Raw genomic sequence first — 57671 nt, 5'->3', positions numbered from 1 at the left:
CGCCAACGGCTCCAACGAGGTGCTCCAGCAGCTCCTCCAGGCCTTCGGCGGCCCGGGGCGCACCGCGATCGGCTTCGAGCCCTCGTACTCGATGCACGCCCTGATCGCCCGCGGCACCGGCACCGGCTGGATCTCCGGGCCGCGCAACGACGACTTCACCATCGACGTGGAGGCGGCGAAGGCGGTCATCGCCGAGCGCCGGCCGCACGTGGTCTTCGTCTGCTCGCCCAACAACCCCACCGGCACGGCCGTCGACGCCGAGACCGTGCTGGCCCTGTACGACGCAGCCCAGGCCGCCCGGCCCGCCATGGTGATCGTCGACGAGGCCTACGGCGAGTTCAGCCACCGGCCCTCGCTGCTGCCGCTGATCGACGGCCGCCCGGGCCTGGTGGTCTCGCGCACCATGTCCAAGGCGTTCGGCGCCGCCGGGCTGCGGCTGGGCTACCTCGCCGCCCACCCGGCCGTCGTCGACGCCGTCCAGCTGGTACGCCTGCCCTACCACCTGTCCGCCGTCACCCAGGCCACCGCGCTCGCCGCGCTGGAACACACCGACACACTCCTCGGTTATGTCCGGCAGCTCAAGGACGAGCGGGACCGGCTGGTGGCCGAGCTGCGGGCGATGGGCTGCGAGGTCACCGACTCCGACGCCAACTTCGTGCAGTTCGGGAACTTCGACGGCCCCGGCGGCGCCCACGCGGTGTGGCAGGCGCTGCTGGAGCGGGGCGTGCTGGTCCGGGACAACGGAGTGCCGGGCCGGCTGCGGGTCACCGCCGGCACCCCGGCCGAGAACGACGCGTTCCTCGACGCGGTACGCGCAGTACTGAAGGAGAACAACCGATGAGCCGTGTGGGTCGCGTCGAGCGCACCACCAAGGAGACCTCCGTCATCGTCGAGATCGACCTCGACGGCACCGGGAAGGTCGACGTGTCGACCGGAGTCGGCTTCTACGACCACATGCTCGACCAGCTCGGCCGCCACGGGCTGTTCGACCTCAGGGTCAAGACCGAGGGCGACCTGCACATCGACAGCCACCACACCATCGAGGACAGCTCGCTGGCGCTCGGCGCCGCCTTCCGGCAGGCGCTGGGCGACAAGCGCGGCATCGTCCGCTTCGGACAAGCCTCGGTGCCGCTGGACGAGTCCCTCGCCCAGGTGACCGTGGACCTGTCGGGACGGCCGTACCTGGTCCACAGCGAGCCGGAGAACATGGCGCCGATGATCGGCAGCTACGACACCACGATGACCCGGCACATCCTGGAGTCCTTCGTCGCCCAGGCACAGATCGCCCTGCACGTCCACGTCCCCTACGGGCGCAACGCGCACCACATCGTGGAGTGCCAGTTCAAGGCGCTGGCCCGCGCGCTGCGCCACGCCGGCGAGATCGACCCGCGCCAGACGGGCATCCCCTCCACCAAGGGCGCCCTGTGAGCCGGTGGCACCTCCCGGCGGTAGCCGGGGGCGCACGCGCGGCTGCCGGGCCGCGGTCGGTCGTGATGCCCGCGTTGTGCCGCGCGGGCGGAGAAGCTCACGGAGGGACGCTGTGAACGGTGTCTCCATTCTGCTGATCTTCGTGGGGCTCTTCCTGCTCGGCGGCGCCATCTCCTTCTGGAAGCAGCGGATGCCCAAAGGGGTCGTCACCCTGCTCGGCATCGGCGCCGCCCTGTCCCTGATCGCCGGAATCCTGCGCCTGGAGGTGTGGTCATGACCGAGAGGAAGAAGGTCGTCGTCTTCGACTACGGCTTCGGCAACGTGCGTTCGGCCGAACGCGCCCTGGCCCGGGCCGGCGCGGAGGTGGAGATCACCGGCGACTACGACACCGCGATGAACGCCGACGGGCTGCTCGTGCCCGGCGTCGGCGCCTTCGCCGCCTGCATGACGGGGCTGCGCAAGGCCCGCGGCGACTGGGTCGTCGAGCGCCGGCTCGCCGGCGGGCGCCCGGTGATGGGCATCTGCGTCGGCATGCAGATCCTGTTCGGCCGGGGCATCGAGCACGGCGTCGAGGCCGAGGGCCTGGACGAGTGGCCCGGCACGGTCGGCCCGCTCAAGGCGGACGTCGTACCGCACATGGGCTGGAACACCGTCGAGGCGCCCGGGGACTCCAGGCTGTTCGCGGGCCTGCCCGCCGAGGCCCGCTACTACTTCGTGCACTCCTACGCCGTGCACGACTGGGAGCTTCGGACCACCAACCCCGCCATGGCCGCCCCCAGGGTCACCTGGGCCACCCACGGCGAGCGGTTCGTCGCGGCCGTGGAGAACGGCCCGCTGTGGGCCACCCAGTTCCACCCCGAGAAGTCCGGCGACGCCGGCGCGCAGCTGCTGACCAACTGGATCAGCACCCTCTAGCCCCACCCGCCACCACCGATCCCCAGGACCTTAGGACCGCCAGCTGATGAGCACCCACCGTCTCGAACTCCTCCCCGCCGTCGACGTCCGCGACGGACAGGCCGTCCGCCTCGTCCACGGCGAGTCCGGCACCGAGACCTCCTACGGCGACCCGCTGGAGGCCGCCCTGGCCTGGCAGCGGGCGGGGGCGCAGTGGCTGCATCTGGTGGATCTGGACGCCGCGTTCGGCACCGGCGACAACCGCGAGCGGATCGCCGAGGTCGTCCGCACCATGGACATCAGGGTCGAGCTCTCCGGCGGCATCCGCGACGACGCCTCCCTGGCCGCCGCGCTGGCCACCGGCTGCACCCGGGTGAACCTGGGCACCGCCGCGCTGGAGAGCCCCGAGTGGGTCGCCAAGGTGATCGCCGAGCACGGCGACAGGATCGCCGTCGGCCTCGACGTGCGCGGCACCACCCTGCGAGGGCGCGGCTGGACCCGCGACGGCGGCGACCTCTACGAGACGCTGGAGCGCCTGAACTCCGAGGGCTGCGCCCGCTACGTCGTCACCGACATCGCCAAGGACGGCACCCTCAAGGGCCCCAACCTCCAGCTGCTGAAGGACGTCTGCGCCGCCACCGACCGCCCGGTCGTCGCCTCCGGCGGCGTCTCCTCCCTTGACGACCTGCGCGCGATCGCCACCCTGGTACCCGAGGGCGTCGAGGGAGCCATCGTGGGCAAGGCCCTCTACGCCAAGGCGTTCACCCTGGAAGAGGCCCTGGAGGCAGTGTCCCGATGACGGAGTCCGCGGCGGTGGGACGGGAAAGCGACGTTGACGGGGAGGCGGCCGGAGACGGCCGGCGGCTCCGGCGCGTGCGCAGCGACAGCCCCTGGGAGGAGACCATCGGCTTCGCCCGGGCCGTCGAGATCGGCGACCGGATCCTCGTCGCGGGCACGATGCCCCTGGTCGACGGGACGATCCAGGGCGAGGGCGACCCGTATGTCCAGGCCCGGACCGCCTTCGAGCGCGCCGTGGCGGCTCTGGAGCCGTTCGGTCTGGACGTCCGGTCCGTCGTCCGCACCCGCATGTACATAACCCACGCGCGCGACGTGGAGGACGTGGGCCGCGCCCACCGTGAGGTCTTCGGCTCCGTCCGCCCCGTCGCGACGCTCGTGGTCGTCTCCGGCTTCGTCGACTCGCGCGTACTGGTCGAGGTGGAGATCGAAGCCTTCCGCACCCCGAAGGAGCACGCCTAAGTGTCCCTGGCCGTACGAGTCATCCCCTGCCTGGACGTGGACGGCGGCCGGGTCGTCAAGGGGGTCAACTTCCAGAACCTGCGCGACGCCGGCGACCCGGTCGAGATGGCCAAGGTGTACGACGCGGAGGGCGCCGACGAGCTGACCTTCCTCGACATCACCGCCTCCTCCGGCGACCGCGAGACCACCTACGACGTGGTGCGCCGCACCGCCGAGCAGGTCTTCATCCCGCTGACGGTGGGCGGCGGCGTGCGCACCACCGAGGACGTGGACAGACTGCTGCGCGCGGGTGCCGACAAGGTGGGCGTCAACACCGCCGCCATCGCCCGCCCGGAGCTGATCCGGGAGATCTCCGAGCGCTTCGGCAGCCAGGTGCTGGTGCTGTCGGTGGACGCCCGCCGCTGCCCGGAGGGGACGGTGACGCCGTCCGGTTTCGAGGTCACCACGCACGGCGGCCGGCGCGGCACCGGCATCGACGCGGTCCAGTGGGCGCACCGGGCCGCCGAGCTGGGGGCCGGGGAGATCCTGCTCAACTCCATGGACGCCGACGGCACCAAGGACGGCTACGACATCGCCATGGTCGGTGCCGTCCGCAAGCACGTCACCATCCCCGTCATCGCCTCCGGCGGAGCGGGGAAGCTCGCCGACTTCGCCCCGGCGGTGGAGGCGGGCGCGGACGCGGTACTGGCCGCGAGCGTCTTCCACTTCGGTGATCTGCGCATCGGACAGGTCAAGAACGCCCTGCGCGAGGCCGGGCACCCGGTGCGCTGACCCGGCGGCCCGGCAGGCCGGCGGCCTGGCGGGCCGCCGGGTCAGACGCCGCCACGGACCGCGGCCCGCGCGGCCCCGCGCAGGGCCGCGCCCGCCTCCCGGGGGATCGGGTCGCCGTGCCCGAAGCAGGCGGTCTCCGTCTCCAGGGCGGCCAGCCGGTGGAACGACTCCAGTGCGCGGGCACGGTCGAGGTTGAACACTCCCAGTATGGTGCGGCCCTCCACGTTCGCGATCGCGTCCCCCGTGAACAGCACCCCATGTGCGGGCAGGTGGAGCGCGATGCTGCCGTCGGTGTGACCGGGCGCGGCCACGACCCGCGCCCCGCCGCCGAAGTCGACCATGTCGCCGTCGGCCAGCTCGCGGTCGACCCGGCACGGCGGGGCCGGGGGCAGCGGGGGCAGGCTCTCGTACAGCTCGCGCTCCCAGCCGGGCGCGTCGGTGAAGTCCGGCGGCGGACCGGGCGCCTCGCCCCGGACGACCGGCGCGTCCAGCCGGTGCGCCATGACGGTCGCGCCGGTCAGTTCGGCGAGTTCGGCGGCGCCTCCGGCGTGGTCCTCGTGGAAGTGGGTCAGGATGATGCGGTCGATGTCCTCCGGCTCGTGGCCCAGTTCCCGGACGGCCTCGGCGCCGGCGGCCCCGGAACCGGCGGTCCCGGTGTCCACCAGGGTCAGTGAACCGGGATCGCGCCACAGATACGCCTGGCCGACGGCGAAGGCGAACATGTGCAGTCCGGGCAGTACCCGGGTGGTCTCCATGACGCGCATCCGAACACGCGGACCGCCGCGCCGTGCCGAGCCGCGCCGTCGGCTCGACCGGAAGAGAGCCTTTCGGGGGACCCGGGGACCCGGGGACTCGGGGGCCCGGGTCCCCGGGCGTCAGAGGCCGAGCTTCGCCTCGCGTACGCGCGCCACGGACTTCTCGTCGCCCTCCAGCTCCACCCGTGCCGAGTCCTGCCGGCCGGAGACGAAGAGGAGCAGCTCACCGGGCTCGCCGGTGACGGTGACCACCGGGGCGCCCTTGCGGGCCACCGCCACCTGGCCGTTGGGGCGGCGCAGCACCAGGCCGACCGGGCACCGGCGGCCGTAGGCGCGGGCGGTGGTCTCCAGCCGCCGCCACAGGGCGTCGGCGAGCACCGGGTCGATCTCGCGCGGCGTCCAGTCCGGCCGGGCCCGCCGGACGTCCTCACCGTGGACGAAGAACTCCACGGTATTGGCCGCCTCGTCGACCTGCTTGAGGGAGAAGGGCGACATCCGCGGCGGCCCGGTGCGGAGGAGCTGGATCAGCTCCTCGTACGGCTTGGCCGCGAACTCCTGCTGCACACGCTCCAGCCGGGGCTGCAGTGCCTTGACCAGTATCCCGCCGGCGGCGTCCGCGCGGCGCTCGCGCACCACGACGTGAGCCGCCAGTTCCCTGGTCCGCCACCCCTCGCACAGGGTGGGCGCCTCGGGTCCGTAGGTCTCCAACAGATCGGCGAGCAGAAGGCGTTCGCGCCGGGCGTGGGTCGACATACGGCCACCCTACGGCCGTGTGCCGACCCACGCCACGCACCGCGCCCGGGGTCAGCCCGGCAGCGGCGCGTCCAGATCCGGGCCGTCCACCTTGTTGCTGAGCGTCAGGGAGCAGGTGACCTGGTCCTCACCGCGCTCGTAGGTCAGGAGCGTCGGATAGATGGCGTAGTAGTAGTAGGTCCTGTCCTGCGGCATTCGGGCCAGCCGCTTCTTCACGTCCGCCCTGCACAGCGACATGACCTCCTTCTGCAGCTCCGCCTGGGTGTCGAAGTCGCCGGTGATCGTCTCGTTGGCTATCACCTCGCCGTCGTGGGGCTCGTCGCAGGGCCGCTCCTCGACGTCGGTGACATCGCTGCTCAGCGACGGGTGGTCGAAGCAGGTGCCCGGGTCGAGCACCACGTACAGCACGAGGTCGCTGGGCATCGCCGTCACGTCGGGCGTGGGCGCGCCGGTGGTCGGAGCCTCCGTCGGCTCCTCGCTCACCTCGGGCGAGGCGGAGGAGGGCTCGGGGGAGGGCGGGTCGCTGGGCGTGACGCCCGGCTTCGCCCGGTGGTCCTCACCGCTTCCGCCGTCGGCGGCCAGCAGCACGCCTCCGACGATCAGCCCCGCGACGACCACCGCGGCGATGATGATCGCGGCGATCTTCCCGCCGTTGCCCCCGCCGCCTCCGCCCGGCGGGGGCGGGTAGGGGCCGGGCGCGCCGGGACCGCCGGGGTAGCCGTACCCGCCGGGCCCGCCCGGGGCCCCGGGCGGGCCGGGAGGACCTCCCGGGGTCGGATAGCCGTAACCGCCCGCGGGCGGACCGGGCTGCTCGGGCGGACCGAAGCCCTGCGGCGGACCGAAACCGCCGCCTGGACCGGGGTTGTGCGCGCCGCCACGCGGCGGTGGATAGCTCATGCCGGAAGGATGCCGTACCGCACGGACATGCCAAGTCCCGGGTGGGTCACAACCCTGCCACAGGGCCGTATGGCCCTGCGGCGCGTACCGCGGACCCCGCCCGTCCCGGTCCTCGGGCGGGGTTCGCGGCGGGTGCCGCGGCGACGGCACAATGACCCCATGCCCCGATCCCCACTCGACCCCGCCGTCGCCGCCCGCCTCAAGCGCAACGCCGACGGCCTGGTGCCCGCCATCGCCCAGCAGTACGACACCGGTGAGGTGCTGATGCTCGGCTGGATGGACGACGAGGCCCTGCACCGCACCCTCACCACCGGCCGCTGCACCTACTGGAGCCGCAGCCGCGGCGAGTACTGGGCCAAGGGCGACACCTCCGGGCACGTCCAGCACGTGAAGTCCGTGGCCCTGGACTGCGACGGGGACACCGTGCTGGTGAAGGTCGACCAGGTGGGAGCCGCCTGCCACACCGGGGACCGCACCTGCTTCGACGCCGGTGAACTGCCGCTGGGCGGCCCCGCGGCGGCGCGGGAGGGGAGCCCGGCATGACCGCCCAGGCCACTTCCCGGACCACCTCCCACGGCACCTGCCCGGACCTGGAGACCTTCCGCACGCTGGCCAGGGACCGCCGCGTCATCCCGGTCACCCGGCGCCTGCTCGCCGACGGCGACACCCCCATCGCGCTGTACCGCAAACTCGCGGCCGAGCGCCCCGGCACCTTCCTGCTGGAGTCCGCGGAGAACGGGCGCACCTGGTCGCGCTACTCCTTCGTCGGCGTGCGCACCTCCGCCACCCTCACCGTCCGCGACGGGCGGGCGCACTGGCTGGGCGCCCCGCCGGTCGGCGTCCCCGCCGACGGGGATCCGCTGGAGGTCCTGCGCGCCACCGTCGAGGCCCTGCACACCCCCCGCGACCTGCACCGCGACGCCGACCTGCCGCCCTTCACCGGCGGCATGGTCGGCTACCTGGGCTACGACGTCGTGCGGCGTCTGGAGCGCATCGGCGACAGCGCCCGCGACGATCTGGGGCTGCCCGAGCTGACCATGATGCTCACCTCCGACCTCGCGGTGCTCGACCACCGCGACGGCACGGTGCTGCTGATCGCCAACGCCATCAACCACAACGACCTCGACACCGGAGTGGACGAGGCCCACGCCGACGCCGTGCGCCGTCTGGACGCCATGGCCGCCGACCTCGCCCGGCCCGCGCCCGCCATGGCCGCCCCGCTGCCGGCGCCCGAGCTGCCCGAGTACGCGGCCCTGTGGGGCGGGGCGGCCTACCGGGAGGCGGTGGAGGAGATCAAGGAACGCATCCGCGCGGGCGAGGCGTTCCAGGTGGTGCCCTCGCAGCGCTTCCAGACGCCCTGCCCGGCGAGCGCGCTGGACGTCTACCGCGTGCTGCGCGCCACCAACCCCAGCCCGTACATGTACCTGCTGCGCCTGGACGGCTTCGACGTCGTCGGATCCAGCCCCGAGGCCCTGGTGAAGGTCGAGGACGGGCACGCGATGATGCACCCCATCGCCGGGACCCGCCCGCGCGGCGCGACCCCGCAGGAGGACGCGGCCCTGGCCGAGGAGCTGCTGGCCGACTCCAAGGAGCGCGCCGAGCACCTGATGCTCGTCGACCTGGGCCGCAACGACCTGGGCCGGGTCTGCGAGCCCGGCAGCGTCGAGGTCGTGGACTTCATGTCCATCGAGCGCTACAGCCATGTGATGCACATCGTCTCCACGGTCACCGGACGGCTGGCGGAGGGCCGTACCGCCTTCGACGCGCTCACCGCCTGCTTCCCGGCCGGCACCCTCTCCGGCGCGCCCAAACCGCGTGCGATGCAGATCATCGAGGAGCTGGAGCCGACCCGGCGCGGCCTGTACGGCGGCTGCGTGGGCTATCTGGACTTCGCCGGCGATGCCGACACCGCCATCGCCATCCGCACCGCGCTGCTGCGCGACGGGACGGCGTACGTCCAGGCGGGCGCCGGGGTCGTGGCCGACTCCGACCCCGCGGCGGAGGACACCGAGTGCCGCAACAAGGCCGCGGCGGTGCTCAGGGCGGTGCACACCGCCGGGCGGCTCGGCGGTAGCGTGGTGGAGTGATTTCCCCGCACACGCCCCCTTCCTCCCCCGAGCCCGCCCCCCGTTCCGGGGACTCCCCGGGAGCGCGTCGCGCGCTCGGCGCCGCGCTGACCGCCGGCGCGCTGGGCGCCGCCGCGGTGCTCGTGGCCGCCGGGCAGGTCTGGGGCGAGGGCACCGCCGTCCTGGCCCGCGGCGAGGTGCCCATCCGGGTCGAGGGCGGCGAGGTGACCGGGCTGCCCAGTGCCCTGGCGCTGGTCGGCCTCGCCGCGCTGGTCGCCGTCTTCGCCGTACGCCGTGCCGGCCGCGCGCTGGTCGCCGCGCTGCTGGCGCTGTGCGGTGCGGGCACCGTCGCCGCCGCCCTCCTGGGCGCGGGCGACCGGAGCGCGCTGGAGGCGAAGGCGGCCGAGGCCAGCGGGCTGACCCGGGGCGCGGTCGAGGCCGTCTCCTTCGGCCCGTGGCCCCATGTCGCCGCCCTGGGCGGCGCCGGGCTGCTGGCCGCCGGGCTGCTGGCCCTGCGCCACGGGAGCCGCTGGCCCGCGATGTCGGGCCGCCACGAGCGCGCGGGCGGCGCCCGGCCGGCCGCGCGCCGCCGGGCGGCCCCCGATCCGGACCGCCCCGAGGAGCTGTGGAAGGCCCTGGACCGCGGAGAGGACCCCACCACCGGGAGCGGCGGAAACCGCTCCTGACACAATGGCTGGTGAGCGAGCCCAGATCGGACCTACGAGGAGCACTCAATGGCGGGCAACAACCACGGACACACCCCTGCCGCCTGGACCGGCGTCACCATCGCGTTCATCGGCTTCTGCGTCGCCTCGGTCTTCACCGTGATGGCCGAGCCGGTGTGGTTCTGGGTCGGTGTGGTCATCACCCTCCTCGGCGGCGTCGTCGGCCTGGTCATGCGCTCGATGGGCATGGGCCAGCCGGAGGAGTCGCACGGCCGCCGCCTGGACCAGTCCAAGGAGCGGGTGGAGGCCTGACGGGCCGCCGGCGGGCCGCCCCGGGCGGCTCGTCCCGGCGCGGTGCCGGCCGGGCGGCACCGCGCTTGTGCGCATCCGGCCGCTCCGGGCGGCGGCACGGCGATACCGCCCGGCATGTGGGACCGGTCCGCCCGGATGCGGGTTCCGCGTCCCGGGCCGGATACCATCGCAGTGCGTGACCGTGTGTCCGGACAAGCCCCGCGCCCGCCGCAGGGGCCCGAGCCAGCCAGGAAGGGGGCCGCTCGCGTGAGCGTGCTCGACGAGATCATCGACGGGGTCCGCGCCGACCTCGCCGAGCGGCAGGCGCGTGTGGGCCTCGACGAGCTCAAGGAGCGCGCGGCCCGTGCGCCGCGCCCGCGCGACGGCGTGGCGGCCCTCAAGGGCGAGGGCGTCAAGGTCATCTGCGAGGTCAAGCGCTCCAGCCCCTCCAAGGGGGCGCTGGCCGCCATCGCGGACCCGGCCGCCCTCGCCGCCGACTACGAGGCGGGGGGCGCCGCGGTCATCTCGGTGCTGACCGAGCAGCGGCGCTTCGGAGGCTCGCTGGCCGACCTGGAGGCGGTACGCGGACGGGTGGACGTCCCCGTGCTGCGCAAGGACTTCATCGTCACCTCCTACCAGCTGTGGGAGGCCCGGGCCCACGGAGCCGACCTCGCCCTGCTGATCGTCGCCGCGCTCGACCAGGACGCGCTGGTGTCGCTGGTGGAGCGCGCCGAGTCCATCGGGCTGACCCCGCTGGTCGAGGTGCACGACGAGGAGGAGGTCGAGCGCGCGGTGGACGCCGGGGCCAAGGTCATCGGCGTGAACGCGCGCAACCTCAGGACCCTGGAGGTCGACCGCGGCACCTTCGCCCGGATCGCCCCCGAGATCCCCGAGGGCGTCGTGAGGGTCGCCGAGTCGGGGGTGCGCGGCCCGCACGACCTGATCGCCTACGCCAACGAGGGCGCCGACGCGGTGCTCGTCGGCGAGTCCCTGGTCACCGGCAAGGACCCGAGGGCGGCCGTGGCCGATCTGGTCGCCGCCGGCGCCCACCCCGCCCTGCGGCACGGGAACTGAGACGGCAGCGACCGCGATGCCCCTGTCCGCCCGCCTCGCCCCCGGCTGCCGCCCCCGCGGCTGCCGCGCGCCCGCTCGCCGGGTGCTGGGGCGGCGTGTGCGCTACCACATCGGCTGCGAGCCGGGCCAGATCAACGGCAGGCGATGGCCTGCCCGGGCCGGGCGCTGAGCGGCGTACCCCGCCCCGGCCGCCCGCCGGGCCGCCGACGGCCCGCGAACCGCACCTGCGGCCGCGCACCCCGCTCCGGCCGCACAGCCGCACCCGCTCCTTCGGGCCCTCCCGGCTCTTCCGGGCCGGTGCGGCACACCGTCTTCCGTGACCACCCCTTCCTGGGGCATGCGCCCCGACAAGGAGCATGTCGGATGTCCACCGACTTCTTCGTTCCCGACCCCGAGGGCCGGGTGCCGACCGCCGAGGGCTACTTCGGCGCCTTCGGCGGCAAGTTCATCCCGGAGGCGCTCGTCGCAGCCGTGGACGAGGTCGCCGCCGAGTACGAGAAGGCCAAGGCCGATCCCGCCTTCGCCGCCGAGCTGGAGGACCTGCTCGTCAACTACACCGGCCGGCCCAGTGCGCTGACCGAGGTGCGGCGGTTCGCCGAGCACGCGGGCGGAGCCCGGGTCTTCCTCAAGCGCGAGGACCTCAACCACACCGGCTCGCACAAGATCAACAACGTGCTGGGGCAGGCGCTGCTGACCCGGCGCATGGGCAAGACCCGCGTCATCGCCGAGACCGGCGCGGGCCAGCACGGCGTCGCCACCGCGACCGCCTGCGCCCTGTTCGGCCTGGAGTGCACCATCTACATGGGCGAGATCGACACCCAGCGCCAGGCGCTCAACGTCGCCCGGATGCGGATGCTGGGCGCCGAGGTCGTCCCCGTCACCTCCGGCAGCCGCACCCTGAAGGACGCCATCAACGAGGCGTTCCGCGACTGGGTCGCCAACGTCGACCGCACCCACTACCTCTTCGGCACCGTCGCCGGCCCCCACCCCTTCCCGGCGCTGGTGCGCGACTTCCACCGCGTCATCGGCGTCGAGGCCCGGCGGCAGATCCTGGAGCGCGCCGGGCGGCTGCCGGACGCCGCGCTGGCCTGCGTCGGCGGCGGCTCCAACGCCATCGGCCTGTTCCACGCCTTCATCCCCGACACCTCCGTGCGCCTGATCGGCCTGGAGGCCGCCGGGCACGGCGTGGCCTCCGGCGAGCACGCGGCCACCCTGACGGCCGGCGAGCCGGGCATCCTGCACGGCTCGCGCTCCTACGTCCTGCAGGACGACGAGGGGCAGATCACCGAGCCGTACTCCATCTCCGCCGGACTGGACTACCCCGGCATCGGCCCCGAGCACTCCTACCTCAAGGACATCGGGCGCGGCGAGTACCGTCCGGTCACCGACGACGAGGCGATGCGGGCACTGCGCCTGCTGTCGCAGACCGAGGGCATCATCCCGGCCATCGAGAGCGCGCACGCGCTGGCCGGCGCGCTGGAGGTCGGCCGCGAGCTGGGGCCGAAGGGGCTGCTGCTGGTGAACCTCTCCGGCCGCGGCGACAAGGACATGGACACCGCCGCCCGCTACTTCGGGCTGTACGACGGTGCGGACACCGCGAAGGGGGCCGAGTGATGGCGGGCCGGGCGGAACTGCTGGGACGCGTCCTGGCGACGGCGAAGGACGAGGGCCGGGCCGCGCTGGTGGGCTATCTGCCCGCGGGCTTCCCCACCGTGGACGGCGGCATCGCCGCCTGCACCGCCCTGCTGGAGGGCGGCTGCGACATCGTCGAGGTCGGGCTGCCGCACAGCGATCCGGTGCTGGACGGGCCGGTCATCCAGACCGCCGACGACATCGCCCTGCGCGGCGGGGTGCGCATCGCGGACGTGCTGCGCACCGTGCGCGAGACGCACGCCGCCACCGGCGCGCCGGTGCTGTGCATGACGTACTGGAACCCCGTCGACCGCTACGGCGCCGAGCGGTTCGCCGCGGAGCTGGCCGAGGCGGGCGGCGCCGGCTGCATCCTGCCCGACCTGCCGGTCGAGGAGTCGGAGGTGTGGCGCAAGGCCGCCGAGCAGCACGGCCTGGCGACCGTCTTCGTGGTCGCCCCCAGCAGCCGCGACGAGCGGCTGGCGAGGATCACCGAGGCCGGCAGCGGCTTCGTCTACGCGGCCTCCCTGATGGGCGTCACCGGCACCCGTGAGTCGGTGGGGCAGGAGGCGCAGGAGCTGGTGCGCCGCACCCGCGCCACCACCGACCTGCCGGTCTGCGTCGGACTGGGCGTCTCGAACGCGCGGCAGGCCGCGGAGGTGGCCGCCTTCGCGGACGGCGTCATCGTCGGCTCGGCCTTCGTCAAGCGGCTGCTGGACCACGAGGACGACCCGGACGCCGGCCTGGCCGCGGTCCGCGAGCTCGCGGGCGAGCTGGCCGAGGGCGTACGGCGCCGCGGCTGAGCGGGGCCGGAGGCGAAGAGCACGAGAACGGGCCCGGGGGCGTACGGCGGACGGCCGCGCGCCCCCGGGCCCGCGCGCCGCCGGGCGCCGGCGTACCTCCTCGGGTCCGTGCGCCGGTCAGGGAGCGTGCAGCCGCAGCACGGCACGCTCGGACCAGTCGGCCGGAACGCCGCGCAGCGAGACCGCGATCATCGTGAGGAACGCCAGCGGAACGGTCCAGGCGGCGGGCTGGGCCAGCAGCACGGTCAGCCAGGCCGACGACGGCTGCGTCAGGGCGGACAGCACCGCGGCCCCCGTCGCCGTGACCACCCCGGTGGCCAGTCCGGCCGCCGCGCCCGCGACCGTCAGCCGCGTCCACCAGATGCCCAGCACCAGCAGCGGGCAGAACGTGGACGCCGCCACCGCGAACGCCCAGCCGACCACCACGTTGATGTCCAGGTGCGCGGCGGGCAGCGACAGCAGCACCGCCACCAGCGCCCCCGCCGCCACCGCCAGCCGCAGCCTGGTCACCCCGCCGCCGAACAGGTCGTGGGAGAGCCCGCCGGCCAGGGCCAGCAGCAGCCCGGAGGAGGTGGACAGGAACGCGGCGAACGCGCCGGTGGCCACCAGCGCCGTCAGCACGCTCCCCAGCGTCCCCGGCACGGCCACCCCCGGCAGGACGACGGAGACGGTGTCGGTGGCGTTGCTGTGTACCAGGTGCGGGGTCAGCACCCGCCCCAGCAGACCGTAGACGGCCGGGAACAGGTAGAACAGGCCCAGCAGGCCGATCACCAGCACGGCCACCCGGCGGGCGGCCCGGGCCGTGGGACTGGTGTGGAAGCGCATGATCACATGGGGCAGCCCGATGGCGCCCAGCGTGGTGGCCAGCAGCACCGACCAGGTGGACAGCAGCGGCATCCCCGCCCCCTGGATGTCGATCAGCGGGCGGGTCCACTCCTCGGCGGCCGGGCCCGTCTCACGGACCGGCCGCAGCGCCTCGGCGCGCGTGTCCGCGCCGACGTGCACGATCAGGTAGATCGCCGGCACGGCGATGAAGGCCAGCTTGACCAGGTAGTGGAACGCCTGGACGTAGGTGGCCGACCGCATGCCGCCCACCGCGATCGACGCGCTCACCACCAGCCCGGCCAGCACCACGCCCACCCAGTACGGAGTACCGCTGACCAGGCTCAGGACCACCCCGGCGCCCTTGAACTGCGGCACCAGATAGAGCCACATGATCACCAGTACGATCACCCCGCACAGCTTGCGGATCGCCGGCGAGCCCAGCCGGTACTCGGCGAAGTCGGGCACCGTGAACGCCCCCGAGCGCCGCATCGGCCCGGCCACCAGCGCCACCACCGCGACATACCCGGCGGTGAAGCCGACGGCGTACCACATCGCCCCGACGCCGTCCTTCAGCATCAGCCCGGCCAGACCGAGCACCGAGGCGGCCGACACGTACTCCCCGGCGATCGCCATGGCGTTCCAGCCGGGGGCGATACGGCGGGAGGCGACGAGGAAGTCCGGACTGGTGCGGGCGGCGTGGACGCCGTACAGGCCGATGGCCAGGCTGGCGGTCAGCACCAGGCCGATCGCGGTCACGGCGGTCACGGGCCGCCCCCCGTGCCCGCACCCGCGTCCGCACCCGCGGAACTCTCCGCGTGCTCGGCGCGGCGCACATGGCACAGGGCGAGCAGCAGCAGCACCGGGTAGGTGGCCACCACCAGCACCAGCCACGACACCGGCACGCCCGCCACGTGGAGCCGGTCCAGCACCGGCAGCGCCGCGATCGTCCCGCTGGAGCCGAACAGCACCGCCCCCAGCAGGGCCACCGTCCGCAGCGCGGTGCGGCGCTGCGCGGCGAACACGGCGCGGGCGGCCTCGGCGTCGGCCGGCGCGGGCAGCGGCAGCAGCTGCGGATGGCGGCGGTGCCCGCGGGCCAGGGCGATACGGGTCTGCGGGCTGGTGACCTTCACCCGGCGCGGGCCGCCGAGCTGGCCGCCCTTGACCGGGCTCTTCACCGGGCCGCCCTGCCCAGCCGGCCGCTGCGCGCCGCCTCCAGCAACTGCTCCCTCAGGCTCCGGGCATGCCTGCGGCTGACCGGCACGTCACCGGCCGGAGTGCACGCCACCAGCCCCGACGAGCTGGTGACCCGCAGGTCGTGGACCCAGCCGACGGCCACCAGATAGCCGCGGTGCACCCGCACGAAGCCCGCCGGAGCCCATATCTCCTCCAGATACGACAGCGACAGCCGGATCAGATGCGTGCCCTGCCCGGTGTGCAGCCGGATGTAGTCGCCGTGCGCCTCCACGAACTGGACGTCGTCGCGCCGCACGAACACCGTCTGGCGGCCGTGGTCGATCTGCACGACCGCCAGCTCGTCGCGCGGCCCCTCCGCGTCGTCCGCGCCGCCGGACGACGCGGCCCGCCGGGAGGTGCCGATCCGGGCCACCGACTCGGCCAGCCGCTCGGGCCGGACGGGCTTGAGCAGGTAGTCCACCGCCCCGATGCCGAACGCCTCGATGGCGTGGGACTCCGAGGCGGTGACGAAGACGATGGAGGGCGGCGCCGAGAGCTGGCTGATGACCCGGGCCACGTCCATGCCGTCCAGACCCGGCATGGAGATGTCCAGGAAGACGGCGTCGAAGGCGGTCGCGCCCAGCAGCTGCACCGCCCGGGCGCCGCTCTCGGCGGCGTACACCTCGCCGACCTCGGGTGTGTCCGCCAGGAGGTCGGCGAGCTCCTCGCGGGTGGATGCCTCGTCCTCGACGACGAGGACCTGAAGGGCCCGCGGCGCGCTGCTCATTCCGTAACCACTCCTCGCATGAATCGCGGCACCCTGATGGTCACCTTGGTGCCGTTGCCGGGCGCGGTCTCGATGACGAGGCCGTACTCCGGGCCGTACACGGTACGGAGCCGCCGGTCCACGTTGGCCAGACCGACGTTCTTCGCGGGAGGGCCGACTCCGGCGAGGATCGCCCGTGCGAGTTCCGGCTCCATGCCCACGCCGTCGTCCTCGATCTCGATGACGCACAGCGGGCCCTCGCCGAACCCCGAGACGCCGATGTGCCCGGGTCCGGCCTTCTTCTCCAGACCGTGGCGCACGGCATTTTCCACTATGGGCTGGACGACGAGGAAGGGTATGGCGACGGGAAGAATCTCCGGCGCCATCCGGACGGTGATCTCCATCCGGTCGTCGAACCGGGCGCGCTGCAGCTCCAGGTACGTCTGGGTGGCCTGGAGCTCGTCGGCGACCGTCACGTAGTCGCCGGCCGTGGAGAAGCTGTAGCGCAGGTAGTCGGCGAAGTCGGTGAGCAGGCGGCGGGCGCGGCCGGGATCGGTGCGGATGTGCGCGGCGATGACGGCCAGGGAGTTGTGGACGAAGTGCGGGGATATCTGGGCCCGCAGGGTACGCAGGTCCGCCGCCGCGATCCGGGCGCGGGCGCTGCGCAGCTCGGTGTGGTCCAGCGCCTGCGACACCAGCTCGGCCACCTCGGCCACCTCGGCCTCGTCCAGCGCCCGCTCGTCCGCGGAACCGCTGACCACCAGGCAGCCCGTCAGCTCGTCCGCCACCAGCAGCGGGGCCGCGCACAGCGGAGACTTGCGGAAGACGGTGCCGTGCTCGTACACCTGGGCGAGTACGGCGTCCAGATCGGTGCCCTGAGGCAGCGCGCCGTGCCGGGCGACGGGCCCGTCGAGATCGGCGAGCACGACGGCCTCGGCGCCCACCAGCCGCCGGATGCGGCGGGCCGCGGCCAGGGCCCGGCTGCCGTGCAGGCCGTCCTGGAGGTCCGCGCCGATCAGCCGCACCTCCCGCAGGACGCCCATGGTCCCGGGCAGGCCGGATCCGGCCGGGCCCGCCCGGCCCGCCCGCCCGCGGCGGGCGCCGATCCACGATCTCCTGGCCACAGTGCGACCGTATAACGCGACAAATGGCGATGGGGAGTCCTTCGAACCTGCTTCGAAGGACTCCCCATGGGGCCCGGTGGCGGGACCGGCGCCATGATGTGGGGGGTCACGCCGGTACGGAAAGCACCCGCCACCGGGGGCCCGAAGGGCCCGCCGGGGGGATGGGCGGGCCCGGCCCGGGTGCGGTCAGTGCTTGGCCGCGCCCTCGGCGCCGGCCCCGGTCAGGGCCCGCACCTGGAGCTCGGCGAAGCGCCGCGGATTGCTCTCGCCCGAGGACAGCGTGCCGACGATCGCGCACAGCAGGCCGAGCGGGATGGACACCAGGCCCGGGTTGGTCAGCGGGAACCAGGCGATGTCGATGCCCGGGAGCAGCGCCTTCTCGGTGCCGGAGAACACCGGCGAGAAGACCACCAGACCGACCGCGCCGATCAGACCGCCGTAGATGCCGGCGACCGCGCCCCGGGTGTTGAACCTCTTCCAGAACAGGCTCAGCAGCAGGGTCGGCAGGTTGGCCGAGGCGGCGATGGCGAAGGCCAGACCGACCAGGAAGGCGACGTTGAGGCTCTGGGCGAAGATCGCCAGGACGATCGACGCGGCGCCGATGCCGAAGGCCGACAGACGGGCGACCTTGATCTCCTCGTGCTCGGACGCCCGGCCCTTGCGCACCACGCTGTTGTAGAAGTCGTGCGCCAGGGACGAGGAGGAGGCGATGACCAGGCCGGCCACCGTGGACAGGATCGCCGCGAAGGCGACGGCCGCGATGACCGCCAGCATCACCGAGCCGAAGAACTCGCCGCCGAAGTGCTCACCGACCTCCCGGGCCAGCTGTGGCGCGGCGGTGTTGCCCGCCGCGTCCTGGGCGGTGATGGCCTCCTTGCCCACCAGGGCCGCGGCGCCGAAGCCCAGGATCAAAGTCATCAGGTAGAACGAGCCGATCAGGCCGATGCCCCAGTTGACGGACTTGCGGGCGGCCTTGGAGTCCGGGACGGTGTAGAAGCGGATCAGGATGTGCGGCAGACCCGCGGTGCCCAGCACCAGGGCCAGACCGAGGCTGATCAGGTCGAGCTTGTTCCACATCGTCTGCAGGGCGTCACCGGGCACCTCGACGCCGAACCGCAGTCCCGGTTCCAGGAAGGACTGCCCGGCGCCGCTGGCGTTCGCGGCGTCGCTCATCAGCTCGCCGAAGTCGAAGCCGTAGATGGCCATCACCAGGGCGGCCAGGACGATGGTGCCGCCCATCAGCATGCCGGCCTTGATGATCTGCACCCAGGTGGTGCCCTTCATGCCGCCGAAGGTCACGTACAGGGTCATCAGGATGCCGACGACGACGATGCCCACGATCTTGGCGGTGTCGGCGTCCATGCCCAGGTACGTCTCGCCCGGCCGGATGCCCAGCAGAAGCGCGACGACCGCGCCGGCGCCGACCATCTGGGCCAGCAGGTAGAAGATCGACACGGTGATGGTGGACACGGCCGCGGCGGTGCGCACCGGGCGCTGCTGCATCCGGTACGACAGCACGTCCGCCATGGTGAACCGGCCGGAGTTCCTCAGCAGCTCGGCGACCAGCAGCAGGGCCACCAGCCAGGCGACGAGGAAACCGATGGAGTAGAGGAAACCGTCGTAGCCGAACAGCGCGATCATGCCCGCGATGCCCAGGAAGGAGGCGGCGGACATGTAGTCGCTGCCGATGGCGAAGCCGTTCTGCATACCGGAGAACTCGCGCCCGCCGGAGTGGAAGTCGGCCGCGGACTTCGTCTGGCGGCCCGCCCACACCGTGACGCCGAGCGTCACGGCGATCATGATGATGAACACCAGGATGGTCAGGGTGCGGCTGCTGGAGCTGACCTCTTCGGCCGCCAGGAGCACGTTGGAGGCGGCGGTCGTCATGCCCGTCCTCCCGTCCGGCCGGCGGACGCGCCCGCGGGCGCACCGGTCAGTTCGGCCCTCAGGCCGTCCGCGAGCGGGTCGACCTTCCGGTCGGCGTAGCGCGCGTACATGATCGCGATGCCGAAGGTGCTGACGAACTGGAGGATCCCGAACACCAGGGCCACGTTGACATCGCCGAACAGGACCGTGGACATCACGTCACGGGCGTAGGCGGACATCAGCACGTACAGCAGGTACCAGGCGAGGAAGCCGACGCTCACCGGGAGCGCGAACCTCATCAGGCTCCGCCTGAGCTGGTCGAAGCGCGGATCGCTGTGCATGGCCACCATGCGGTCCTCCGCGTCCCCGGCGGGGTCCAGGGTTTGTTGTGGACGTTCTGCGGACACTGCCGCCTCCTTCATCGACACGACGCGATACGACACGACGTACGGGAGCGGAAAAGGAATGCGGGGAACGTAAGGTGCGTCACACTCGCGGTGAAGAAGCTGATCGCGGTGTGCGGCGAACGCCGGATACGCGCGCCGAACGGTAGATCGTCGTGCGCCGAACGGTCGCCTTTCCGCGCCGAGCGGTCACCCCCGCGGGGGAAGCGGCGGTGGAGCACCCGCCCGGGCGCGGGGACGGCCCGCCCCGGCACAGGACCGCCCCCGCACCGCACCCGAACGCACCGCGGGGCTTCACACCACCCGCACGCGCGTTACGCACCCGTTGCCGGGTGAAGCGGCCCCTTGAGGGCCCGGCACGGTAGCGTTCGTGACGTCATGGAAACCCTTGCCTTCATTCCCAGCCCGTCGTCGGGCGAGATCGTCATCGGACCGATCCCGCTGCGGGGCTACGCGTTCTGCATCATCCTCGGCGTCTTCGTCGCGGTCTGGCTCGGCGGGAAGCGCTGGGTCGCCCGCGGCGGACAGCCCGGCACGGTCGCCGACATCGCCGTGTGGGCGGTGCCGTTCGGCCTGGTCGGCGGCCGTCTCTACCACGTCGTCACCGACTACCAGCTCTACTTCGGCGAGGGTCGTAACTGGGTCGACGCCTTCAAGATCTGGGAGGGCGGCCTCGGCATCTGGGGAGCGATCGCGCTGGGCGCGGTGGGCGCCTGGATCGGCTGCCGCAGGCGGGGCATCCCGCTGCCCGCCTACGCGGACGCCATCGCGCCCGGCATCGCGCTCGCCCAGGCCATCGGCCGCTGGGGCAACTGGTTCAACCAGGAGCTGTACGGGCGCCCCACGGACCTGCCGTGGGCGGTGGAGATCGACAACGGCGTCGACACCGGCACCTTCCACCCCACCTTCCTGTACGAGTCGCTGTGGTGCGTGGGCGTCGCCCTGCTGGTGATCTGGGCCGACCGCCGCTTCCGCCTCGGCCACGGCCGCGCCTTCGCGCTGTACGTCGCGGCCTACACGGTGGGGCGTTTCTGGATCGAGTACCTGCGCATCGACGAGGCCCACCAGATCTGGGGCCTGCGCCTGAACAACTGGACCTCGATCGCCGTCTTCCTGGCGGCGGTGGCCTACATCGTCCTCTCGGCCAGGCTCCGTCCGGGGCGTGAGGACGTGGTGGAGCCGGTGGCTCAGAAGACCGGCGGCAGCGCGGACGACAGCGACAGCGACAGCACTGAAAGTGACACCGACGGCGGCGCCGAGGAATCCGCCGAGGGATCCGCCGAGGAGGAGAAGGACGCCGCGAAGGGCCCGGAGGCCGGGCCGGGACGCGCGGAGTCCGCCGGGTCCGCACAGACCCCCGAATCCTCCTCCGCCGGCGGGACGTCCGCCTCCTCCGCCGGCTGACCCCGGTCACGGGACGAGAACCGCACCGGCCCCGGCCACGCCCCTGCGGCGCGGCCGGGGCCTTCCCCATGAGGCGGCGAAACCCCAGGTCAGCGAGGTAAGTTCGGCCTGCCTTGCTGGAATCGCGCCCCGGGGTGGACGTACGGTCGAGACGTCGGGCACCAGACGGGGGAAACAGGAGGCGCAGACGGATGTCGTCCATGGCCAAAGACGGGACCGAGATCACCCTGAGGCCCGGAGTTCCGAACTCCGCGCACCGCGACAACCACACCCACCGCGACGTGACCGGCGGCTGGCTGCGTCCGGCCGTCTTCGGCGCGATGGACGGACTGGTGTCCAACCTCGCCCTGATGACGGGCGTCGCCGGCGGCGACGTGGACCGCAACGTGATCATCATCAGCGGTCTGGCCGGACTGGCGGCCGGCGCCTTCTCCATGGCGGCCGGCGAGTACACCTCGGTGGCCTCCCAGCGCGAGCTGGTCCTGGCCGAGCTGGACGTGGAGCGGCGCGAGCTGCGCCGCAACCCCGAGGACGAGCAGCGGGAGCTGGCCGAGCTGTACGTGGGCCGGGGCGTGGAGCCCAAGCTGGCGGCGAAGGTCGCCGAGCAGCTGTCCAGGGACCCCGAACAGGCCCTGGAGATCCACGCGCGCGAGGAGCTGGGCGTGGACCCGGGCGAGCTGCCCTCGCCCGCGGTCGCCGCGGTGTCCTCCTTCGGCGCCTTCGCGGTGGGCGCGCTGATACCGGTGCTGCCCTATCTGCTGGGGGCCGCCGCGCTGTGGCCCGCCGTGCTGGTGGCGCTGCTGGGCCTGTTCCTGTGCGGTGTGCTGGTCTCCAAGATCACCGTGCGCCCGTGGTGGTACAGCGGACTGCGGCAGCTCACCCTGGGCGGCGCGGCCGCCGCGGTGACCTACGGGCTCGGTACCCTGTTCGGGGTGGCCGTGGGGTGACGAGTCCGCCGCGCGGGCCCGAACCCCGCCCGGCCCACCCGGTGTGACCTGTTCAACTCCGAAATCCTCCGCTCATCTGTTACCCGCCGGTTTCAGCCGTGTCACCGTTGGGAATGAACAACGAGCGCTTCTGGCAGTGTCGCCGACGCCGCCCGGATCCACGCAGCGGCCACACGCCGTATGCCCGATTCGACCCCCATCGCAGGTCCGCATGATGGACCGAGGTGTCCGCCCTTCGGAAGAAACCTCATCATGTAACCTGCACGAAAATTTGTTCCGCAGAGGGCCAACGTCGTCCCTCGGCGCCCTTCGGACCCGGTCCGGAAGGCGCCACCAAGCCCCACGAGACGACGGGAGAGCCGATGCGTGCTGCGCCCCTGACGGCCTACCCTGCCAAGCAGGGAATGTACGACCCGCGCGACGAGCACGACGCCTGCGGCGTCGGCTTCGTGGCCACCCTCACCGGTGAGGCGAGCCACACGCTGGTCGACCAGGCGCTGACCGTCCTGCGGAATCTGGAGCACCGCGGTGCCACCGGCGCCGAGGCCGACTCCGGCGACGGCGCGGGCATCCTGGTCCAGATCCCCGACGCCTTCCTGCGCGAGACCGCGGGCTTCGAGCTGCCCGAGGCGGGCTCGTACGCCGTGGGCATCGCCTTCCTCCCCACCGGCGAGGCCGACGGCGCCGAGGCCACCGCACGCATCGAGGCGATCGCCGCCGAGGAGGGCCTGACCGTCCTGGGCTGGCGCGAGGTCCCCGTCACCCCGCAGCTGCTGGGCAACGGCGCCCGCGCCACCATGCCCGCCTTCCGCCAGCTGTTCGTGGCCGACGGAGTGAACACCGGCCTGGCCCTGGACCGCAAGGCGTTCGTGCTGCGCAAGCGCGCCGAACGCGAGGCCGGCACCTACTTCCCGTCGCTGTCCGCGCGGACGATCGTCTACAAGGGCATGCTGACCACCGGGCAGCTCGAACCCTTCTTCCCCGACCTGTCCGACCGCCGCTTCGCCAGCGCCATAGCCCTGGTCCACTCGCGGTTCTCCACCAACACCTTCCCCAGCTGGCCGCTGGCCCACCCCTACCGCTTCGTCGCCCACAACGGCGAGATCAACACCGTCCGCGGCAACCGCAACTGGATGCGCGCCCGCGAGTCCCAGCTGGTCTCCGACCTCTTCGGCGACAAGGACGCCGGGGACCTCGCGCGGATCTTCCCCGTGTGCACCCCGGACGCCTCCGACTCCGCCTCCTTCGACGAGGTCCTGGAACTGCTCCACCTCGGCGGCCGCTCCCTGCCCCACGCGGTGCTGATGATGGTCCCCGAGGCGTGGGAGAACCACCCCTCCATGGACCCCGCCCGCCGCGCCTTCTACCAGTACCACTCCACGATGATGGAGCCCTGGGACGGACCGGCCTGCGTCACCTTCACCGACGGCACCCGGGTCGGCGCCGTCCTGGACCGCAACGGACTGCGCCCGGGACGCTACTGGGTCACCGACGACGGCCTGGTCGTCCTCTCCTCCGAGGTCGGCGTCCTGGACATCGACCAGGACAAGGTCGTCCGCAAGGGGCGCCTCCAGCCCGGCCGCATGTTCCTGGTGGACACCGCCGAGCACCGCATCATCGAGGACGACGAGATCAAGGCCTCCCTCGCCGCCGAGCACCCCTACCAGGAGTGGCTCGAGGCCGGGATCATCGAGCTGGAGGACCTGCCCGAGCGCGAGCACATCGTCCACACCCACGCCTCGGTCACCCGCCGCCAGCAGACCTTCGGCTACACCGAGGAGGAACTGCGCGTCCTGCTCGCCCCGATGGCCCGCACCGGCGCCGAGCCGATCGGCTCGATGGGCACCGACTCGCCCATCGCCGCGCTCTCCACGCGCCCGAGGCTGATCTTCGACTACTTCACCCAGCTGTTCGCCCAGGTCACCAACCCGCCGCTGGACGCCATCCGCGAGGAACTGGTCACCTCGCTGATCTCCTCCCTCGGCCCCCAGGGCAACCTGCTGGAGCCCACCGCGGCCTCCTGCCGCAGCGTCACCCTGCCCTTCCCGGTGATCGACAACGACGAACTCGCCAAGCTCGTCCACATCAACGCCGACGGCGACATGCCGGGGATGAAGGCCGTCACCCTCTCCGGCCTCTACCGCGTCGGCGGCGGGGGAGCGGCCCTGGCCGAGCGGATCGACGAGATCTGCGCCGAGGCCGAGACCGCCATCACCGACGGCGCCCGCCTGATCGTCCTGTCCGACCGCCACAGCGACGCCGAGCACGCGCCGATCCCGTCGCTGCTGCTCACCTCCGCCGTCCACCACCACCTCATCCGCACCAAGCAGCGCGCCCAGGTGGGCCTGCTGGTCGAGGCCGGAGACGTCCGCGAGGTCCACCACGTCGCCCTGCTCATCGGCTACGGCGCCGCCGCGGTCAACCCCTACCTGGCCATGGAGACCGTCGAGGACCTCGTCCGCGCCGGAACCTTCCTGCCCGCCGGCACCGACCCCGAGACCGCCCTCCGCAACCTGATCAAGGCGCTCGGCAAGGGCGTGCTGAAGGTCATGTCCAAGATGGGCATCTCCACCGTCGCCTCCTACCGCGGCGCCCAGGTCTTCGAGGCCGTCGGCCTGGAGCAGGACTTCGTCGACACCTACTTCCACGGCACCGCCACCAAGATCGGCGGCGCCGGCCTGGACGTCATCGCCAAGGAGGTCGCCGCCCGCCACGCCAAGGCCTACCCGGTCTCCGGCATCGCACCGGCCCACCGCAACCTGGAGATCGGCGGCGAGTACCAGTGGCGCCGCGAGGGCGAGCCGCACCTGTTCGACCCGGAGACGGTCTTCCGCCTCCAGCACGCCACCCGCACCCGCCGCTACGACATCTTCAAGCAGTACACCCGGCGCGTGGACGAGCAGTCCGAACGCCTGATGACACTGCGCGGCCTGTTCGGCCTCAAGTCCGACCGGCCCTCGATCCCCGTCGAGGAGGTCGAACCCGTCTCCGAGATCGTCAAGCGGTTCTCCACCGGCGCCATGTCCTACGGCTCCATCTCCCAGGAGGCCCACGAGACCCTCGCCATCGCCATGAACCGGCTGGGCGCGAAGTCCAACACCGGCGAGGGCGGCGAGGACCCCGAGCGGCTGTACGACCCGGCCCGCCGCTCCTCGATCAAGCAGGTCGCCTCCGGCCGCTTCGGCGTCACCTCCGAGTACCTGGTCAACTCCGACGACATCCAGATCAAGATGGCCCAGGGCGCCAAGCCCGGCGAGGGCGGCCAGCTGCCCGGCCACAAGGTCTACCCGTGGGTCGCCAAGACCCGGCACTCCACACCCGGCGTCGGACTCATCTCCCCGCCGCCGCACCACGACATCTACTCCATCGAGGACCTCGCCCAGCTCATCCACGACCTGAAGAACGCCAACCCCGGCGCCCGCATCCACGTGAAGCTGGTCTCCGAGGTCGGCGTCGGCACGGTCGCGGCCGGCGTGTCCAAGGCCCACGCCGACGTCGTGCTGATCTCCGGCCACGACGGCGGCACCGGCGCCTCCCCGCTCACCTCCCTCAAGCACGCGGGCGGCCCCTGGGAGCTGGGACTGGCCGAGACCCAGCAGACCCTGCTGCTCAACGGCCTGCGCGACCGCATCGTCGTCCAGACCGACGGCCAGCTCAAGACCGGCCGCGACGTGGTCATCGCCGCCCTGCTCGGCGCCGAGGAGTACGGCTTCGCCACCGCCCCGCTGGTCGTCTCCGGCTGCGTGATGATGCGCGTGTGCCACCTGGACACCTGCCCCGTGGGCATCGCCACCCAGAACCCGGTGCTGCGCGGCCGCTACAGCGGCAAGGCCGACCACGTGGTGAACTTCTTCGAGTTCATCGCCGAGGAGGTCCGCGAACTCCTGGCCGAACTCGGCTTCCGCACCCTGGACGAGGCCATCGGCCACGCCGAGGTCCTCGACGTCAGCCGCGCGGTCGACCACTGGAAGGCCCAGGGACTCAACCTGGCCCCGCTGCTGCACGTCCCCGAACTGCCCGAGGGCGCCGCCCGCCACCAGGTCGTCCCCCAGGACCACGGCCTGGCCAAGGCCCTGGACAACCAGCTCATCAAGCTCGCCGCCGACGCCCTGTCGGCCGACACCGCCGAGGACGCCCGCCCGGTACGCGCCCAGGTGCCCATCCGCAACATCAACCGCACGGTCGGCACCATGCTCGGCCACGAGGTGACAAGGAAGTTCGGCGGCGCCGGCCTGCCCGACGACACCATCGACGTCACCTTCACCGGCTCCGCCGGCCAGTCCTTCGGCGCCTTCCTGCCGCGCGGCATCACCCTCCGCCTGGAAGGCGACGCCAACGACTACGTCGGCAAGGGCCTCTCGGGCGGACGCGTCGTCGTCCGCCCCGACCGCGGCGCCTCCCACCTGGCCGAGTACTCCACCATCGCGGGCAACACCCTCGCCTACGGCGCCACCGGCGGCGAGATGTTCCTGCGCGGCAGCGTCGGCGAACGCTTCTGCGTCCGCAACTCCGGCGCACTGGTGGTCTCCGAGGGGGTGGGCGACCACGGCTGCGAGTACATGACCGGCGGCACGGCCGTCGTCCTGGGCCGCACCGGCCGCAACTTCGGCGCCGGCATGTCCGGCGGCACCGCGTACGTCATCGACCTCGACGCCGACGATGTCAACCCCGACGTCGCCGGAGCCGTCGAACCCCTCGACGACACCGACCGGCAGTGGCTGCACGACGTCGTGCGCCGCCACCAGGAGGAGACCGGCTCCACCGTCGCGGGCAAGCTGCTCGCCGACTGGGAGGCCGCCGCCGGCCGCTTCAGCAAGATCATCCCCCGCACCTACAAGGCAGTGCTCGCCGCCAAGGACGCCGCCGAGCGAGCCGGACTGTCTCAGGACGAGACCCACGAGAAGATGATGGAGGCGGCGACCAATGGCTGATCCCAAGGGCTTCCTCAACACCGACCGCGAGGTCGCCGAGACCCGCCCCGTACCCGAGCGCGTCAAGGACTGGAACGAGGTCTACGTCCCCGGCTCCCTGCTGCCGATCATCGGAAAGCAGGCCGGCCGGTGCATGGACTGCGGCATCCCGTTCTGCCACAACGGCTGCCCGCTGGGCAACCTCATCCCCGAGTGGAACGACTACGCCTGGCGCGGGGACTGGCAGGCCGCCGGCGAACGGCTGCACGCCACCAACAACTTCCCCGAGTTCACCGGACGGCTGTGCCCGGCCCCGTGTGAGTCCGCCTGTGTGCTGGGCATCAACCAGCCCCCGGTGACCATCAAGAACGTCGAGGTCACCATCATCGACAGGGCATGGGAAGCCGGCGGCGTCACCCCGCAACCGCCCGAGCGCCTGTCGGGCAAGACCGTCGCCGTCATCGGTTCCGGCCCCGCCGGCCTGGCCGCCGCCCAGCAGCTCACCCGCGCCGGCCACACGGTCGCCGTCTACGAGCGCGCCGACCGCGTCGGCGGACTGCTGCGCTACGGCATCCCCGAGTTCAAGATGGAGAAGCGCCACATCAACCGCCGCATCGAGCAGATGCGCGCGGAGGGCACCAAGTTCCGCACCGGAGTGGAGATCGGCCGCGACATCGACGCCGCCGACCTGCGCAGGCGCTACGACGCCGTCGTCATCGCCGCAGGCTCCACCACCGCCCGCGACCTGCCCGTCCCCGGCCGCGAACTGAACGGCGTCCACCAGGCGATGGAGTACCTGCCCCTGGCCAACAAGGTCCAGGAAGGGGACTACATCACCCCGCCGATCACCGCCGAGGGCAAGCACGTCGTCGTCATCGGCGGCGGCGACACCGGCGCCGACTGCGTCGGCACCGCCCACCGCCAGGGCGCGGCCTCCGTCACCCAGCTGGAGATCATGCCCCGGCCGGGCGACGAACGCGACCCGGTCGGCCAGCCCTGGCCCACCTTCCCCATGCTCTACAAGGTCACCTCCGCCCATGAAGAAGGCGGCGAGAGGGTGTATTCCGTCTCCACCACCCACTTCGAGGGCGACGAGGACGGCAACGTCCAGGCCCTGCACCTGGTCGAGGTCGAGTTCATCGACGGCAGGCCGACGCCCAAGCCGGGCACCGAGAAGCGCATCCCGGCCCAGCTCGTCACCCTGGCCATGGGCTTCACCGGCATCGACAAGGACAACGGCCTGGTCGAGCAGTTCGGCCTGGAACTGGACGCGCGCGGCAACGTCGCCCGCGACGCCGACTACGCCACCAACATCGACGGCGTCTACGTCGCCGGCGACGCCGGCCGCGGCCAGTCCCTGATCGTGTGGGCCATCGCCGAAGGCCGCTCCGCGGCCAGGGCCGTGGACCGCTACCTGACCGGCACCAGTTCCCTGCCGGCCCCGGTCAGGCCGACCGACCGCGCACTGACCGTCTGACACCCCCCGACCGTCCGTACGGTGCGAACCGGCCGGCCACCCCGGCCGGCCACCCGCACCGGTGCGGACACACACCGCGGCGCCGACCCCCTCCCCGACCGGGGGCCGGCGCCGCGGCACGTCCGGCCCGTATCCGCCCACCGGACCGGACGGGGAGACAGCGTCCGGAGCGCATAGAGTCGGTGACCATGACGAACAGCGAGATCGACCCGTCGGTGCAGGCAGAGCTCACCCGGCTGCGCGACAGCATCGACAACATCGACGCCGCCGTGGTGCACATGCTCGCCGAGCGGTTCAAGTGCACCCAGCAGGTCGGCCGCCTCAAGGCCGAACACCGACTGCCCCCCGCCGACCCCGCCCGCGAGGCCGAGCAGATCGCCCGGCTGCGCTCCCTCGCCGAGAGCGCCAAACTCGACCCGGCCTTCGCCGAGAAGCTGCTGAACTTCATCATCGCCGAGGTCATCCGCCACCACGAGACCATCGCCCGCTCCTGACCACCGCCGGCCACACGGCCCCGGCCGCACAACCCCGGCCGGAAGGCACGGCACGGGACACCCGGTGCGCCCCGCACGGCCGATACGGCAGCATGAGCGCCATGCCCGCACTGACCCACGAAGAGGCGCGGAGCCGAGCCCGGCTCATCGACGTCCGGCACTACACCGTCGACCTGGACCTGACCCGGGGCGAAGAGGTCTTCGGCTCCACCACCACCGTCCGCTTCACCACCCGCGAAGCGGGCGACACCTTCGTCGAGGTACGGCCCCGCACCCTCCACCGGGCCGTCCTCGACGGACACGCACTCGACACCGCCCCCCTCACCGACGGGCGACTGCCGCTGACCGGCCTGAACGCGGGCGAACACGAACTGCGCATCGAGGCCGACATGGCCTACTCCCGCACCGGCGAAGGCATGCACCGCTTCACCGACCCCGCCGACGGCCGCACCTACCTCTACACCATGTGCTTCCAGACCGAAGCGCCCCGCGTCTTCGCCGCCTTCGACCAGCCCGACCTCAAGGCCCCCTTCACCGTCACCGCCACCGCCCCCGAGGAATGGACCGTCCTGGGCAACGGCACCGCCCACCGCGTCGAAGGAGAGCCCGGCCGCTGGGAGTGTGCCACCACACCACCGCTGAGCACCTACCTCATGGCACTGGCCGCCGGCCCCTGGCACTCGGTGCGCACCGAGCACGCCGGCATCCCCTTCGGCCTGCACGTACGCCAGTCCCTCGGCAGCCACCTCGACGACGACGCGCAGGAACTGCTCGACATCACCCGCGCCTGCTTCGACCGCTACCACGAGATCTTCGACGAGCCCTACCCCTTCGACTCCTACGACCAGGCCTTCGTCCCCGAGTTCAACGCCGGCGCCATGGAGAACCCCGGACTGGTCACCTTCCGCGACGAATACGTCCACCGCTCCGCCGTCACCGGCACCCAGCTCCAGAGCCGCGCCGTGACCATCGCCCACGAGATGGCCCACATGTGGTTCGGCGACCTGGTCACCCTGCGCTGGTGGGACGACATCTGGCTCAACGAGTCCTTCGCCGAGTACATGGGCTACCAGATCATCACCGAGGCCACCCGCTTCACCGGCACCTGGACCGAGTTCGCCGTCGACCGCAAGTCCTGGGGCTACGACGCCGACCAGCGCCCCTCCACCCACCCCGTCGCCCCTGAGCCCCAGGACGTGCCCGACACCGCCACCGCCCTGCTCAACTTCGACGGCATCTCCTACGCCAAGGGCGCCTCCGCACTGCGCCAACTGGTCACCTGGCTCGGCGAGAAGGCCTTCCTCGCCGGCATCAACGACCACTTCGCCCGCCACCGCTTCGGCAACGCCACCCTCGCCGACTTCCTCGACTCCCTCGCCCGCGCCTCCGGCCGCGACGTCCACGCCTGGGCCGACCGCTGGCTGCGCACCACCGGCGTCGACACCCTCACCCCGCACATCACCACCGACGGCCGCCGCTGGCGCCTGGAGACCACCCACACGGGCGACCGCCCCCACCGCCTCACCGTCGGCCTGTACGACCTCGACGACCGCGACGGCACCGGAGCGGAAGACCGCCTCACCCCCCGCGAACCCCTCACCGCCGACCTCCCCGCCGACGGTGGCCACACCCTCTCCGCCGACGGCCCCCGCCCCGACCTCGTCCTCCTCAACGACCGCGACCTCACCTACGCCAAGGTCCGCCTGGACGCCGACTCCTGGCACACCGCGCGACGCGCCCTGGCCCACCTGCCCGACCCGCTCACCCGCGCCACCGTCTGGAACGCCGCACGCGACATGGTCCGCGACGGCCACCTGCCGCCCGCCGACTACCTGGACACCGCACGCGCCCACCTGCCCCACGAGAGGGACGACGCCGTCGTCGCCGGCGTCCTGGACTTCGCCCGCCACGAGATCGCCGACCGCTACCTGCCGCCGGAACAGCGCACCGCCGCCCTGGAGACCCTCACCGACCTCGTCCGCGCCCTCCTGGAGAGCGAACCGGCCGGCGCCGGACGCGACGGGGGAGTCCACCTGACCGCCGTACGCGCCGCCATCGACAGCGCCACCACCCCCGGTGACCTCCACCACTGGTGGACCACCGGCACCCTCCCCGGCGGACGCCCCCTCGACCACGAACTGCGCTGGCGGCTCCTGCACCGCCTCGCCGTCCTCGGCGCCGTGAACACCTCCGACATCGGCGCCGCCCACGACGCCGACCCCAGCGCCACCGGCACCGAGGGCGCCGCACGCTGCCGCGCCGCCCTGCCCGACCCCGCCGCCAAGGAAGCCGCCTGGCAGGCCCTGTTCGACGAGACCGACACCCTCTCCAACTACCTGCTCAAAGCCACCCTCCAGGGCTTCTGGCACGCAGAGCAGCAGGACCTGCTGCGCGACTACGTCCCCCGCTACTTCGACCAGGCACCCGCCCTCGCCGCCCGCCGCGGCCCCGCCATCGCCCAGGCACTGGGACGGCACGGCTTCCCCCGCCCCTTCACCGACCCCGGCACCCTGGCCCTGGGGCAGCGGTGCCTGGCCGACGACCGGCTCACCCCCGCCCTGCGCCGCTCCCTCGCCGACGAACTCGACGACCTCGCCCGCGCATTGCGCGTACGCGCGGCGCACTGACGCCCGTGGGTGCCGGGCCCCGTCCACGGCCGGGCCCCGGCACCCACGGACCACTCATCGCATGTCCGCGCAGGGATCGCTTTTCAGGAAATCATCGCGGTACGCGACGATGAACTTCTCCATAGCATCGGCGTTCGGAATTCCCCCGTTCCTCACCCTGGCTGTGAGGAAAATATCCCACTTCTCTCCCCGTTCCGTGCAGCGCACTACAGCCACCGCGTCTTCTTTGGAATGCACGTAACTTCCGTCAGCGGATTTCCTGTCCGGGGTCGCGTAGGCCTGCCGGACCGCAAAGCGCTCTGCCGACCAGTTGGGTTCCCACCATTCCCAGGTCAGCATGAAAACACTTTTGTCGTCTACCGAAACCCTGCAGAACCAGTCGATGCGGTCAGTTTCTTCGGTCTGGTCGATCTCCTTCCCCGGAGGGAGGAAAGGCTCAATCATTTCTGCATCGAGATCCATACTGCACAGCGACTCGGGCACTGTGTATTCTCGGTGCTCCCGCTCATCCTTCGCGGTCCCGCATCCGGTCACCGAGATCAGAGTGGCAAGAAACAGGATGGCCACGCGGTAACCGCCAGATATCTTCACAATGCATCGCCAGATGATCTCATGCCAACTCCTTCAATGTGGCTGTTCCCCACCTGAATGGCGGCCGCGTTCTGGATGCCTTCGATTGTCTCATTATTTAGATTGGAATGTCCGACAGAGGCGCGCAAGACGGCCTCCTTGGCAGATTCGGCAACTGCCTCGCGAGCCAGGACATAATCCCGTCTACCGTTTTCCTTGATATCGACGACGTCCTTCTCGGCGCTCTTCACCACGCTCTCCGTGATGTCCTCGGCCAGCCAGTTGATGACTTCTCCCACCACCGGGACCCGCTCCGGGATGAGTGATGTGCCCAGTTCAACGGTGCGGGTGGCCCACTTGCCCTTGTCGCCCGCGGCCTCGTTGAAATCCTTGGCGGCAGCCGTGTTGTAGTCATGAACGGCGTCGGCACGGGCATCGCTCATGATGCCCGCCATCACGGCGCCGGGAGCGACCGCGCTGCTCACCTTCTGCTCCAGGGAGACCATCGACTTGTCCTCTCCACTGAAGACCCCGTCGAAGACCCTGTCCACCATCAGCGTCGTGTACGACTGCTGGGCACTGGTGATCGCGGCGTACGCGTCCGGATCCTGCCCCACCTCGCCGAGGAAGCTCACCACATGGCTGGTGTTCTCGAAGACCGCCGGCACACCGTTGATCGGGAAACTGTCCGATGCCGGGGAGTCTCCGTACATCGACCGCTGGAAGTCGCCGATGTACTCCGCCGTGATGTTGCCCAGACTGTCCCGCAGCACATGGAGAGGCCCGGACTTCAGGTCCTCGAGCTTCTCGTCCTTCAGGTTCTCGTTGTGGCGGATCAGCTCGGGATGCTCGCCGAAGTGCGCCACCAGGCGCTCGGTGAACTCCGCACGCTCCGAGGTGTGCTTGATCGGCTCCGTCGACTGACTGTCGTACGCGCGCCCGGTCGCCGCCGCCTCCAGCGCGTGCCCCAGCGCGTTCGGCCCGTGCTCGAGGACCTCCTCCGAGCCGGGCGCGCCCGGCTTCGCCAGGCTGTCCGGCGGCCACTCGAAGTCCTCCTTGAGGAACTCGTCGAAGTACTGGTAACCCAGCTTCCCGTTCTCGTCGACGGTGCCGTCCTCCCGGTACACCGTCGGGTCACCCGTGAAGAACCTCTCCGCGGCCTCCGGGCTGTGCCCCAGCGCCTCCAGCACACTCGTCAGCGGGTCGTAGCCGGCCCCGCCCCTGCCCGACGGGTTGTAGCCGAGATCCGCATCGCCCATGCCCGCCGGTCTGTTCGATGTGAACCGCGTGGGCTCGTCGTGGTGGAGCTGGGTGATGTGCTCCGCGATCGGAGTGAGGAAGTCCGCGTCGTAGTTCCCGTAGCGCATGATTCCGCCGAGAACCTGGTAGCCGTACGGCTGCGGGCCGAACGGGCCCGGCTCCAGATCGATCTGCCGGGTGCCGAGCCTGCGGAACTCCTCCCCCCAACTGGCAGGCAGGTGCGTCTTGTTGTCCGGGTCGGTGGCGGTGGCCAGCGCGATGCCCATGTTCCGCTGGAGGTCCCGGGACAGCGCCGGCCGCCCCTCGTTCTCCTCCCCGTCCCCCAGGGTGCCGTCGATCGACATCCGGGCGTAGAACCGCAGGGCCTCCTCGGGGCCGCCCAGCCCCTTGTAGAAGGCCGTGGAGAACTCCGGGTCCTCGGCGTTCGCGCCCACCAGGCCGTTGAACTCGCGGTACTGGGCGTCCGACATGTCCGGGCCCAGCTTCGCCAGCTTCACGGCGCGCTCGGCCTCGACCTCGTCCAGGGAGCTGTACTGGACGTGCCCGAAGTTGTAGGGATCGTCGCCGTGGACCCTCTTCAGCGCCCGCGCCGCCAGGTCGTCGATCTCCTCGGCCCGCGCGATCAGCCGGTCGATCCGGTCCGCCAGGTCCCTGCCCGCCCGGCGCTGCTCCTCGGAGGGGGCGCTGTTGTCCGGCCGGCGGTCGAGGGAGACCCCCACCGTCCCGTCGCCGTTGTCCCTCAGCCGGATGCCCTGCTCACGGCCGCCCTCGACCTCCTTGATCAGGTCGGCCTGGACGGACTTCAGGTCCGTGTGCGCGTCCCTGAGAATGTTCCTGATGCTCCTGGCCTGGGCCTCCGCGTCGTCGAACTCCTTGGCCGTCTTGCGGACGAACGGCTTGGTGACGGTGGCGTTCTCGCCCTTCCAGTCGGCCTTCTCGGCTTTGGCGGCCATACCGGTGCGGGCCTCGTCCGCCAGCTCCCCCAGCTTGGTGACCACCGAATTCCAGTCCGATACCGCATCCGACAGGCCGGAGAAGGAGACCCCGTACAGATCGGTGAAGGTCAACTTGGCCATGGTGCCGTTTCCCCGTTCCCCGTACTTACTCGTAGTAGCGCTCGATCTCCGACACCGACATGGCCGAGCCGTCGCGGTGCCGCATCTGCGCCTCGATCTCCTTGTCCTGCTTGGTGTAGGACTTCGCGCTGTAGTCGAGGTGGTTGGAGATGTGCGCACAGGACTGCAGCAACGTCCTGAGCTGGGAGTCCCACACCCCGACGGTGAGGGCGAGTTCCTCGCCCAGTGCGAGGTTGGCGTTCCTCAGAGCGGTGGCGGCGCCGTCGCTGGACTCGCGGGCGAGGTCACCGTCCTTCCGCAACCGCCCGAACAGCACGTAGGCGTCGTGCCCGATGGCCCCCAACTCGTCCTGGGCGGCCGACAGATCATGCCCGCCACCCCCGCCGCCACCCGGGTCGGCCGCCTCGTTCAGCCGCGTCCCGGCACCACCCCGCTCCGATGCCTTCGCCACCAGAGCGGCCCACTCCTCGTCGAACGACACACGCCCTCCCCCGAGTCGGTCAATGCACTGCGTCACCAGACGGTAACAGAAGGAAGTGGGTGCGAGTGGCGGCCCCGAGGGCAGACCCGTGCACGCCGTCATATGCCGCCACGGAAAACGGAAATGCTCATCCGAGCAACCTCACGCCCATTTCACAAGTTGTTAACGGCCCTATGTGAAACGGCCGTTGAACAGTTCCCTTCCCACAGTTCCCTACCCGTGGGTAAGTCATAGGCTCGCTGCCATGCGCCGCGCGAAAATCGTCTGCACACTGGGCCCCGCCACCGACTCGTACGAGCAGATCAAAGCGCTCGTCGAAGCCGGAATGGACGTCGCCCGCCTCAACCTCAGCCACGGCGCCCACGCCGAGCACGAGGAGCGCTACCACCGAGTGCGCCGCGCCTCCGAGGAGACCGGTCGCAGCGTCGGCATCCTCGCCGACCTTCAAGGTCCGAAGATCCGGCTCGGACGATTCCGCGAAGGCCCCGTACTCCTCGAACGCGGCGACGAGTTCACCATCACCACCGAGGACGTCGAGGGCGACCGCGAACAGTGCGGCACCACCTACGAAGGACTCGCCGACGACGTCACACCCGGCGAACCCGTCCTCGTCGACGACGGCCGCGTCGCCCTCAAGGTCACCGCCGTCGACGGCCCCCGCATCCGCACCGAGGTCACCGAAGGCGGCATGGTCTCCGACCACAAGGGCCTCAACCTCCCCGGCGTCGCCGTCTCCGTACCCGCCCTCTCCGACAAGGACATCGACGACCTGCGCTGGGCCCTGCGCACCGGCGTGGACCTCATAGCCCTCTCCTTCGTCCGCAGCGCACGCGACATCGCCGACGTCCACCGCGTCATGAAGGAGGAGGACCGCCACCTCCCCGTCATCGCCAAGATCGAGAAACCCCAGGCGGTGGAGAACCTCCCCGAGATCGTCGACGCCTTCGACGGCCTCATGGTCGCCCGCGGCGACCTCGGCGTCGAGATGCCCCTGGAAACCGTTCCCCTGGTACAGAAACGCGCCGTCGCCCTCGCCCGGCGCAACGCCAAACCGGTCATCGTCGCCACCCAGATGCTCGACTCGATGATCGACTCCTCCCGGCCCACCCGCGCCGAGGCCTCCGACGTGGCCAACGCCGTCATGGACGGCACCGACGCCGTGATGCTCTCCGGCGAGACCAGCGTCGGCAATTACCCGATCGAGACCGTCCGGACCATGGGCCGCATCGTCGCCGCCGCCGAGGAGGACATGCTCTCCCAGGGCCTGCGCCCGCTCGCCGAGAGCGCCAAACCCCGCACCCGGGGCGGCGCCGTGGCCCGCGCCGCGGCCGAGATGGGCGACTTCCTCGGCGCCGCGTTCCTCGTCGCCTTCACCCAGTCCGGCGACACCGTCCGCCGCCTGTCCCGCTACCGCTCACCGATCCCCGTCATCGCCTTCACCCCCGACCCGGCCACCCGCGCCCAGCTCAACCTCACCTGGGGTGTGGAGACCTTCCTCGGACCCACCGCGCGCAGCACCGACGAGATGGTGGAGCAGGTCGACGAGCGGCTGCTGGAGATGGGGCGCTGCGCGAAGGGGGACAAGGTGATCATCACCGCCGGCTCGCCGCCCGGCGTCCCCGGTACCACCAACATGGTCCGCGTCCACCGCATCGGCGAGGCACACCCCTCCCGCTGACCCGGCCCCGGGCGGCCCGACCGGCCGCCCCCTCGGACCGGGAGGCCCCGGCCCCACCGCCTCGCGCCAGCGGCGGCCGGGGCCTCCCCCGTATCGCCCTTCAGTGCTTCGGGCCGATATGCGCGTCCATCAGCGCCACGGACGCCCGGCGGGCGACGGAGACGTTGTACACCCCCGAACGTCGGTGTGTCGTCTTCCACTCGACCCCGACCTTCTCAAGGGCCTCGACGTAGATGCGCACGATGTCCTGTGACTTGTTGGCGAAGAAGTATCGCGGATACTCGTAACGCTTGCGTTCGCCTCCCACGAGTCTGACCGTCCAGTTGGTGATCCGGCACCCGTCGGCATGGAGCAGGCCCCGGACCAACTCCCAGGGATGTTCGTCGACGATCTTCTGCTGCCAGGGTTCGAGCAGGATCGGCCGTTCGTGCTTCTTGCCCCGACCGTGTTGCGGGAAGAGGCACCAGAGATGCCGGGAGTAGACCTTCACGTTGTGGCAGCCGCTTCTGCGGACACGGCATACGGAGTTGTCGGGGAGCACCCTCCGCATTGCGGCCTCGCAGGCGTCCATCAACCCAGGCCAGTCATCCGAGCAGGCGATCATCAGGTTCGGTACTCGGTGGGCGGAGTACTGGATGATGTGGCCGTCCCCCAGGTAGAGGCCGAGGAGGTAGGCGTATGCACTCTCGTCGAGGTCTCGTCCGTCACAGCGGGGACAGAGAGGGGAATGCTTTCCCGGTAGTTTCCTGTGCCTGGCACGTTCCATGTGCAGCCAGTAGCTGACGGTCCCGGCGGGAACGTTCAGCGTGCGGGCGACCTCGGCATTCCTTGCGCCGCCTCGGATGAGGCCAAGGGCTTTCTGACGAACCTCGGTTCCGTGAAATTCCATGCAACTACTGTGCGTGAGGAACTCTGGTCGCAAGGGCTTGGCGGCTGAATTTCACGAGAACGTGAAGCTCCGCTTATGAGGAGATAAGTGCCGGGTGCGGGATTCGAACCCGCACGCCCTTTCGGGCAATCGCTTTTGAGGCGATCATGTCTTCCCTTCCATCAACCCGGCAGGGTGTCGCTCCGCGAGTGTACCGGGTGACGGGCCGCTCCATCAGCTGGGTACCCTCATAAGTCCGACCTGGCCGGAAAACGAGGAGCCCAGTGAGCACCGCGGACATCCCCGAGCCCATCAGTACCGACGGCGGCGCCGACAGCACGGCCGGCGCGGCCGGCGAGCGGGCGCATGTGCCTCCGGAGACGACGCGGGTCGTCATCGCCGAGGACGAGGCGCTGATCCGCCTGGACCTCAAGGAGATGCTGGAGGAGGAGGGCTACACCGTCGTCGGCGAGGCCGGGGACGGGCAGCGGGCCGTGGACCTGGCCCGGGAGCACCGGCCGGATCTGGTGATCATGGACGTGAAGATGCCCGTGCTCGACGGGATCTCGGCGGCCGAGAGGATCGCCGAGGAGTCGATCGCCCCGGTGCTGATGCTGACCGCCTTCTCGCAGCGCGAGCTGGTGGAGAGGGCGCGGGACGCGGGTGCGATGGCGTATCTGGTGAAGCCGTTCAGCAAGAGCGATGTCGTGCCCGCCATCGAGATGGCGGTGTCGCGGTTCAACGAGATGAAGGTGCTCAGCCGGGAGGTCGCCGACCTCGCGCAGCGGCTGGAGACGCGGAAGCTGGTGGATCGGGCCAAGGGGGTGCTGCAGACGCAGTACGGGCTGACCGAGCCGGCCGCGTTCCGGTGGATCCAGAAGACCTCGATGGATCGCCGGCTGTCGATGCGGCAGGTGGCCGAGGCCGTGATCCAGGACGCGGAGGAGAGGAAGCAGCAGCGGTGACGCCCGTGCGGGACCGTGTCCGGCCGGGGCGCCCGGCGGTCCCGCACGGGCGGGCAGCCGGGCGCGGTCCGGTTCCGGTCGGGGCGTCGCCGGTGCCGGGACGCATGGGGCGGGGTCGCCCGCGGCCCGGCGCCGGCCCCGCGTGAGCTGGGGGTATTGGCGGGGGCGGGGGATTGCCGGGTCCTCGTGCGGGCCGTGCGCGGTCGCAGGCGGGGTGCGGTGGCGGCATTTGCGGTCCATGGCCCGGGAATTCACGAGTCCGACCCCTGATGATCTTTCCCTTTCTGTCCGTTCTCCGGTAAGGAGTGTTCTGTTTCCGGCGCATGGCGCAGGTCACAGGGAGATCACATCTGCCGCTCTCACCTATCTGGTCTGCTTCTGGGGCAATAGATTCCGGGCCACGCCGCACGTACGTACGTGCGGACCGCGACGCCGGAACGGTACGGCGATCGTCGTGATCTGAGCAGGCTCCAGGGGGTTCCACGTGCTCAACAAGACCATCGTCAAGCTGGCCATTCCCATGGCCGTCGGCGCGCTCGCGCTGACCGGTTGCGGCGGAGGGGACAGTGGCAGCGGCGACGCGTACAAGATCGCCTTCCAGGGCCCGCTCTCCGGCGACAACGTGCAGCTCGGCCAGAACATGGAGAACGGCATCAAGCTGGCGATCGACCAGGCGAACGCCGAGGGCGACCTCGGGTTCGAGGTCGAGTACGTGCCGGTCGACGACCAGGGTCTGCCGGACAAGGCGACCACCGCCGCGCAGAAGGCGATCGACGACGAGGACGTCGTCGCGGTGATCGGCCCGGCGTTCTCGGGCCCGGCGGACACCGCCGCCGAGATCTACGGGTCCGCGGGCCTGGTGGCGCTGTCGTCGTCGGCGACGCGCCCGGACCTGACGACCAAGGGCTACGAGACGTTCCTGCGTGCGGTGCCGAACGACAGCGCCCAGGGCGCCGGGATGGCGAAGTACCTGGCGAACAAGACCAAGGCCGAGAAGGTCGTGGTGGTCGACGACAAGACCGACTACGGCATCGGCCTGGCGGACGTCGCCGAGAAGGACCTGAAGGCCGCCGGTGTCGAGGTGGTGCGCCAGAGCGTTCCGCAGAAGACGCCGGACTACAGTGCCGCGGCGAAGAACGTCACGAAGAACAAGCCGGACGCGCTGATCTACGCGGGCTACTACCAGGACGCCGGCCCGTTCGCCAAGAAGCTCAAGGAGGCGGGCTTCGACGGTGTGGCGATGTCGGGTGACGGCACCAACGACGCGCAGTTCATACAGCTGGCGGGCGACGCCTCGGACGGCTGGCTGCTGACCTGCCCGTGCACGGACGCCACCAAGGAGGACGCGACGAAGAAGTTCGCCGCGGACTACGAGAAGGAGTTCAAGCAGGCTCCGGGTACGTACTCGGCCGAGTCGTACGACGCCGCGATGATGATCATCGAGGAGATCAAGAAGCTCCACGAGGACGGCGGTGTCGAGCGCCAGGCGCTGGTGGACGCTCTGCGCGCGGCGAAGTACAAGGGTCTGACGAAGGAGTTCTCCTTCGACGACAAGGGTGAGTTCACCAACCAGACCATCTACCTGTACCAGGTCAAGGGCGAGGGCATCGAGTACCAGGGCAGCATCGACGAGCTGGCCGGCTGAGCCGGCCGACGCTTCCGGCCGGCCGGCGCGGTGGGTTCGCTCCCGCGCCGGCCGGTGTGACACCCGGCGGACACCGCCTTCGTGCTGGGCGTCCGCCTCCGTGATCCTCGCGCCGCCCGTTCCCCGAGTGCTGAACGCACGGCCGGGCGGCACATTCCCACAAGGAAGACAGTTCGATGTCCCTCAGTGAGTTCTGGGACTTCCTCGTCCTAGGGGTGGTGCTCGGCAGTCTCTACGCCGTCATCGCCATCGGCTACACGCTGGTGTACGGCGTGCTCCAGCTTCTGAACTTCGCGCACAGCGAGGTCTTCATGTTCGGCGGTTACGGGGGCCTGCTGGCCCTGACCGCTCTGATCCCCGAGTCGACGCCCTCCGGCGTGGGCTCGGTCGCCTACGTCCTGATCGGCATGCTGGCGGGTGCCGCGCTGGGCGGTGCGGTGGCCTTCGGTCTGGAACGGGTGGCGTACCGGCCGTTGCGCAGGCATCGCGCGCCGCGCCTGGTGTTCCTGATCACCGCGATCGGCGCCTCGTTCTTCCTGTACAACCTGGCGGGCAAGCTGTTCGGCCGCAATCCGCTGCCGATGCCGTCGATGTACGAGAACAAGAAGGTGCTGAGCGTCTTCGGCGCCGAGCTGACGATCACGCAGGTGCTGATCCTGGTGTCGGCGGTGGCGATGATGGTCGGCCTGGACTACGTGGTGAACCGCACGAAGATGGGTTCGGGTATCCGCGCGGTGGCGCAGGACCCGGAGGTCGCGTCGCTGATGGGCGTGGACATCGACAAGGTGGTGTCCCGGACGTTCGTGCTCGGCGGTCTGCTGGGCGGTGCGGCCGGCTTCCTGTTCGGCACCAACAGCCAGGTCTGGTACACGATGGGCTTCCTGCCCGGTATCACGGCCTTCGCGGCGGCGGTGCTGGGCGGTATCGGCAATGTGCGCGGCGCGATGCTGGGCGGTCTGGTGCTGGGCGTGGTGGAGACCATGACGGTGGGCCTGTGGGGGGATGACTGGCGTTACGTCGGCGCCTTCGTGGTGCTGGTGCTGGTGCTGATGGTCCGTCCGACCGGAATTCTCGGCGAGCGTGTGGGGAGGACGGCGTGAGCATCAAGACCTCGGCTGCGCAAGGGGCCGGGCAGGACTCGCCGAAGAGCGCGACGGCGCCGCTGTCGGCGGCGGCCCGGCTGCGGAAGGTGCACTGGTACCAGGAGCCGCGCTGGCGGCGGCTGGGGGCCCTGCTGGCGCTGGCGGTGACGCTCAGGCTGATGACGGGCGAGGAGGGCACCACCCAGGATCTGTTCCTGGCACTGCGCGAGGACTTCACCGGTGTCGGCCTGTGGATCTGGCTGGCGATCGCGGTGGCGGTCTGGGCGGTGCGGGAGTTCCTCACCGATCAGACCTCCCGTGCGGTGGAGGGCACCAAGAAGGTGTCCGCCGGTCCGCTGGACCGGGTCCGGCAGGTGTGGTCGGCCGACAAGCGGGTCCGGATGGGCGTGCTGACGGCCGTGCTGGCGCTGGTGGTGTTCGGGCCGCTGGGGGTCGAGCGGTACTGGCAGCAGGTGCTGGTGGACCAGATCGCGATCTTCGTGCTGCTGGCGATCGGCCTGAACGTGGTGATCGGCTGGGCCGGTCTGCTGGACCTGGGCTTCATCGCGTTCTTCGCGATCGGCGCGTACAGCGCGGCGTACTGGACGGGGGCGCTGCCGGTCCAGCCGCCGGTGGCGCTGAACAACTTCCTGGTGCTGCCGATCGCGGTGCTGACCTGTCTGGTGGCGGGGGTGATCCTGGGCGCTCCGACGCTGCGGTTGCGGGGCGACTACCTGGCGATCGTGACGCTGGGATTCCACGAGATCGTCTACCTGATGGCGAAGAACGCCGACGGGGTGACGGAGGGCGCGCGCGGTGTGAAGGTCGAGCGGTTCAGTGTCGACCTGGGCTTCTTCTCCTACGAGTGGAAGCTGGACCCGATGCCGTACTACTGGCTGCTGGTCGTCTTCATCGTGCTGGCCATCTTCCTGTTCCTGCGGCTGGAGCACTCCAAGGTGGGCCGGGCGTGGACGGCGATCCGCGAGGACGAGGTGGCCGCGGCGGCCACGGGTGTGCCCACGGTGCGCTACAAGCTGATGGCGTTCGCGATCGGTGCGTCGACCTCCGGCGTGGCCGGGGTGGCGTACGCGAGCAAGGCCGGGTACTTCAACCCGGAGAACTTCGCGATCCTGCTGTCGATCCTGGTGCTGGCCTACGTCATCTTCGGCGGCATGGGGTCGATCCCCGGGGTGCTGTTCGGCGCCGCGTTCCTGGTGTGGCTGCCGGAGTACCTGCGCGAGTGGGTGGATCCCAAGGACCGCTACATGTACCTGGGCGCTCTCCTCGTCATCATGATGATCTACCGGCCGCAGGGCGTGCTGCCCTCCCGACGCCGCAAGCGTGAGCTGCGGATGGCGGAGGCGGGGGTCGGCGGAGCCGACGCGACCGGCCCGGCGGAAGGCAGGCAGCCGTGACCACCGAGACGGTGAAGAAGGAGCAGGGGCCGGCGGGCGGTTCGGCCGGCGCCGGTGAGCTGGTGCTGGAGACGTCGGGCGTGACGCTGCGGTTCGGCGGTCTGACCAGTCTGGACAACGTCGAGCTGCGGATGCGGCGCGGTGAGGTGCTGGCGGTCATCGGGCCCAACGGCGCGGGCAAGACGTCGCTGTTCAACTCGCTGACGGGCGCGTACGTGCCGCAGGAGGGGCGGATCGTCTTCCGTCCCCGCGAGGGCGGCGAGCACTCGCTGCTGGGTGCCAAGCCGCATGTGGTCAGCCAGTGGGGTCTGGCGCGCACGTTCCAGAACATCCGGTTGTTCGGGGCGCTGACCGCGCTGGAGAACGTCAAGATCGCGGCGGAGACGCGGCTGAAGACCGGTCCGGTGTCGATCATGCTGGGGCTGCCGAACGCGCGGAAGGCCGAGCGGGCCAGCGACCGCCGGGCGCACGAGGTGCTGTCGTACGTCGGCCTGCTGGAGAAGATGAACGAGCTGGCGGGGTCGCTGAGCTACGGCGACCAGCGGCGGCTGGAGATCGCGCGGGCGTTGGCGACGGATCCTGAGGTGCTGCTGCTGGACGAGCCGGCGGCGGGCACCAACCCGACGGAGAAGCTGGAGCTGGAGGAGCTGATCCGGCGGATCAACACCGAGCTGGGTGTGAGCGTGCTGCTGATCGAGCACGACATGCGGCTGGTGATGTCGGTGGCGGACCGGGTGATGGTGCTCAACTTCGGCAAGAAGATCGCCGAGGGATCGCCGTCGCAGGTGCAGCGGGATCCGGCGGTGATCGAGGCGTACCTGGGCGCGGTGGCCGAGGAGGACGAGGCCGCGGTGGCTCAGGCCGTCGCCGAGGGGGCCGGCGCGCAGGAGGGCGCCGGTTCCGGAGCCGACACCGACACCGACACCGACACCGGGGCCGATGCCGGGGCGCCGCAGTGGGACACCGAGGAGCACAAGTGAGCGTCACCACGGATCTGAAGAAGGAGCCGCAGGGCGGCGAGCCGGCCGCCCCGGTGGTGCTGGAGCTGCGTGATCTGCGGGTGTTCTACGGCGCCATCGAGGCGCTCAAGGGCGTCAATCTGACGGTCCGCAGCGGGGAGGTGGTCGCGCTGCTCGGCGCCAACGGCGCGGGCAAGACGACCACGCTGCGGACGGCCTCGGGGATGATCGCGCCGCGCGAGGGGCAGGTGCTGCTGCACGGGGAGCGGATCGACGGCATCAAGCCGCACGATCTGGTCCGGTTCGGCATCGGCCATGTCCCCGAGGGGCGCGGGGTGTTCCCGCGGATGACGGTCCGGGAGAACCTCCAGATGGGGGCGTACCGGTTCAAGTCGGTGGACAAGGCCGACATGGACCGGGTGTTCACCCTGTTCCCGCGGCTGGGGGAGCGCAAGAGCCAGCTGGGCGGGACGCTGTCGGGCGGTGAGCAGCAGATGCTGGCGATCGGCCGTGCCCTGATGGGCAAGCCGGAGGTGCTGCTGCTGGACGAGCCGTCGATGGGCCTGGCGCCGCTGATCGTTCAGCAGATCTTCGAGATCGTCAAGGAGATCAACGAGCAGGGCACCACGGTGCTGCTGGTGGAGCAGAACGCCGCGCAGGCGCTCCGGATGGCCGACCGCGGCTATGTGCTGGAGACCGGTGCGGTGGCGATGGAGGGCGAGGCGTCCGAGCTGCTGTCGGATCCGCGGGTGCGGGCGGCCTATCTGGGCGAGGGCGCCTGACGGCTCCCCTCATCGGCTGCGAAAACGGCGACGGCCGCGGCGACCTCTTGGTCGCCGCGGCCGTCGCCGTTTTCCGCAACCGGTCAGGGCAGGTCGGTGTAGGGGGCGAGGAAGGCGCGGGCGCCGGGCGCGTCGAGCCGGTGGGCGACGTTCGTGGCGTAGCAGGGGGCGTCACCGGTGATGGTGGTGCCGACCAGGACGCGTTCGCCGTCGATCTCGGCGAAGTTGGGGCCGCCGGAGTCGCCGTAGCAGGCGCCGCCGTTGCCCTGCGGGGCGGTCATGGCCACGCGTACCCACGCCTTGTTGAGGGCGTTGAAGGAGGTGGGGGCCTTCAGCCGCACGCCGCCGCCGGGGTGGGTGTGGCCGCCGGGGCCGCGCTGGGCCTCCTGGGTGCCGTAGCCGGCAACGGTGAAGCCGGTGCCGTCCAGTGCCCGGGGGCCCATGGTGTCGAGCTGTCCGGCGGTGGGCAGGGTGGCCGGGGTGAAGTCCCAGCGGCCGGCCATCTCGTCGGCGGGGACCTCCACGACGGAGATGTCGCGGGTGTCGGTGGCGGGGCCGGGATACTCCGGATGGTTGTGCGCGGTGCCCTCGACGGCGACGGCCGCGGCGACGGCGGCCGGGTCGCCGGGATGCTCCCGTGCGGCCGCGTCGAGGGCGGCCCGTACGTCCTGCTCCAGGGAGACGTGGAAGCGGGCGCCGGCCGGCCAGTCGGTGGTGCAGTGGGCGGCGGTGAGGAAGGTGTCGCGGTCGATCATGGTGCCCGAGCAGAACCAGTCGACGCGGTCGGGGGTGGTGGCGTCCTCGTCGTGGTCGTAGGTGATGACCAGCGCCCCGACCTCGGTCCGCTCCGGGGCGGGGGAGGAGTTGTAGGTGCTGATGGCCGCGGCGGGGAGCGCGGCGGCCATGGCCAGAGCGGCCGCGGCCGTGGTGACGGCGGCGGCGCGCTTCCGGGATGTCAGGCGTGTGGCCCGCACGATCGGTGCCCTTTCGTCCCTGGCCGCCCCGGTGGCGGCCCGGACCGGTATCAAAGCGCACTGTCCGGGCTCTGCAGAACCCTGTGACCTGTGGTTTTTCGGTGAGGGTCGTCAGTTGCCCCAGGCGCCGGCGGGTGCGTCGCGCAGCAGGCAGGTGAGCCGGGCGCTGCACACGCGGCGGTCCTGCTCGTCGGTGACGACGATCTCGTAGGTGGCGGTGGACCGGCCGCGGTGCACGGGGGTGGCGGTGCCGGTGACGGTGCCGGAGGTCAGTCCGCGGTGGTGGGTGCAGTTGAGGTCCACGCCGACGGAGATCTTGGTGGGGCCGCCGTGGAGCATGGCGCCGACGGAGCCGAGGGTCTCGGCCAGGACGGCGGACGCGCCGCCGTGCAGCAACCCGTAGGGCTGGGTGTTGCCCTCGACGGGGAGGGTGCCGACGACCTTCTCCGGGGCGGCGTGGGTGATGACCAGGCCCATGCGCTCGCCGAGGCGGCCGGCGGAGAAGAGGGCGGGCAGGTCGATGCCGAGCCCGGCCCACTGGTCGAGGATCTCCTGGGGGAAGACGGTGCTGGTCGGCTCGCCCATGGGCGCGTGGCTCCGATCGTCGTGCCGGGGGCCGGTGGAGCACGGCCGTGCGGCGGGTGGTGGATGTGCTGTGCACCGTCTTACTTATCAGAGGGGCCGCCGGGCCCGGGGGCGGGGGTGAGGCGGATCACCACGGACTTGCTGGCGGGGGTGTTGCTGGTCTCGGCGGTGGCGTCGAGGGGGACCAGGACGTTGGTCTCGGGGAAGTAGGCGGCCGCGCAGCCGCGGGCGGTGGGGTAGTGGACGACGCGGAAGCCGGGCGCGGTGCGTTCGCGTCCGTCGTCCCACTCGCTGGTGAGGTCGGCGTAGGAGCCGTCCGGCAGGTCCAGTTCCGCGGCGTCGCCGGGGTGGACGAGGACCACGCGGCGGCCTCCCCTGATGCCGCGGTAGCGGTCGTCGAGGCCGTAGACGGTGGTGTTGTACTGGTCGTGGGAGCGCAGGGTCTGCAGCAGCAGGCGGCCGGGGGGCAGATGCGGCCAGGTCAGCGGCGCGGCGGTGAAGTTGGCCTTTCCGGTGGCGGTGGGGAAGCGGCGCTCGTCGCGCGGGGCGTGGGGCAGGGTGAAGCCGCCGGGGCGGGACACGCGGGCGTTGAAGTCGGTGAAGCCGGGGATGGTGCGGGCGATGCGGTCGCGGATCGCGGCGTAGTCGGCCTCGAACTCCTCCCAGGGCACGGGGTGACCGGGGCCCAGGACGTGGCGGGCCAGCCGGCAGACGACGGCGGGCTCGGACAGCAGGTGCCCGCTCGCGGGGGCGAGGCGGCCGCGGGAGGCGTGGACGACGCCCATGGAGTCCTCGACGGTGACGAACTGCTCGCCCGATGCCTGTACGTCGCGCTCGGTGCGGCCGAGGACGGGCAGGATCAGGGCGCGGGCGCCGGTGACGCAGTGGGAGCGGTTGAGCTTGGTGGACACGTGCACGGTCAGCCGGGCCCGCCGCATCGCGGTCTCGGTCACCTGGGTGTCGGGGGAGGCGGCGACGAAGTTGCCGCCGAGGGCGAAGAACACCTTCGCCCGCCCGTCGCGCAGGGCGCGGATGGAGTTCACCACGTCCAGGCCGTGCTCGCGCGGCATGGGGACGCCGAACTCCGCCTCCAGCGCGTCCAGCAGGGCGCCGGAGGGCTTCTCGACGATGCCCATGGTGCGGTCGCCCTGGACGTTGCTGTGGCCGCGCACCGGGCAGACCCCGGCGCCGGGTCGGCCGACGGCGCCGCGCAGCAGCAGGAGGTTGACGATCTCGCGGATGGTGGGCACGGCGTGCCGGTGCTGGGTCAGGCCCATGGCCCAGCACACCACGGTGCGCTCCGAGGCCAGCACCAGTTCGGCGGCGCGGTCGATGTCGGCCGGGGCGAGCCCGGTGGCGCGCAGCACGCCGGCGGGGTCGGTGGCGCGGGCCGCGGCGGCGAACTCCTCGTAGCCGTGGGTGTGTTCGCGGACGAAGGCCTCGTCCACCCCGCCGTCGGCCTCCAGCACCCGGCGGCACAGTTCGCGGAAGAGGGCCTGGTCGCCGCCGATGCGGATCTGCAGGAACAGGTCGGTCAGCGGGGTGCCGGAGCCGGCCAGGCCGCGCAGGGTCTGCGGGTTGTCGAACCGCTCCAGGCCGGCCTCGGGCAGCGGGTTGACGGTGATGATCCGCGCGCCGCCCCGCTTGGCCCTCTCCAGCGCGGAGAGCATCCTGGGGTGGTTGGTGCCCGGGTTCTGCCCGGCGACGATGACCAGGTCGGCGCGGTGGAGGTCCTCCAGGAGCACGCTGCCCTTGCCGACGCCGAGGGTCTCGGTCAGCGCGGCGCCGGAGGACTCGTGGCACAGGTTGGAGCAGTCGGGCAGGTTGTTGGTGCCCAGGCAGCGGGCCAGGAGCTGGTAGAGGAAGGCGGCCTCGTTGCTCGTACGGCCGGAGGTGTAGAAGACGGCCTCGTCGGGGGAGTCCAGGGCGCGCAGTTCGCCGGCGACGATCTCGAAGGCCTCGTCCCAGCCGATCGGCTCGTAGCGGCCGGAGCCCTCGGCCAGGTACATCGGCCGGGTGAGGCGGCCCTGCTGACCCAGCCAGTACCCGGAGCGCGTCGCCAGGTCGGCCACGGGGTGCTCGGCGAAGAAGGCGGGGGTCACCCGCCGCAGCGTGGCCTCCTCGGCGACGGCCTTGGCGCCGTTCTCGCAGAACTCCGCGGTGTGCCGCCGCTCCGGCTCGGGCCAGGCGCAGCCGGGGCAGTCGAAGCCGTCCTCCTGGTTGACCCTCAGCAGGGTCAGCGCGGTGCGCCGCACCCCCATCTGCTCCCCGGCCATGCGCAGGGAGCGGGCGACGGCGGGCAGCCCGGCGGCGCTTCGGCGCGGAGCGCCGACCCGGGGGGCGTCCTGGACGGGATCGGTGGCGGGCGGCCTGCGTCTCATGGCCGCAGATCCTGCCACGCTCCACCGGGGCGCGACAGTGGCTCCAGGGCGGCCCGTGAACCGGTGTCGGTGGTGCGTGGCAGGATCGGGGCGTGGCCAACAAAGCATCGAAAGCGACCGCAGCGAACTCCTCCGAACCGCCCGAGTCCCAGGACAGGCGCCTGCTCCTGCTGGACGGGCACTCCCTCGCCTACCGGGCGTTCTTCGCGTTGCCCGAGGAGAACTTCTCCACCACCACCGGGCAGCCGACGAACGCGATCTACGGTTTCGCCTCGATGCTGGCGAACACGCTGCGCGACGAGGACCCCACCCATCTGGCGGTCGCCTTCGACGTGTCGCGCACGACCTGGCGCACGGAGGAGTTCGCCGACTACAAGGCGAACCGCTCCAAGTCCCCGGACGGCTTCAAGGGGCAGGTGGAGCTGATCGGCGAGCTGCTGGACGCGATGGGCATCCGGCGGTTCGCGGTGGAGGGCTTCGAGGCGGACGACATCATCGCCACCCTGGCCACGCAGGCGGTGGCCGAGGGCTTCCACGTCTCGATCGTCACCGGTGACCGCGACTCCTTCCAGCTCGTCAACGACGCGACGACGGTGCTGTACCCCACGCGGGGAGTGTCGGAGCTGACCCGCTTCACCCCCGAGAAGGTGGAGGAGAAGTACGGCCTGACCCCCGAGCAGTACCCGGACTTCGCGGCCCTGCGCGGCGACCCGTCGGACAACCTGCCCGGCATTCCCGGAGTGGGCGAGAAGACCGCCGCGAAGTGGATCAGGCAGTTCGGCTCCCTCACCGAGCTGCTGGAGCGGGTCGACGAGGTCAAGGGCAAGGTCGGGGAGAAGCTGCGCGACCACCTCGACGGCGTCCGGCTCAACCGGCGGCTGACGGCGCTGGTGTGCGACGTGGAGCTGCCGGCCGGCCCGGCGGACCTGGCGCGGGCGCCGTACGACCGGGGGGCGCTGGAGGTGGTGCTGGACGCGCTGGAGTTCCGCAACACCGGCTTCCGTGACCGGCTGTACGCGGTCGACCCGGGCGCGTCCGGCCAGGAGGAGACGGCCCCGGCGGACGGCGTGGAGGTCGACGGGGTGGTCGCCGGCACCGGCGAGCTGGCCCCCTGGCTGGCCGAGCACGCCGCATCCGGCACCGATCCGCTGGGCGTGGCCACCGTCGACAGCTGGAAGCTGGGTTCGGGAAGCGTCGGCGAGATCGCCCTGGCCACCGGACGGGGGCCGGCCGTGTGGTTCGACCCGGCCCAGCTGGACGAGGCCGACGAGCGGGCGTTCGCGGAGTGGATCGCCGACGGGGACCGGCCGAAGGTCATGCACGACGCCAAGGCGGTGATGCGGGTCTTCGCCGAGCACGGCTGGAGCGTCGCCGGCGTCACGATGGACACCGCGCTGGCCGCCTATCTGGTGCAGCCGGGCCGCCGCTCGTTCGCCCTGGAGGCGCTGTCGGTGGAGTTCCTGGGCCGGGAGCCGGCCCGGCCCGCCGAGAGCAGCGGTCAGCTGGCGCTGGGCGCGGACGAGGAGGCCGAGGCGGACGCGCTGATGGCCCGGGCCCGCACCGCCTTGGACCTGGGCGGGGCGCTGGCCGGGCGGCTGACGGAGGTCGGCGCGGCCGGTCTGCTCCAGGACATCGAGCTGCCGACCTCGGGCCTGCTGGCGCGGATGGAGCGGGCGGGCATCGCCGCGGACCGCGAGTGGCTGGGCCGTATGGAGCAGCAGTTCGCCGCGGCCGTCCAGCAGGCGGTGCGCGAGGCGCACACCGCGGTGGGCCACGAGTTCAACCTCGGCTCGCCCAAGCAGCTGCAGGAGGTGCTCTTCGGCGAGCTGGGCCTGCCGAAGACGAAGCGGACCAAGACCGGTTACACCACGGACGCCGACGCGCTGACCTGGCTGGCGACGCAGACCGAGCACGAGCTGCCGGTGATCATGCTGCGCTACCGCGAGCAGTCCAAGCTGCGCACCACCGTCGAGGGCCTGATCAAGACGATCACCACCGACGGCCGTATCCACACCACGTTCAACCAGACGGTCGCCGCCACCGGCAGGCTCTCCTCCACCGACCCCAACCTGCAGAACATCCCGGTGCGCACCGACGAGGGCCGGGCCATCCGCCGGGGCTTCGTGGTCGGCGAGGGCTACGAGTCGCTGCTGACGGCCGACTACAGCCAGATCGAACTGCGGGTGATGGCGCACCTGTCGGAGGACGAGGGCCTGATCGAGGCGTTCACCTCCGGCGAGGACCTGCACACCACCGCCGCCTCCCAGGTCTTCGAGGTCCCCAAGGACCGGGTGGACCCGGAGATGCGCCGCAAGATCAAGGCCATGTCGTACGGGCTGGCCTACGGGCTGTCGGCCTTCGGCCTGTCGCAGCAGCTCGGCATCACCGCCGAGGAGGCGCGCAGGCTGATGGACGCCTACTTCGAGCGCTTCGGAGGGGTGCGCGACTACCTGCACCGGGTGGTGGAGGACGCCCGGGCCACCGGCTACACCCACACCATCCTGGGGCGCCGCCGCTACCTGCCCGACCTCAACAGCGACAACCGCCAGCGCCGCGAGATGGCCGAGCGGATGGCGCTCAACGCCCCGATCCAGGGCACCGCCGCGGACATCGTGAAGATCGCGATGCTGAAGGTGGACCGGGCGCTGGGCGAGGCGGAGCTGCGCTCGCGCATGCTGCTCCAGGTGCACGACGAGATCGTGCTGGAGGTCGCCCCGGGCGAACGGGAGGCGGTGGAGGAGCTGGTGCGCCGGGAGATGGCCGGAGCCGTCCGGCTGAGGGCGCCGCTGGACGTCTCCGTGGGCTCCGGCGGGAACTGGGAGGACGCCGCCCACTGAGGCGGTCGCGGACGGTCGCGGAGGGCCGTGTGCCGCCCGGGGGCCGGTACCGGCCCCCGGGCGGCACACGGCGGTGAACGTCCGGTGGAACGGTCGTGTGCGTTGCCGCGTCGTCCTCGGATGTGGTGGATCGGGTGCCGAACTTGCCGTAGTGTCCCGTTCGTTACCCCTCACGGGGGAGGCGGTGCGGCCGGGGCACGGACATGCGGCAGGTGCCGGGGAACCGGACACACAGGACGTACACAACCGTACAGAGCGTCTGAGGGGCGCCGTATCCGGCAGGTGCGGCGCGGCAGCGCGTGACAACAGCGTGGAGGGTCTGGCAGATGGCGGCTCGGCGGCTCGTGGGCAGGGTCCGAAGGGGCGTTACCAGCACCGCGGTGGCGGCGGCGGCGATGGCCGCGCTCACCGCGTCCCAGGGGCCCGGCCTGGAACTGGTGCAGCCCGGCGGCAGGGAGGCGGCCGGCTCCCCGGAGTCCCCCGACCTTCCCGCCGACGGCAACTCCCCTTACCACACCGAGCTTCCGCCGCTGGTCAAGCCGGACAAGCCCGGATCCTCCAGCGATCTGCCGGACGTCACCGGTCCCGCCGAGTCCGGCATACCCGCCACCGTTCTGGCCGCCTACAAGCGGGCGGAGCGGACCTTGGGCGAGGAGCGGCCCGGCTGCAACCTTCCCTGGCAACTCCTGGCCGCGATAGGCAAGGTGGAGTCCGGGCAGGCGCGCGGCGGAGCCGTGGACGCCCGGGGTACCACCCACAAGCCGATCCTGGGACCCGCGCTCAACGGCGTGGGCTTCGCGCACATCTCGGACACCGACGGCGGCGCGTACGACGGCGACACCCGCTACGACCGGGCCGTCGGGCCGATGCAGTTCATCCCTTCCACCTGGGCCAACTGGGGCGCGGACGGCAACGGCGACGGCCGTGAGGACCCGAACAACATCTACGACGCCGCCCTCGCCGCGGGGCGCTACCTGTGCGCGGGCGGCAGGAACCTGTCGGACCCGGCCGATCTGGAACGGGCCGTCCTCAGCTACAACCGGTCGCGGGAGTACCTGCGGACGGTGCTGTCCTGGCTGGACTTCTACCGCAAGGGCGTCCACGAGGTGCCCGACGGTGAGGGAGCGCTGCCCGACAGCCCCGGCGCGGGCAACGAGTCGCGGCCCGCGCGGCCGGGTGGCGAGCCGGGCGGCGGCCCCACCGGGCGACCGGGCGAGAAGGCCGACGACCAAAAGGGCGGCGACGGCGGTGAGAAGGGGGAGGACGGGAAGCCCTCCCCGAAGCCGCCCGTCTCCGAGGACGGTACGGTCACCCCTCTTCCGCCCGACGACTCCGAGAAGCCCGGGGAGGACCCGGACGATCCCGAGGACCCGGAGGAGCCCGGGGAAGAGCCGGAGGAACCCGAGGAGCCCGGGGAGGACCCGGACGATCCCGAGGAGCCCGGGGAGGACCCGGACGATCCCGAGGAGCCCGGGGAAGAGCCGGAGGAACCCGAGAACCCGGACGAGCCCGGCTGCCCGGCGGACCCGGACGACCCCGAGAGCCCGGAGGAGCCCGGAGGGAGCACCGAGGAGCCGGCCGACTCACCCTCCCCGACCCCGACCGGGGAGCCGGGCGAGGACTCCGAGAACCCGGACGAGCCCGCCGAGGACCCGGAGAACCCGGAGGACCCGGAGAACCCCTGCGGGGACGAGGAGCCGGAGAACCCGGACGAGCCCGGGGAGGGCGAGGACGGCAGCGGGCAGCAGGACGACGGGGAGCAGACCCCCGCCCCGACCGCCGGCGCCACCGTCCAGGCCCGCCAGGAGGACTGAACCGCCGCGCCGCGGGGTCCGGTGGCCACCGGACCCCGCGGCGCGGCGGGCACCGCTCAGCCTCCCCGCCCGGAAGCCCTCCGCGCCGCGGCGGCCGTACGCCCGGTCGGCCGGGCGGCCGCCGGATCCTCGGGCCAGGGGTGTTTGGGGTAGCGGCCGCGTAGTTCGGCCCGCACCGAGCGGTAACCGTCGCGCCAGAACGACGCCAGATCCGCGGTCACTGCCGCCGGCCGACCCGCGGGCGACAGCAGATGCACCAGCAGCGGCACCCGGCCGCCCGCCAGCCGGGGTGCCTCCTGCCAGCCGAACAGCTCCTGGAGCTTGACCGCGAGCACCGGCCGCTCCCCGCCGTAGTCCACCCGTACCCGCGAGCCCGAGGGCACCTCGATCCGCTCCGGCGCCAGTTCGTCCAGCCGGGCGGCGTCCCCCAAGGTCCAGGGCAGCAGCGCGGCCAGCAGCCGGCCGGCATCCGCGCGCTCCAGATCGGCCCGCTGCCGCGCCGGGCCCAGCACCCCGTCCAGCCACTCGTCCGCCCGTGCCAGCAGCGCCTCGTCCGACACGTCCGGCCACGGCTCGCCCAGTTCCCGGTGGAGGAAGGCCAGCCGCTGCCGCAGCGACGCGGCCTCCCGCGTCCAGCGCAGCAGCCCCACGCCCTCGCGCCGCAGCCCCTCCAGCAGGGCCGCCCGCAGCGGCGCGGGACCGGGGTCGCGCAGGGGGCGGGAGGACAGCTCGATCGAGCCCAGCCGTTCCACGCGCCGGGCCACCACATCGCGCCGCCCGGCGGACCAGCCGATCTCCTCGGCCTCCGAGTACAGGGCCCCGGCCGCCTCCCGCACCGTGTCCTCGTCGACCGCCGCGGCCAGCCGTATCCGCGCGGAGGCGGCCCCCACGGGCCGGTCGGCGACGGCGACCGCCAGCCAGGGGGCGTCGCGCAGCCCGGACCCCGGGGCGAGTTCGGCGCGGGTGCCGGAGGCCATCAGATACGCCCGTTCGCCGCGTGAGCGCGCCACCCGCTCGGGGAAGGCCAGCGCCACCACCAGGGCGGCGGCCGCGTCGTCGGCCGCCCCCGCGGAGTCCTGCCCGCCGCGCCCGCCGGGCAGGGCGCCCTCCAGCCGGCGCGCCTCCCGGCGCCAGCGGGCGGCGTACGCGTCCCGGCCCCGGCGCGCGGTGCGCCATACCGCCGCCACCTCGTCGCCGTACTCCCGGGGAGGCTCCTCGCTCAGCAGCGCCACCACCTCGGCCGCCCGCCGAGCCCCCACCCGGGGAGCGGCGTCCAGCAGGGCGCGCGCCAGCCGGGGGTGCAGGCCCAGCGAGGCCATCGCCTTCCCGCGTTCCGTGGCCCGCCCCCGCGCGTCCACGGCGCCGATCGCGCGCAGCACCTCGCGGGCCGCCGCCATCGCACCCTGCGCAGGCGCGTCGGGCAGCGCCAGTCCACGCGCGTCCGGATCCCCCCAGCAGGCCGCGCGCAGCGCGAAGGCGGTGAGGTCGGCGACGGCGATCTCGGGGGAGGGGAAGCGCGGCAGCCGGTCGTGCTCGGCCTCCGGCCAGCAGCGGTAGACCACCCCCGGCGCCTCACGCCCGGCCCGTCCCGCACGCTGCCGGGCCGATGCCCGCGAGGCCCGCACCGTCGCCAGCGCGCTCAGCCCCCGGGCGTGGTCGGTGCGCGGCTCGCGGGACAGCCCGGCGTCCACCACCACCCGCACCCCCGGCACCGTCAGGCTGGACTCGGCCACCGCCGTGGCCAGCACCACCCGCCGCCGTCCGGCCGGACCCGCCAGCACCGCGTCCTGGACGGCGGCCGGGGCCCGCCCGTGCACCTGCAGCACCTCGGCGCCGGCACCTCCGTCCAGCAGAGCGGCCACCCGGGCGATCTCCCCGGTCCCCGGCAGGAAGCACAGCACGTCGCCCTCCTCCTCCCGCAGCGCCCGGCGCACCGTGTCCGCGACGTGCTCCAGCAGGGCCGGATCCACCCGCGTGCCGTGGGCGGGGCGCACCGGGCGGGCCGGAGGCGCCCACACCACCCGCACCGGGTGGGAGGCGCCGGACGCCTCCACCACGGGCGCGTCCAGCAGCCGGGCCCAGGCACCGGTGTCGGTGGTGGCCGAGGCGGCGACCAGGCGCAGTTCCTCCCGCAGCGCGGCGCGTACGTCCAGCAGGAAGGCGGCGGCGGTGTCCGCGTCCAGATGCCGCTCGTGGCACTCGTCCAGCACCACCGTGTCCACCCCGGGCAGCTCCGGGTCGCGCTGGAGCCGCTGGAGCAGCACCCCGGTGGTCACCACCTCCACCAGGCAACCGGGTCCGACCGCCCGCTCCCCGCGCACGGTGAACCCGACCCTCGCGCCGACGGGCTCGCCCAGCAGCCAGGCCATCCGCCGCGCCGCGGCCCGCACCGCGATCCGGCGCGGTTCGGCGACCAGCACGCGCCGCGCCGGTGCCCCCTCCCGCGGGCCGGCGAGCCCGGCCAGGGCGAGCGGCACCAAGGTGGTCTTGCCCGTGCCCGGCGGGGCGCACAGCACGGCCGCCCCGCGCGTGTCGAGGGCCGCCTCCAGCGCCGGCAGGGCGGTGCGTACGGGAAGTCGGCTCAGGGCGTCGGTCCGCAGGGGCATGCCCCCATCCTCGCAGCGCTCCGAGGGCTCCCCGGAAGCTCCTCCCTAGTGCCGCCGGTCCCGCTCGCAGACGAAGATCGCGGTGCCCGGGATCAGCCGGCCGCGCAGCGGCGACCAGCCTCCCCACTCCTGCCGGTTCCACTCGGGCCACTCCGGCTCCACCAGGTCCACCAGGCGGAACCCGGCGGCGGTGAGGTCGCGCACACGGTCGCCGAGGGTGCGGTGGTGCTCGACGTAGACGGCGCGCCCCCGCTCGTCCTGCTCCACGTAGGGCGTGCGGTCGAAGTAGGAGGCGGTGACCGTCAGCCCCTCCGTCCCCGGTTCGTCGGGGAAGGCCCAGCGGACCGGGTGCGTCACGGAGAACACCCACCGGCCGCCCGGCCGCAGGACGCGGCGCACCTCGCGCAGCACCCGCACCGGGTCGGCGACGAAGGGCAGCGCCCCGTACGCGGAGCAGGCCAGGTCGAAGGAGCCGTCGGCGAAGGGCAGCGCCCCGGCGTCGGCCTGCACCAGGGGGAACGCGGGGGCGGCGCCGTCGATGCGCAGCGCGTGCCGGAGCTGCCGGTGCGAGATGTCCAGGGCCACCGGGCGCGCCCCGCGCGCCGCCAGCCAGCGCGAGCACTGCGCCGCCCCCGCGCCGACCTCCAGCACCGAGCGGCCGGCCAGCCGCTCCGCCGGGCCCAGCAGACCGGCCTCCTCCTCGTCCAGGCCCTCCGGGCCCCACACGAAGCGGTCGTCGCCGAGGAAGCCGCCGTGCTCGCGCTGGTACTCGTCGGCGTTCCGGTCCCACCATCCGCGGCTGGCCCGGCTGCTCTCGGCGGCGTCCGCGTCGCGGCGGGCGGCCTCCGGCTCTGGTTCGCTGTCCTGGTTCATCTCGCCCGTCGTCGTAGCCTCGGTTCCGGCGGGGCCGGAAGGGGGCGGGAACGGGACGCGGATCCGGCGACTTGTGCCGGATTTGGGACCAAAGTCCCGTGTGTCCTCGTTCGCGCATTGACCCCGCCCGGCTGCCCCCGTATGCTACAAGTTGCGCTGCGGGCCTGCGCGCCTCGGACGGAGCAGGTCGCGCTCGCATCTGTTGTATGTCCCCTCGGTTGTCGAGGTGCTCGTGGTTTCCTCGGAGATCTTCGGTGTAGCACCTCTCAGGCTGTCCGGCTTCGGCAGTGCGATACGGGCTCTCGGCGTAGCAGTACCTACGACTTCAATGTCCGTACCGGAGCCCTTTTCCACATGACGAGCAGCACCGAGACCACCGTGACCACCCCGCAGGTTGCGGTTAACGACATCGGTTCCGAGGAAGCCTTCCTCGCCGCGATCGACGAGACGATCAAGTACTTCAACGACGGCGACATCGTCGACGGCGTCATCGTGAAGGTCGACCGGGACGAGGTCCTGCTCGACATCGGCTACAAGACCGAAGGCGTCATCCCTTCCCGAGAGCTGTCGATCAAGCACGATGTCGACCCGAACGAGGTCGTCGCCGTCGGTGACGAGATCGAGGCCCTGGTCCTCCAGAAGGAGGACAAGGAGGGCCGCCTGATCCTCTCGAAGAAGCGTGCCCAGTACGAGCGGGCCTGGGGCACCATCGAGAAGATCAAGGAAGAGGACGGGATCGTCACCGGTACCGTCATCGAGGTCGTCAAGGGTGGTCTCATCCTCGACATCGGCCTCCGTGGCTTCCTGCCGGCCTCCCTGGTCGAGATGCGTCGTGTCCGCGACCTCCAGCCGTACGTCGGCAAGGAGCTCGAGGCCAAGATCATCGAGCTGGACAAGAACCGCAACAACGTGGTCCTCTCCCGCCGCGCCTGGCTGGAGCAGACCCAGTCCGAGGTTCGCCAGACCTTCCTCACCACCCTCCAGAAGGGCCAGGTGCGGTCCGGCGTCGTCTCCTCGATCGTCAACTTCGGCGCCTTCGTGGACCTGGGCGGCGTGGACGGTCTGGTCCACGTCTCCGAGCTGTCCTGGAAGCACATCGACCACCCGTCCGAGGTGGTCGAGGTCGGCCAGGAGGTCACGGTCGAGGTCTTGGACGTCGACATGGACCGCGAGCGCGTCTCCCTGTCGCTCAAGGCGACCCAGGAAGACCCGTGGCAGCAGTTCGCCCGGACCCACCAGATCGGCCAGGTCGTGCCCGGCAAGGTCACCAAGCTGGTGCCGTTCGGCGCGTTCGTCCGGGTCGACGAGGGCATCGAGGGCCTGGTCCACATCTCCGAGCTGGCCGAGCGCCACGTGGAGATCCCGGAGCAGGTCGTCCAGGTCAACGACGAGATCTTCGTCAAGGTCATCGACATCGACCTGGAGCGCCGCCGCATCAGCCTCTCGCTGAAGCAGGCCAACGAGTCCTTCGGCGCCGACCCGATGGCGGTCGAGTTCGACCCGACCCTGTACGGCATGGC

Annotated in this window: 49 protein-coding genes and 1 tRNA gene (2 of these 50 cut by a window edge); 31 read left to right on the top strand and 19 right to left on the bottom strand. The window is 72.0% G+C overall.

What is annotated here, in order from left to right:
* From BM237_RS05710 to hisF, 7 genes are all read left to right on the top strand, one after another.
* Positions 1-841 carry the 3' portion of a histidinol-phosphate transaminase gene (locus BM237_RS05710; RefSeq protein WP_093848399.1) on the top strand. The gene continues 275 nt to the left of window position 1, outside the view, so 841 of the gene's 1116 nt are visible here — the last part of the coding sequence; its start codon lies off the left edge, out of view; its stop codon occupies positions 839-841.
* A complete protein-coding gene (gene hisB, locus BM237_RS05705) occupies positions 838-1428 on the top strand; it encodes an imidazoleglycerol-phosphate dehydratase HisB (protein ID WP_093848398.1) in 591 nt (196 codons plus the stop codon). The genes BM237_RS05710 and hisB overlap by 4 nt, the downstream gene beginning before the upstream one ends.
* Before the next feature lie 112 nt (positions 1429-1540).
* Positions 1541-1705 carry a hypothetical protein gene (locus tag BM237_RS29155; protein ID WP_165869513.1) on the top strand — a complete coding sequence of 55 codons (165 nt, stop codon included), beginning with the start codon at positions 1541-1543 and terminating at the stop codon, positions 1703-1705.
* A complete protein-coding gene (gene hisH / locus BM237_RS05700; protein WP_093848397.1) occupies positions 1702-2343 on the top strand; it encodes an imidazole glycerol phosphate synthase subunit HisH in 642 nt (213 codons plus the stop codon). The genes BM237_RS29155 and hisH overlap by 4 nt, the downstream gene beginning before the upstream one ends.
* Before the next feature lie 46 nt (positions 2344-2389).
* A complete protein-coding gene (gene priA, locus BM237_RS05695) occupies positions 2390-3121 on the top strand; it encodes a bifunctional 1-(5-phosphoribosyl)-5-((5-phosphoribosylamino)methylideneamino)imidazole-4-carboxamide isomerase/phosphoribosylanthranilate isomerase PriA (protein WP_093848396.1) in 732 nt (243 codons plus the stop codon).
* Positions 3122-3195: 74 nt separating this feature from the next.
* Positions 3196-3579, top strand: coding sequence for a RidA family protein (locus BM237_RS05690; RefSeq protein WP_245793426.1), 384 nt, complete (start codon positions 3196-3198; stop codon positions 3577-3579).
* On the top strand, positions 3580-4350 hold the full coding sequence (gene hisF, locus BM237_RS05685; RefSeq protein ID WP_093848394.1) for an imidazole glycerol phosphate synthase subunit HisF: 771 nt from the start codon (positions 3580-3582) through the stop codon (positions 4348-4350).
* Positions 4351-4391: 41 nt separating this feature from the next.
* On the opposite strand, the gene BM237_RS05680 is transcribed toward hisF, so the two are convergent.
* The 3 genes from BM237_RS05680 to BM237_RS05670 form a co-directional block, all read right to left on the bottom strand.
* On the bottom strand, positions 4392-5105 hold the full coding sequence (locus BM237_RS05680; protein WP_093848393.1) for an MBL fold metallo-hydrolase: 714 nt from the start codon (positions 5103-5105) through the stop codon (positions 4392-4394).
* Positions 5106-5225: 120 nt separating this feature from the next.
* Positions 5226-5858, bottom strand: coding sequence for a TIGR03085 family metal-binding protein (locus tag BM237_RS05675; protein ID WP_093848392.1), 633 nt, complete (start codon positions 5856-5858; stop codon positions 5226-5228).
* A 51-nt stretch (positions 5859-5909) separates the two neighbouring features.
* Positions 5910-6755 (bottom strand): hypothetical protein, encoded by an 846-nt coding sequence (locus BM237_RS05670; RefSeq protein ID WP_093848391.1) that lies wholly within the window; start codon positions 6753-6755, stop codon positions 5910-5912.
* Positions 6756-6914: 159 nt separating this feature from the next.
* Between BM237_RS05670 and hisI the strand changes: the two genes are divergently transcribed.
* The 8 genes from hisI (at position 6915) to trpA (ending at position 13283) form a co-directional block, all read left to right on the top strand.
* Positions 6915-7298: a phosphoribosyl-AMP cyclohydrolase gene (hisI, locus tag BM237_RS05665; RefSeq protein WP_093848390.1), complete on the top strand. Its 384-nt coding sequence runs from the start codon at positions 6915-6917 to the stop codon at positions 7296-7298.
* Positions 7295-8842 carry an anthranilate synthase component I gene (locus tag BM237_RS05660; RefSeq protein WP_093848389.1) on the top strand — a complete coding sequence of 516 codons (1548 nt, stop codon included), beginning with the start codon at positions 7295-7297 and terminating at the stop codon, positions 8840-8842. The genes hisI and BM237_RS05660 overlap by 4 nt, the downstream gene beginning before the upstream one ends.
* On the top strand, positions 8839-9507 hold the full coding sequence (locus BM237_RS05655; RefSeq protein ID WP_425443652.1) for a TIGR02234 family membrane protein: 669 nt from the start codon (positions 8839-8841) through the stop codon (positions 9505-9507). Before BM237_RS05660 ends, BM237_RS05655 begins: the two co-directional genes overlap by 4 nt.
* 48 nt (positions 9508-9555) lie before the next feature.
* A complete protein-coding gene (locus BM237_RS05650) occupies positions 9556-9798 on the top strand; it encodes an HGxxPAAW family protein (RefSeq protein WP_093848388.1) in 243 nt (80 codons plus the stop codon).
* Between the two features lie 246 nt (positions 9799-10044).
* Entirely contained in the window at positions 10045-10851 is an 807-nt protein-coding gene (gene trpC / locus BM237_RS05645) for an indole-3-glycerol phosphate synthase TrpC (protein WP_093848387.1), read from the top strand.
* 16 nt (positions 10852-10867) lie between these two features.
* A complete protein-coding gene (trpM, locus tag BM237_RS30495) occupies positions 10868-11020 on the top strand; it encodes a tryptophan biosynthesis modulator TrpM (RefSeq protein WP_412722019.1) in 153 nt (50 codons plus the stop codon).
* 194 nt (positions 11021-11214) lie between these two features.
* Complete coding sequence (gene trpB / locus BM237_RS05640; RefSeq protein ID WP_093848386.1) at positions 11215-12465, top strand: tryptophan synthase subunit beta; 1251 nt, start codon at positions 11215-11217, stop codon at positions 12463-12465.
* Positions 12465-13283 carry a tryptophan synthase subunit alpha gene (gene trpA / locus BM237_RS05635; RefSeq protein WP_093848385.1) on the top strand — a complete coding sequence of 273 codons (819 nt, stop codon included), beginning with the start codon at positions 12465-12467 and terminating at the stop codon, positions 13281-13283. Before trpB ends, trpA begins: the two co-directional genes overlap by 1 nt.
* A gap of 117 nt (positions 13284-13400) precedes the next feature.
* On the opposite strand, the gene BM237_RS05630 is transcribed toward trpA, so the two are convergent.
* From BM237_RS05630 to BM237_RS05605, 6 genes are all read right to left on the bottom strand, one after another.
* Entirely contained in the window at positions 13401-14873 is a 1473-nt protein-coding gene (locus BM237_RS05630) for a sodium/solute symporter (protein WP_093848384.1), read from the bottom strand.
* A complete protein-coding gene (locus BM237_RS05625; protein ID WP_093848383.1) occupies positions 14870-15283 on the bottom strand; it encodes a hypothetical protein in 414 nt (137 codons plus the stop codon). Before BM237_RS05625 ends, BM237_RS05630 begins: the two co-directional genes overlap by 4 nt.
* A complete protein-coding gene (locus BM237_RS05620) occupies positions 15280-16068 on the bottom strand; it encodes a LytR/AlgR family response regulator transcription factor (RefSeq protein ID WP_093848382.1) in 789 nt (262 codons plus the stop codon). The genes BM237_RS05625 and BM237_RS05620 overlap by 4 nt, the downstream gene beginning before the upstream one ends.
* On the bottom strand, positions 16065-17171 hold the full coding sequence (locus BM237_RS05615) for a sensor histidine kinase (protein WP_245793425.1): 1107 nt from the start codon (positions 17169-17171) through the stop codon (positions 16065-16067). Before BM237_RS05615 ends, BM237_RS05620 begins: the two co-directional genes overlap by 4 nt.
* A gap of 186 nt (positions 17172-17357) precedes the next feature.
* The gene (locus tag BM237_RS05610; protein WP_217655795.1) at positions 17358-19058 is read right to left on the bottom strand and encodes a solute symporter family protein; all 1701 of its coding nucleotides are present in this window, start codon (positions 19056-19058) and stop codon (positions 17358-17360) included.
* Positions 19055-19444 carry a DUF485 domain-containing protein gene (locus BM237_RS05605; protein WP_245793424.1) on the bottom strand — a complete coding sequence of 130 codons (390 nt, stop codon included), beginning with the start codon at positions 19442-19444 and terminating at the stop codon, positions 19055-19057. The genes BM237_RS05610 and BM237_RS05605 overlap by 4 nt, the downstream gene beginning before the upstream one ends.
* Positions 19445-19819: 375 nt before the next feature.
* Here BM237_RS05605 and lgt point away from each other — a divergent pair, with 375 nt between their 5' ends.
* From lgt to pepN, 6 genes are all read left to right on the top strand, one after another.
* Positions 19820-20845, top strand: a complete 1026-nt coding sequence (gene lgt, locus BM237_RS05600; RefSeq protein ID WP_093848381.1) for a prolipoprotein diacylglyceryl transferase — start codon at positions 19820-19822, stop codon at positions 20843-20845.
* A 200-nt stretch (positions 20846-21045) separates the two neighbouring features.
* A complete protein-coding gene (locus BM237_RS05595; protein WP_093848556.1) occupies positions 21046-21792 on the top strand; it encodes a VIT1/CCC1 transporter family protein in 747 nt (248 codons plus the stop codon).
* A gap of 362 nt (positions 21793-22154) precedes the next feature.
* Positions 22155-26723 carry a glutamate synthase large subunit gene (gene gltB / locus BM237_RS05590; protein WP_093848380.1) on the top strand — a complete coding sequence of 1523 codons (4569 nt, stop codon included), beginning with the start codon at positions 22155-22157 and terminating at the stop codon, positions 26721-26723.
* Positions 26716-28179: a glutamate synthase subunit beta gene (locus BM237_RS05585; protein ID WP_093848379.1), complete on the top strand. Its 1464-nt coding sequence runs from the start codon at positions 26716-26718 to the stop codon at positions 28177-28179. The genes gltB and BM237_RS05585 overlap by 8 nt, the downstream gene beginning before the upstream one ends.
* Before the next feature lie 188 nt (positions 28180-28367).
* A complete protein-coding gene (locus BM237_RS05580; protein ID WP_093848378.1) occupies positions 28368-28673 on the top strand; it encodes a chorismate mutase in 306 nt (101 codons plus the stop codon).
* 101 nt (positions 28674-28774) lie between these two features.
* Positions 28775-31300 (top strand): aminopeptidase N, encoded by a 2526-nt coding sequence (gene pepN, locus BM237_RS05575; RefSeq protein WP_175540895.1) that lies wholly within the window; start codon positions 28775-28777, stop codon positions 31298-31300.
* Positions 31301-31354: 54 nt separating this feature from the next.
* On the opposite strand, the gene BM237_RS05570 is transcribed toward pepN, so the two are convergent.
* Genes BM237_RS05570 through BM237_RS05560 form a run of 3 tightly spaced genes read right to left on the bottom strand, consistent with a single transcriptional unit; the run spans position 31355 to position 34687 of the window.
* Entirely contained in the window at positions 31355-31867 is a 513-nt protein-coding gene (locus BM237_RS05570; protein ID WP_139238059.1) for a hypothetical protein, read from the bottom strand.
* Between the two features lie 20 nt (positions 31868-31887).
* Positions 31888-34206: a DUF6571 family protein gene (locus BM237_RS05565; protein ID WP_093848375.1), complete on the bottom strand. Its 2319-nt coding sequence runs from the start codon at positions 34204-34206 to the stop codon at positions 31888-31890.
* Positions 34207-34231: 25 nt separating this feature from the next.
* Positions 34232-34687 (bottom strand): hypothetical protein, encoded by a 456-nt coding sequence (locus tag BM237_RS05560; protein ID WP_093848374.1) that lies wholly within the window; start codon positions 34685-34687, stop codon positions 34232-34234.
* 244 nt (positions 34688-34931) lie between these two features.
* Here BM237_RS05560 and pyk point away from each other — a divergent pair, with 244 nt between their 5' ends.
* Positions 34932-36365: a pyruvate kinase gene (gene pyk / locus BM237_RS05555; protein WP_093848373.1), complete on the top strand. Its 1434-nt coding sequence runs from the start codon at positions 34932-34934 to the stop codon at positions 36363-36365.
* Between the two features lie 100 nt (positions 36366-36465).
* On the opposite strand, the gene BM237_RS05550 is transcribed toward pyk, so the two are convergent.
* Entirely contained in the window at positions 36466-37254 is a 789-nt protein-coding gene (locus tag BM237_RS05550; protein ID WP_093848555.1) for a hypothetical protein, read from the bottom strand.
* 88 nt (positions 37255-37342) lie between these two features.
* Positions 37343-37425, bottom strand: a tRNA-Leu gene (locus BM237_RS05545).
* A gap of 119 nt (positions 37426-37544) precedes the next feature.
* On the opposite strand from BM237_RS05545, the gene BM237_RS05540 reads away from it, so the two are divergent.
* The 6 genes from BM237_RS05540 (at position 37545) to BM237_RS05515 (ending at position 44081) form a co-directional block, all read left to right on the top strand.
* Positions 37545-38198 (top strand): ANTAR domain-containing response regulator, encoded by a 654-nt coding sequence (locus BM237_RS05540; RefSeq protein WP_093848554.1) that lies wholly within the window; start codon positions 37545-37547, stop codon positions 38196-38198.
* A 484-nt stretch (positions 38199-38682) separates the two neighbouring features.
* Positions 38683-39843, top strand: a complete 1161-nt coding sequence (locus BM237_RS05535; protein ID WP_093848372.1) for a branched-chain amino acid ABC transporter substrate-binding protein — start codon at positions 38683-38685, stop codon at positions 39841-39843.
* Positions 39844-40019: 176 nt separating this feature from the next.
* The gene (locus BM237_RS05530) at positions 40020-40943 is read left to right on the top strand and encodes a branched-chain amino acid ABC transporter permease (protein WP_093848371.1); all 924 of its coding nucleotides are present in this window, start codon (positions 40020-40022) and stop codon (positions 40941-40943) included.
* Positions 40940-42340: a branched-chain amino acid ABC transporter permease gene (locus BM237_RS05525; protein ID WP_245793423.1), complete on the top strand. Its 1401-nt coding sequence runs from the start codon at positions 40940-40942 to the stop codon at positions 42338-42340. The genes BM237_RS05530 and BM237_RS05525 overlap by 4 nt, the downstream gene beginning before the upstream one ends.
* Positions 42337-43320: an ABC transporter ATP-binding protein gene (locus tag BM237_RS30235; protein ID WP_281253897.1), complete on the top strand. Its 984-nt coding sequence runs from the start codon at positions 42337-42339 to the stop codon at positions 43318-43320. The genes BM237_RS05525 and BM237_RS30235 overlap by 4 nt, the downstream gene beginning before the upstream one ends.
* A complete protein-coding gene (locus tag BM237_RS05515; protein WP_093848370.1) occupies positions 43317-44081 on the top strand; it encodes an ABC transporter ATP-binding protein in 765 nt (254 codons plus the stop codon). The genes BM237_RS30235 and BM237_RS05515 overlap by 4 nt, the downstream gene beginning before the upstream one ends.
* A gap of 83 nt (positions 44082-44164) precedes the next feature.
* Here the strand turns inward: BM237_RS05515 and BM237_RS05510 are convergent, their stop codons facing one another.
* The 3 genes from BM237_RS05510 to BM237_RS05500 form a co-directional block, all read right to left on the bottom strand.
* Positions 44165-45055 (bottom strand): trypsin-like serine protease, encoded by an 891-nt coding sequence (locus tag BM237_RS05510; RefSeq protein WP_245793422.1) that lies wholly within the window; start codon positions 45053-45055, stop codon positions 44165-44167.
* 111 nt (positions 45056-45166) lie between these two features.
* Positions 45167-45640 (bottom strand): PaaI family thioesterase, encoded by a 474-nt coding sequence (locus BM237_RS05505; protein WP_093848369.1) that lies wholly within the window; start codon positions 45638-45640, stop codon positions 45167-45169.
* Between the two features lie 80 nt (positions 45641-45720).
* Complete coding sequence (locus BM237_RS05500; RefSeq protein WP_093848368.1) at positions 45721-48021, bottom strand: FdhF/YdeP family oxidoreductase; 2301 nt, start codon at positions 48019-48021, stop codon at positions 45721-45723.
* A gap of 92 nt (positions 48022-48113) precedes the next feature.
* Between BM237_RS05500 and polA the strand changes: the two genes are divergently transcribed.
* Together polA and BM237_RS05490 are read left to right on the top strand one after the other, a co-directional pair.
* Positions 48114-50858, top strand: a complete 2745-nt coding sequence (polA, locus tag BM237_RS05495; RefSeq protein WP_093848367.1) for a DNA polymerase I — start codon at positions 48114-48116, stop codon at positions 50856-50858.
* A 326-nt stretch (positions 50859-51184) separates the two neighbouring features.
* The gene (locus BM237_RS05490; protein ID WP_107415203.1) at positions 51185-52672 is read left to right on the top strand and encodes a lytic transglycosylase domain-containing protein; all 1488 of its coding nucleotides are present in this window, start codon (positions 51185-51187) and stop codon (positions 52670-52672) included.
* Positions 52673-52728: 56 nt separating this feature from the next.
* Here the strand turns inward: BM237_RS05490 and hrpB are convergent, their stop codons facing one another.
* A complete protein-coding gene (gene hrpB / locus BM237_RS05485; RefSeq protein ID WP_093848366.1) occupies positions 52729-55278 on the bottom strand; it encodes an ATP-dependent helicase HrpB in 2550 nt (849 codons plus the stop codon).
* A 45-nt stretch (positions 55279-55323) separates the two neighbouring features.
* The gene (locus BM237_RS05480) at positions 55324-56151 is read right to left on the bottom strand and encodes a class I SAM-dependent methyltransferase (RefSeq protein WP_093848365.1); all 828 of its coding nucleotides are present in this window, start codon (positions 56149-56151) and stop codon (positions 55324-55326) included.
* Between the two features lie 354 nt (positions 56152-56505).
* Here BM237_RS05480 and rpsA point away from each other — a divergent pair, with 354 nt between their 5' ends.
* A protein-coding gene (rpsA, locus tag BM237_RS05475) for a 30S ribosomal protein S1 (protein ID WP_093848364.1) crosses the window boundary here: on the top strand, positions 56506-57671 show its 5' portion. 343 nt of this gene lie beyond the right edge of the window; the window shows 1166 of its 1509 coding nt (coding positions 1-1166); the start codon lies at positions 56506-56508; its stop codon lies beyond the right edge, outside the window.

It is taken from the genome of Streptomyces mangrovi (genome assembly GCF_900114215.1).
Classification (GTDB): domain Bacteria; phylum Actinomycetota; class Actinomycetes; order Streptomycetales; family Streptomycetaceae; genus Streptomyces; species Streptomyces barkulensis.
Note: the sequence above shows the minus strand (reverse complement) of the source record. Positions and strands in the feature narration are given on the sequence as shown.

What these genes read in the sequence shown, in the direction of transcription:
- BM237_RS05505 (WP_093848369.1), bottom strand. Translation starts at nt 45,640, where the DNA reads ATGGGCGAGCCGACCAGCACCGTCTTCCCCCAGGAGATCCTCGACCAG.
- trpM (WP_412722019.1), top strand. Translation starts at nt 10,868, where the DNA reads ATGCCCCTGTCCGCCCGCCTCGCCCCCGGCTGCCGCCCCCGCGGCTGC.
- BM237_RS05680 (WP_093848393.1), bottom strand. Translation starts at nt 5,105, where the DNA reads ATGGAGACCACCCGGGTACTGCCCGGACTGCACATGTTCGCCTTCGCC.
- BM237_RS05675 (WP_093848392.1), bottom strand. Translation starts at nt 5,858, where the DNA reads ATGTCGACCCACGCCCGGCGCGAACGCCTTCTGCTCGCCGATCTGTTG.
- pyk (WP_093848373.1), top strand. Translation starts at nt 34,932, where the DNA reads ATGCGCCGCGCGAAAATCGTCTGCACACTGGGCCCCGCCACCGACTCG.
- BM237_RS05530 (WP_093848371.1), top strand. Translation starts at nt 40,020, where the DNA reads ATGTCCCTCAGTGAGTTCTGGGACTTCCTCGTCCTAGGGGTGGTGCTC.
- BM237_RS05550 (WP_093848555.1), bottom strand. Translation starts at nt 37,254, where the DNA reads ATGGAATTTCACGGAACCGAGGTTCGTCAGAAAGCCCTTGGCCTCATC.
- hrpB (WP_093848366.1), bottom strand. Translation starts at nt 55,278, where the DNA reads ATGCCCCTGCGGACCGACGCCCTGAGCCGACTTCCCGTACGCACCGCC.
- BM237_RS05670 (WP_093848391.1), bottom strand. Translation starts at nt 6,755, where the DNA reads ATGAGCTATCCACCGCCGCGTGGCGGCGCGCACAACCCCGGTCCAGGC.
- BM237_RS05580 (WP_093848378.1), top strand. Translation starts at nt 28,368, where the DNA reads ATGACGAACAGCGAGATCGACCCGTCGGTGCAGGCAGAGCTCACCCGG.
- BM237_RS05490 (WP_107415203.1), top strand. Translation starts at nt 51,185, where the DNA reads ATGGCGGCTCGGCGGCTCGTGGGCAGGGTCCGAAGGGGCGTTACCAGC.
- hisI (WP_093848390.1), top strand. Translation starts at nt 6,915, where the DNA reads ATGCCCCGATCCCCACTCGACCCCGCCGTCGCCGCCCGCCTCAAGCGC.
- priA (WP_093848396.1), top strand. Translation starts at nt 2,390, where the DNA reads ATGAGCACCCACCGTCTCGAACTCCTCCCCGCCGTCGACGTCCGCGAC.
- BM237_RS05585 (WP_093848379.1), top strand. Translation starts at nt 26,716, where the DNA reads ATGGCTGATCCCAAGGGCTTCCTCAACACCGACCGCGAGGTCGCCGAG.
- BM237_RS05620 (WP_093848382.1), bottom strand. Translation starts at nt 16,068, where the DNA reads ATGAGCAGCGCGCCGCGGGCCCTTCAGGTCCTCGTCGTCGAGGACGAG.
- BM237_RS05595 (WP_093848556.1), top strand. Translation starts at nt 21,046, where the DNA reads ATGGCCAAAGACGGGACCGAGATCACCCTGAGGCCCGGAGTTCCGAAC.
- lgt (WP_093848381.1), top strand. Translation starts at nt 19,820, where the DNA reads ATGGAAACCCTTGCCTTCATTCCCAGCCCGTCGTCGGGCGAGATCGTC.
- pepN (WP_175540895.1), top strand. Translation starts at nt 28,775, where the DNA reads ATGCCCGCACTGACCCACGAAGAGGCGCGGAGCCGAGCCCGGCTCATC.
- BM237_RS05650 (WP_093848388.1), top strand. Translation starts at nt 9,556, where the DNA reads ATGGCGGGCAACAACCACGGACACACCCCTGCCGCCTGGACCGGCGTC.
- BM237_RS05480 (WP_093848365.1), bottom strand. Translation starts at nt 56,151, where the DNA reads ATGAACCAGGACAGCGAACCAGAGCCGGAGGCCGCCCGCCGCGACGCG.
- BM237_RS05610 (WP_217655795.1), bottom strand. Translation starts at nt 19,058, where the DNA reads ATGACGACCGCCGCCTCCAACGTGCTCCTGGCGGCCGAAGAGGTCAGC.
- BM237_RS05660 (WP_093848389.1), top strand. Translation starts at nt 7,295, where the DNA reads ATGACCGCCCAGGCCACTTCCCGGACCACCTCCCACGGCACCTGCCCG.
- BM237_RS05500 (WP_093848368.1), bottom strand. Translation starts at nt 48,021, where the DNA reads ATGAGACGCAGGCCGCCCGCCACCGATCCCGTCCAGGACGCCCCCCGG.
- trpA (WP_093848385.1), top strand. Translation starts at nt 12,465, where the DNA reads ATGGCGGGCCGGGCGGAACTGCTGGGACGCGTCCTGGCGACGGCGAAG.
- trpB (WP_093848386.1), top strand. Translation starts at nt 11,215, where the DNA reads ATGTCCACCGACTTCTTCGTTCCCGACCCCGAGGGCCGGGTGCCGACC.
- hisH (WP_093848397.1), top strand. Translation starts at nt 1,702, where the DNA reads ATGACCGAGAGGAAGAAGGTCGTCGTCTTCGACTACGGCTTCGGCAAC.
- BM237_RS05565 (WP_093848375.1), bottom strand. Translation starts at nt 34,206, where the DNA reads ATGGCCAAGTTGACCTTCACCGATCTGTACGGGGTCTCCTTCTCCGGC.
- gltB (WP_093848380.1), top strand. Translation starts at nt 22,155, where the DNA reads ATGCGTGCTGCGCCCCTGACGGCCTACCCTGCCAAGCAGGGAATGTAC.
- hisB (WP_093848398.1), top strand. Translation starts at nt 838, where the DNA reads ATGAGCCGTGTGGGTCGCGTCGAGCGCACCACCAAGGAGACCTCCGTC.